This window comes from Parapedobacter defluvii (assembly GCF_014642075.1).
In the GTDB taxonomy this organism is placed as follows: Bacteria; Bacteroidota; Bacteroidia; order Sphingobacteriales; family Sphingobacteriaceae; genus Parapedobacter; species Parapedobacter defluvii.
The window spans coordinates 57672-101854 of record NZ_BMIK01000020.1 but is presented as its reverse complement, the minus strand read 5'-3'; the positions used below and the strand labels follow the sequence as shown (position 1 = coordinate 101854).

Here is a 44183-nt window from a genome sequence, read left to right as displayed (position 1 = left end):
TGCCGAAATCATGTACTTATTGTTGCCGATTTCTCTGTATCCTTATTTTCCATTTTCTCTGCACTTGTATTTACCGATTACATGAGGATATAAACCTCAATTTTATCTGTACCCATAATTCACGAAGAAGCCATTTAGCACAGGTATGGGCGCAGTTGGCAAGTGCATACTTCAATATCCCGAACGTACATTGTTATTCGGGCGGTACAGAAGAAACAGCACTATTCCCGAAAGTGGCGGAAACATTGACCAATCAAGGTTTTCATATTTTCAAGATTGCGGAAACCGATAATCCTGTATATGCGATAAAATACAGCGATAATGCTTTGCCAGTCATTGGGTTTTCAAAAAAATACGATAGTCCTTTCAACCCTGCATCGGCATTTGTCGCCATTATGACCTGTTCGCAGGCGGACGGTGGATGCCCATTCATTGCCGGAGCGGAAAAGAGAATACCCATCACATTTGAAGACCCCAAGATTTCGGACGGCTCACCCGAACAGGCACAGGTATATGCTGAAAGGAGTTTGCAGATAGCGCAGGAAATGTTCTATGTTTTTTCAATGATTAAAAGTTAGCCGATGCAACCAAAACTAAAATTTCTTGACCGTTACCTAACGTTATGGATATTCCTTGCAATGGCGACAGGAATAGTATTAGGGTATTTCTTTCCGAGCATTTCCAATGTTACAAATGCCTTATCCGTAGGCACTACCAATATTCCTTTGGCAATAGGGCTTATATTGATGATGTACCCACCTTTGGCTAAGGTGGATTATTCATTGTTGCCCAAAGCATTTAAAGACACGCAAGTAATCGGCATATCTTTATTACTGAATTGGGTAATCGGTACAGTATTGATGTTTGGTTTAGCCGTTTTGTTTTTACGAAACGAACCCGATTATATGACGGGTTTAATATTAATCGGTTTGGCAAGATGTATCGCTATGGTCATAGTATGGAGCGACTTGGCGAAAGGGAATAGAGAATATACGGCATTATTAGTCGCATTGAACAGTATCTTTCAGATAATAAGTTACAGCTTCTTTGTTTGGCTATTTATTAACGTATTACCCAATAAATTAGGCTTAGCCAATTTCAATGTAAGCGTATCAATGAAAGATGTAACCGAAAGCGTATTGATATACTTAGGTATTCCTTTCTTAGCAGGTTTTATAAGTCGTTACGCACTTGTAAAGTCAAAAGGTATAGAATGGTATAACCGCAAATTCGTTCCCAAAATATCACCCATTACATTATATGCTTTATTGTTCACCATAGTATTGATGTTCAGTCTGAAAGGTGATAAAATATTGGAGTTGCCAATGGATGTAGTAAAAGTAGCTATACCGCTTATCATCTATTTTGTACTGATGTTTTTCGTGAGCTTCTTTATCAGCAAATTCTTAAATGTTCCTTACGACAAAAACGCATCCATCGCATTTACAGCCACAGGAAATAATTTTGAATTGGCAATAGCCGTAGCAATAGCTGTTTTTGGCATTCATTCACCACAGGCTTTTGTGGGCGTAATCGGCCCACTGGTGGAAGTTCCGGTACTGATACTATTGGTACGAGCAAGTTTGTGGTTAAAGGGAAAGTATTACCCATAGAAAAGGTTTTTTTAAGGGATGAAATAAGAGTAGAGATTTGAAAACTAATTTTTTTTACCTTTGCATAATGAAATATTTATCATTCATATTAGCTTTAATGGTGTTGGTGTTATCAACAGCACCTTGCTTTATGGTAGATAAATGCCTTGACCTCGCATACCAAACATCAGATAGTCAAGAACAAGACAACGATGATTGCGGGATGGATTGTTGCTCCCCTTTTTCTAAATGTAATACCTGTACGGGGTTTGTAATAACGTCATTTTATTTTTCAATTGCTAACTCTTTCCAATTACCTGAAAAGAAATTAGGAGTAATAACTACGTCACCTATTTCTGACTTCCCCTATTCTATTTGGCATCCACCACAAATCGCTTAATGTATAGTGCTTCGGCACAAGTTAGTTAGTAACGATGCTTTGCATCGTAATTGTTTATTTCTTCACATTAAGCATCATTTTTACAATGAAAAAAATACTCATTGTGTCATTTTTCATGGCACTAAACCTTTGTGTATATGCACAAAATACATTAACCGCTGTCGTAAAAAGCAGTGGAACGAAAGAACCTTTAATTGGCGTAACGGCATCTATAAAAGGCACTTCAATTGGAGCAACATCTAACGAGAACGGGCAAATTACATTATTCAATATTCCTAATGGATTACAGGAAATACATTTTAGTTATATAGGCTTCAATGAACGTATTGATACATTAGAATTTCCATTAAAGGACACCAGTGTTATTGAAATCCTACTCAAAGAAAGTTCAGAGGAGTTAGACGAAATTGTCATATCCTCTACCAGAAGCACGAGAAGCATACAAAATATTCCTACCCGTATTGAATTTATCGGAGGTGAAGAATTGGACGAAAAAGGAAATATGAAAGCAGGGGATATTCGTATGCTTTTGAGCGAGAGTACAGGTATTCATGTCCAAACTACCTCACCCACAAGTGCCAATGCAAGTATTCGTATTCAAGGACTTGACGGGCGATATACGCAAATTTTAAAAGACGGTTTCCCGATTTATTCCGGTGCTTCAAGTGGGTTAGGTTTGTTGCAAATTCCACCGCTTGACTTAAAGCAGGTTGAAGTTATTAAGGGTTCAACATCTACGCTGTACGGTGGTGGAGCAATAGCAGGCTTGGTAAACTTAATTTCCAAGACACCAACGGAAGAAAGGGATTTGCGTTTTCATTTAAACGGAACATCGGGCAGAGGATTGGACATCAACGGTTTTTACGGACAAAAGTTTAATAAAATCGGAACAACAATATTCGCTTCGCACAACCGAAACGTAGCTTACGACCCTGCACAAATCGGACTTTCTGCCATTCCCCAATTTGAAAGGTATGTATTGAACCCCAAGTTATTTGTTTACTTCAATGATAAAACTAAAATGAACTTTGGCATCAACGCCACCATTGAAAACCGTTTGGGTGGCGACATGCTTTATATAAAGGGCAAAGCGGACAACACACACCAGTTTTTCGAGGAAAACAAAACACAGCGTTATTCCACACAATTTGTTTTTGACCATACAGTAAATGAAAACAGTTTTGTCCAAGTCAAAAACAGCGTAAGTTATTTTAACCGTAATACAGCTATTCCCAATTACGAGTTTGAGGGAACGCAAACAGCCACTTTTACGGAAGCGAGCTATACCCACAGCAAAGAAAAGTCTGAATGGATAACAGGTGTTAATATTTGGACGGATAACTTCAAAGAAAAACAAATTACCTCATTTCCGTTAAGGGATTACAATCAAACGACATTCGGGGCTTTCGTTCAAAATTCTTTTAGGGCTACGGACTGGTTTCAATTGGAAACAGGTTTAAGAACGGATTACGTGGTGGATTACGGGGCTGTTTTTCTACCAAGAGTATCGGCATTGTTCCATATTGCAAACGGATTGACTTCACGCATCGGGGGTGGATTTGGGTATAAAACACCAACCATTTTTACCGAAGAAAGCGAACGCATACAATATCAAAACGTTATGCCTATTGATGATAATACCAATAAATTAGAAAAGAGCTACGGTGCAAATGCAGACATCAATTACCGCACGAATATGGGCGATGACTGGACGTTCAGCATCAACCATTTATTCTTTTACACCTATTTAGACAATCCATTGTTGCTTCAAAATATGGCAACAAATACTTATCAGTTTATCAATTCATCGGGTTACATCCATACCAAGGGAACAGAAACCAATGTGAAAATCGGCTATGATGATTTGAAACTATTTTTGGGCTACACATTTACCGATACCCGATTGCTGGAAAACGGAACAAGTACCGAAAATCCATTGACCCCAAAACACCGTGTTAATTCCGTACTGATGTACGAAATAGAGGATAAATGGAAGATTGGTTTGGAAGCCTATTATTTCAGCCCTCAAAAGTTGAATGACGGTACAACTGGAAAGGACTATTGGATGTGTGGCTTTATGGCTGAAAAGATTTGGGAACGGTTCTCTTTGTATATCAACTTTGAAAACTTCCTTGATACAAGGCAGACACGTTTTGACAACATCTATACAGGCACAATAACCAACCCTGTTTTTAGAGACATCTATGCACCGTTGGACGGATTTGTAATTAATGGTGGAATAAAATTTAAACTTTAAAATATGAACAAAACCATATTCAATATTACCAAAATGGATTGCCCCAGTGAGGAGCAATTAATCCGTATGAAATTGCAGGATTTTGATACGGTAAAGTCATTGGAATTTGATATTCCCAATAGGGAATTGAATGTTTATCATAATGGAAACCCCGAGCCGATTTTATCGGCTTTGGAAACTTTGAACCTAAATACAACGTTGATTTCAACCGAAGAAACTGACGGAGTTATTGAAACGGATACAAGCAATAGACAACGGAGGCTACTTTGGACGGTACTGGTTATCAACTTCGTTTTCTTTGGAGTGGAAATGTTGTTCGGTATTTTTTCCAACTCAATGGGATTGGTAGCGGATAGCTTGGATATGCTTGCCGATAGTATCGTCTACGCTTTGGCTCTGTTTGCTGTAGGGGGTACGGTCGCAAGAAAAAACAACATAGCCAAATTTGCAGGGTACTTCCAAATCTTGTTGGCTGTTATCGGTTTTGTGGAAGTAATAAGACGTTTTTTAGGTTTTGAAAAGATGCCCGATTTTCAAACGATGATTATCGTTTCAGTTTTGGCACTAATGGCAAATGTGCTTTGTCTTTACCTGTTACAAAAGAACAAAAGTAAGGAAGCCCACATGCAGGCAAGTATGATTTTCACATCGAACGATGTCATTATCAATTCGGGCGTTATCGTTGCAGGTCTCTTGGTTCATTGGCTTAATTCAAGCTACCCCGATTTGATTATCGGAGCAATTGTATTTGTAATTGTGGCAAGAGGGGCATATAGGATATTGAAGTTAGTAGAATAAGTCGTTATATTTTCAAGTGATAAGCAAGCTGTTTTAGAAATGCCCTTTTTCCGGCCAATTTTTTATTGTGGTTGGCGAAAAAGGGTATTTTGTAAATCCTGGAAAAGTGGATAGGTGGTTTTGCTCAGATAAGCAAAAAAATCTTAAAAATCACATAAAAAACCAATCTAATTTGTAACTTTGTTGCGTTGAAAAATTATAGAATACATATAGGCATTTTGACATTGTTCTGTTTGGTTTTCTTTATGATGCCAAGTCAGAGCTATGCCTGTTCCAAAAATTCAACAAAGACCGAGCAGTCTTCCTGCTCAAAGGAGAAATCCAAAAAATCAGAACATAAAAAAGGTTGCAAGGGCAAATCCTGTAAAAAATGCAAAAGTGACAAATGCGGGGGCGGCTGTTCACACAGCTCTTGCAGGTGCGGTGCTTCAACCACTTCCCTAAATGTCCCAACCATAATCGAATTAAAGGCAAAAAATCACTTAGCAGCAGTTAAAAAGCAAAAATTCGGTTTCAAAGAAGCCTACTATTCTTCGGGCTTTTTCTCCATTTGGCTACCGCCTAAAATAAGCTAAAACTATGGCCTGATAGCCATAGGTGTGTCCTGTCAGAAGCTGTTCCGGCTTTTGCAAATCCCCTATTTGTATCATTTACTTAAAATTTAAAACAGAAACGGGTTTATCAATCCCCCGTTTCTCAAAATGTAATTATTATGAAATCATTATCAAAAATAGTGATGGTAATCGCCGTGTTACTATCATCAATAAACGGCTTCGCACAAATCAAGAATGCGAAAACAGAAACCGTAAAGATTTACGGCAATTGTGGTATGTGCAAAACCACCATCGAAAAAGCAGGTAACGTAAAAAAGGTAGCCAGCGTGGACTGGAACAAAGATACCAAGATGGCTACGCTCACCTATGACGGCGACAAAACAAATCAGGATGAAATCCTGAAACGTATTGCTTTGGCTGGTTATGACAGTGAGAAGTTCCGTGCGCCGGATGACGTATATGCTAAACTGGCTGGTTGCTGCCAGTATGATAGACCCGTGAAGACGGTTGCCAAAAACAAAGAGGCGGGAATGGACATGAATGCCGGACATGGCAATCACGACCATGGCCAAATGGCAGCATCCGCTAACAAAGATGCAGCCCAAAACCGATCACAGCTAAAAGCTGTATTTGACAACTACTTTTCAGTGAAAGACGCTTTGATAAAAACCGATGCGGCGACCGCATCTGCCAATGCCGCTGAATTGGCCGCATCCCTTAAAGCAGTCGATATGAATAAGCTATCGGCAGAGGAACATACGGCTTGGATGAAAGTAATGCAGGACTTAACGGCCAATGCGGAAAGCATTTCAAAATCAAAAGACGTTGCAAAACAAAGAAGTGCTTTTGCGGCACTTTCGGGAAGCATCTACACACTGGCTAAAGTGTCTAAACAGGACACCCCCGTTTATTACCAGCACTGTCCTATGTACAATGGAGGTAAGGGAGCCAATTGGCTAAGTAAAGAGAATGCGGTTAAAAATCCATATTACGGCTCACAGATGCTCACCTGCGGAAGTACGGTCGAAACCATTAAATAACAGGTCTGAAAGCTATGGTACAGTACAATGACATGGTGCAGGCACTTAAAGACCTAAGACAGCGTGGGTACAGTATGGACTTTAGTCTGTTGCCGGACTGCCTTTACTGTGCGTCAAGGAGCCTGAAACTAAAACCGGAGGATTTTACGGTTACGGAAACTCATAGGTTTGAAAGCCTCGACAGCAGTCCTGATAACAATGCCGTAATTTATGCCATATCGTCTAATGATAGTAAGAATAAAGGCGTACTTGTTGATGCCTATGGTACTTATGCCGAAGAAATGACCCATGAGATGGCAAAAAAATTAAGTGCAACATAACTTTTAAAACCCCTTGTTATGAAAAAATATACCTGTCCTATGCACCCACAGGTGCTAAAAGACGAACCGGGCAAATGCCCGCTCTGTGGCATGGCATTGGTTCCCGTTGGCGGTGCGTCAGTTTCTCATGAACACACATCAGAACATGGGCATTCCGGGCATTCTCAACATGGCCATGCTGACGAAAACTTTAATAAACATGAGGGACATCATACAGGTGATTTCCTCACTCGTTTTTGGATAAGCCTTGTCATTACAATCCCTATACTGCTCCTGTCGCACATGATACAGCAATGGTTAGGTTTCTCGCTTGCTTTCAATGGCGATAAATATGTGTTGCTGGCATTGGGTACGGTGATTTATTGCTATGGAGGCTTACCATTCCTAAAGGGAATGATTGGCGAGGTGAAAGCCAAAGCCATAGGGATGATGACACTTGTTGCTATCGCCATATCCGTAGCCTATGTCTATTCCGTAGCCGTTGTATTTGGCTTGCAGGGTATGGATTTCTTTTGGGAACTGGCAACCCTAATTGACATCATGCTGTTAGGGCATTGGCTGGAAATGCGTTCCCAAATGGCTGCTTCACGGGCATTACAGTCATTGGTAGCGTTACTGCCCAACGATGTTACCGTGGAACGAGGCGGAGAAGCTGTAAAGATAAAGCTCGAAGACCTGCAAAGCGGTGAAACGGCTATCATAAAACCGGGTGAAAAAATTCCAGCCGACGGATTGGTTCTGGATGGGCTTTCATATATCAACGAGAGTATGCTTACCGGAGAAAGTGTTCCCGTAAAAAAGGAAAAGGACGGAAAGGTCATCGCAGGCTCTATCAATGGCGATGGTGCGCTGAAAGTTAAGGTAACAGCCGTTGGAAAAGACAGCTACCTGAACAGGGTTATCAATCTTGTGCAGGAGGCACAAGCTACTAAGTCCAATACGCAAAACCTTGCGGACAAAGTTGCCAAATGGCTCACCTTTATTGCCATTGCCGTGGGCATAGGCACATTTGCCTATTGGTATGCAAGCAGTGGAGATATTGCCTTTGCGCTTGAAAGAATGGTGACGGTAATGGTAACGGCCTGCCCGCACGCATTGGGCGTGGCTATCCCGTTGGTGGTCGCCATTTCCACAACGCTATCGGCGACCAATGGTCTGCTCATCCGCAACCGCACAGCATTTGAAACCACCCGTAAGCTATCTACCATCATTTTTGACAAAACCGGAACGCTCACCAAAGGTTCCCATGCCGTGGAAAAGGTTATTCCCTTTACGGACGAATACAATGCCGATGCAGTTATCCAGTATGCTGCCGCAGTACAGCAAAATTCGGAACACCATATCGCGAAAGGCATTATGGCTACATTGAAAGAAAAGAGGCTTGCGTTATGGAAGTCTGAAAACTTTAGCTATATGCAGGGTATAGGTGTAAAAGGTGTTGTAAACGGAAAGAGTGTTGTAGCTGGTGGCCCGAATTACTTCACCGAAAACCACCTTTCTTTGCCGGAAATTCCAGCCGAAATTAATCAGGAAGCCGAAACAGTAAACTTTGTTCTCATTGATGACCGGGTAATCGGCCTCATTACTTTGGCAGACAGCATCCGTGAGGGGTCGGCACAGGCGATTGAGGAACTCAAAAAAATGGGCATCAAGTCCTTTCTGCTCACGGGGGATAACGACAGGATTGCTGCTGCCGTAGCCGGAAAATTGGGTATGGACGGGTATTTGGCCAATGTGCTTCCGCATAACAAGCAGGAGAAAGTAAAGGAGTTTCAGGCAAAAGGCGAAATCGTAGCAATGACTGGTGATGGTGTAAATGATGCACCTGCACTGACACAGGCAGATGTTGGAATTGCCGTGGGTTCCGGTACGGACGTGGCTGCCGAAACAGCGGATATCATATTGGTAGACAGCGACCCGAGGGATGTGGTCAAACTGATTGACTTCGGCAAACTTACCTACAAAAAGATGGTACAGAACCTGATATGGGCGGTTGGCTACAACGTGGTGGCAATACCGCTTGCGGCAGGCGTACTCTATCCGAATTTTGTTTTAAGTCCCGCTATGGGTGCTGTGCTGATGAGTGTAAGCACCATTGTAGTGGCTATTAACGCAAGTTTTTTAAAAATCAAAAAATAAATAAAAATGAAAAATCTAACATTATCAATCATTGCTGTTATCATGGCATTTGTAACAGTATCATGCAATCAGGCATCCAACAAAAACGAGCAGTCTTCAAGTGATACTGCTGTTGTATCACAAGAACAGTCAGCTTCCCAACCAAAAGAGGATGATACGGTAGCTGCGCACGTTGTGAGTGAAACTCCGAGCGGTCAGGAAGCAAAAGCAACAGGAAAAGAAGAAGCAAAAAACTTTTCTATTGCGCCCATAGTTACCGATTATCTGTCCTTAAAGAACGCCCTTGTTTCGGACGATGACAAAGCTGCCGCCAGTTCAGGGAAAAAGCTGTTAGCTACCCTGAATAAAGTGGACATGAAAGCCGTTCCTGCTGATAAGCACAAAAAGTACATGGACATAGCGGACGATGCTAAAGAACACGCAGAACATATCGGGGAAAATGTCGGCAACATTCACCACCAGCGGGAACATTTGGCCTCGCTTGGCGAAGATTTGAAAGACCTGATTGATTTGTTCGGTACATCGCAAACATTGTATCAGGACCATTGCCCGATGTTCAATGACGGTAAGGGTGCTGTTTGGTTCAGCGAAAACAAGGAAATCAAAAACCCTTACTACGGTTCTAAAATGCTGACCTGCGGTAAGGTGGAAAAAACAATTAACAGCAAATAAATTTCGGGTTATGGAAAATATGCAAAACAGTCACCATGCGGGTCATTCCTCGGAGCATGGCACGCACAATACAAAACATGCTTCGGCCATGTACAAACGCTTTGCGGTGATGGCTGTCGCAATGTTCGCAGTGATGTATTTTATCATGTACGCCATGATTGACGGGTGGCAGAACCTGATACCCAATATCAACAATTTGTACATGACCCTGCTGATGACCTCGGCAATGCTGCTTATCGAATTAGCGATAATGAAAGTAATGTACCCCAACAGGAAGATGAATTGGGCGATAGCCATCATCTCGGTTGCTGTTGGCATCTTTTCATGGTTTGGTATCAGGGAACAAATCAATGTCGGGGACAAGCAGTTTGCAAAGGGTATGATACCCCATCACGCAGCAGCCATATTGATGTCCGAAAAGGCACACCTGACCGACCCGGAACTGATAGAGCTGCAAAAAAATATACTTAAAACCCAAGCGGAAGAAATTGAACTAATGAAGCGCAAGCTAAAAGAGTTTGAAGAAAGTAAATAATAAAATTTAAAAAAACAAGTTTGGACATGAACAAAATAATAATTGGCTTTATTTCCTTATTAACCCTGCTATTCACCGCTTGCGGTCAGGCGGGGTCAAATAAGGATGAAGCGGAACAGCAGCATTCGCAGGCAACTCCGGAAAGCAACGGACATACTACCCAAACAGGTGAATTGGTTCCATCGGATGAAGTCTGCATGGTCAACGATGCCTATATCGGCAAAAAGCAGTTTGAAGTAAAATTTGATGGTAAAACCTATTACGGATGTTGCGAAATGTGTAAGGAACGTATTCCAAAAGATGTGACCGTGCGGATGGCGATAGACCCCTATTCCCATAAGCAGGTAGACAAAGCTAATGCGGTGATTGCTGTGACAGGAAATAACGGTGAAGTTTCTTATTTTGAAAACAAGGAGAATTATGCCAAGTATGTGAAAAAACAGTAGACACAAAAAGATGAAGCCACAATAAAATAATTATGACCATAAAGAAGAAAATCATATTGGGGCTGGCTGTCGTCCTGATTGCCATACAGTTCTTTCAGCCCTTACGGAACCAGGCGGTTGAAGTGCCAGCCACCCATATCGAAAGGGTGTACGCCGTACCCCAAAATGTAAAGACTATCCTTGTTCAGTCCTGTTATGACTGCCATAGCAACAATACCCATTATCCGTGGTACAGCCGTATCCAGCCCGGCGCATGGTACATGGCAGAGCATATAAAAAAGGGGAAAGAGGAACTCAACTTTAGCGAATTTGGCGACTATTCTGTCCGCAGGCAGCGAAACAAGTTCAGGGCTATGGCCGGGCAGGTTAAGGACGGGGAAATGCCGTTGTCATCATACACACTAATTCATCGCAATGCAGTATTGTCACCGGAGGATAAGCAGGTTTTGATAGCGTGGTTTAGCACAATGGAAGACAGCATTAAATAAAATTTTTCAAATCATGAACAGATATAATAAAATACCTATAAGAATTTTGCAAACAGTGCTGATACTGCTTTGCACGCAAACGCTGTTTGCACAGAGAGTGGTGCATTACGAGCTGTATGTAAAAGATACGCTTGTCAACTATGCAGGTAAGCAAAAAAGGGCAATTGCCGTAAACGGGCAAATCCCCATGCCCACCCTTACCTTTACCGAGGGCGACACTGCCGAAATAGTGGTGCACAACCAATTGAAAGAAAGCACATCACTTCACTGGCATGGCGTGTTCCTGCCCAATAAAGAAGACGGTGTGCCCTGGCTTACACAAAAACCCATCGCACCGGGCACAACCTACACCTACCGTTTTCCGATTATCCAGCATGGTACGCACTGGTACCATTCCCACTCAGGATTGCAGGAGCAGATTGGCATGTACGGAAGTTTTATCATGAAGAAAAGAAGCGATGATAAGACATTCAGAAAAGGAATTGACGATTTGCCGACCGTTCCAATTATATTAAGTGAGTGGACAAATCTTAACCCCGATAATATCAACCGTATGCTACACAATGCAAATGATTGGGCGGCCATTAAGAAAGGCGCAACACAATCATATGTTGAAGCTATTAAGGAGGGAAAATTAGGGGTAAAGGTAAAAAACGAGTGGAAGCGGATGCTGGCGATGGATGTCAGTGACGTTTACTATGATAAAATCCTAATAAATGGTAGCCATAGCACCGATTTGAAAACAATTGATGGTAAAAAGCTAAAAGCAGGCGACAAAGTCAGATTGCGTGTTTCCAATGGAGGGGCGTCTTCCTATTTCTGGCTACGGTATGCTGGAGGAAAAATTACAGTAGTAGCGAATGATGGGAATGATGTAGAGCCTGTAGAGGTGGACAGGTTAATCATTGCCGTTTCTGAAACTTACGATATTGTAGTGACTATCCCTCAAGATGGTTTGGCTTACGAGTTCTTAGCAACAACCGAAGACAGGACACAATCTGCGAGTTACTTTATAGGTGATGGGGTCAAACAGCTTATTTCTCCACTCCCACGATTGAAGTATTTCGAGGGGATGAAGATGATGAACGATATGATGAAAATGAATGGCGATTTGGACGATATGGGCATGAAGATGAGCCTTAACCAAATGGACATGAATGTAGTGATGTATCCCGAAATTACCGGAGATGCAACAAAAAAAGCAGACCACAGTAAGCATGAGGGTATGGATATGGATAACGACGCTAACCGTTACAACGCTAATGCCTTGGGAGACATCAAAACATTAAATTATGCTATGTTGCAATCACCTTATAACACCTCTCTTCCAAATGATGCGCCTGTAAAAGAGTTGAAATTCACACTTACTGGCAACATGAACCGCTATGTATGGAGCATGGATAATAAAATACTTTCGGAAACTGACAAAATACCTGTAAAAAAAGGAGAAATTCTACGGATTACCATTTATAATAATTCAATGATGCGGCATCCAATGCATCTTCACGGATTTGATTTCAGGGTGATAAACGGAAAAGGCGAAAAATCGCCGCTTAAAAATGTGTTGGATATCATGCCTATGGAAACAGATACCATTGAGTTTTTAGCAAATGAGGAAGGTGATTGGTTCTTTCATTGCCATATATTATATCACATGATGGCGGGAATGAACAGGGTCTTTGAAGTTGGAGACTACAATAACCCCTATCTACCCGACAAGGCAAAAGCCTATAAAGAATTGCAAAGAGAAAGTAATATGCCTCATTTTATGGCACAAAACGATTTTGCAACCAATGGTAATGATGGAGAAGCTATGCTAATGAATGCACGCTACCAATTAGGAACAGAATGGCGTTTAGGCTATAATAGTATGCACGGTTATGAAGTAGAAACCCATTTAGGTAGATACATTGGAAAGATGCAATGGTTCATGCCCTTTGTAGGTTTTGATTACCGCTACCGTAAAATGGGAGAAGATGAACACGAAAAGAACATATTTGGACAAACCAACAAGAAAGATACCCGCAGGGCGTTCAGTTTAGGGTTTATGTATACGTTACCTATGCTCGTCAATTTTCAGGCAGAAGTATATCATGATGGAATTGTGAGATTGCAGTTAATGCGTGAAGATATACCAATTTCAAAAAGACTAAGAGGTGGTTTTATGGTGAATACCGACTTAGAGTATATGGGAGAACTTAGGTATATCATTAATAAGAATATAGGTATACGTACCCACTATGATAGCGATATGGGCTTTGGTGTGGGGCTGGCATTGACTTATTAAAATTAAATAACTAAGGGTTGTAAACTGCATAACCGTAAAAAAATATCGGTAAAAAAAAGGAGGTGATGCAGGTGTAATTCGCAAAGACTAACCTGCATCATACTACAACCCTTTAAAGTATGCAACAAAAATCTATCTATCGTTCCATCATCAATACGGTAGAGGTTGAATTTTTTTAAGCAGTAATTGCATCATAAGCTAATACGAACAGTGTTAGCTTTTCTGTATTAACCAATAACATCTATTTCAAAATAAACAGATGAATAAATTCTATAATGAAACCCTACATAAACTGGAAACAGCCATCAACGAATTGGAGATTGAAACCGATTGTTCCATACAACGGATAGAAGCCGTTATACACCTTATCCTTGAATGCCTGTCCAAACTGAAAGAGTATGTTCTGAAAAGAGGGTTTAGGAACACGGATGAGGAAATCCGTTTTTTCAAGTATCAGAAACCTGCCTTTGTAGCAAAACTCATTTACTACAATGCCATCTACAAAATCGAAACAAAAAAGCCCTATGGAGCAAAGCCCATAAGGAAATACCTCAACAAAGAACTGAAAAAACTTAAGAGGTTCTTTAACAACAACCTCGATTTCTATAAGTATTACCGTAGCAACAATTCGTTACTTGACGATAGAATGTTTTTAAGGGGGAAGCATGATATAAAGCTGTGGTTGGACACTTATTATTTTCAATCTGACCAGTCCTTTTCCACTTCACATGATTATAAGGTCGCCAAGATAATAGCCAATGATTTGATACAGGTTTACATCGAAGACCAGTTGTATAACAAATTCCAAAAAGATAAATCGAAAATCCAAAAGAAGCTGAAATGGACAGGAAGTAAAGTGGCATTGATAGAACTGATTTATGCCCTGCACTATCAAAATGTATTTGACAACGGGAACAACGATATAAGGGAAGTAGCCCTATATTTTGAAAGCACATTTGATGTTGATTTGGGCAATTTTTATCAGGCTTATTTGGAGTTGAGAAACCGGAAGATGAACCGTACAAAATTCCTTGATGCGCTTCGGGAAGAACTTATGCGTAGAATGGACGAGCAGGACGAAAAGTAGGATTTGGGCGTGCCACCGTCTGCATTTTAGCCTCATGCCCAGGCTAACGAAAAAATGCAGACGGGTCGGGCTATCCGCTATATCTTTTGCGGATCTTGCAGGACCGCAAAAGGATGTCGCTTCTATCCCTCACGCTGTATGCCGTTCAGAAAACAAAGCATTTATTTTATTTCCTGTTTGGTTTCCTGTTTTCAAACTCAAAGGAAGTTTCGGCTTTATCGTTCATGACGATATAGGCATTGAACTTATTGCCCGAATTGCTTTTCATGCCTTTGATAAGGTTGGTCTTTCCTTTGGTCACGAGGTTTTCTATATCGGCAACGCTCAACGGCACTCCGCACACGGTACGGAATTGAAGCCAGTTGCAAGCCTCATCGGGGCATTTTACAACCTTGTTCCAAACCAATAGCTGACGGCTCTTGCATTTGGGGCAGGTCAGTTCGGGTTGCTTTTCATTGACAATGCCCGTGTCCAAAAGCTCCCGTGTAATGGAAGTGGCATAGGCTTCCATTTCACGCTGAAAAGCACCAGCATCCGCCTCGTTGTTTTCAATTTTCTGCAATGCCATTTCCCATTCGGCGGTCATGGCTACATCGGCAATCTTTTTGTCCTTTACAGCCCCGTAAACCTGCAATCCCTTATGGGTAGGGATAAGGGATTTCTTTTCACGCTGAATGTAATCCCTCTTAAAAAGCGTTTCTATAATAGAGGCTCTTGTGGCAGGTGTACCGATACCGATGTCTTTTAGGGCTTTCCGTTCGTCCTCGTTGTCAATTTCCTTTCCGGCATTTTCCATTGCGGACAACAGACCTGCCTCGGTGTAAAGCACGGGCGGTTTGGTCTTCTTTTCCAGTACGGATGCCTCTTTGATTTTCAGCTCATCGCCGACCTTTAATTCCGGCAGTTCCTGCAAAGGCTCGCTGTCCTCATCGGTAAATTTTTCTTTGATGCCACGCCAGCCGGCTTCGAGGATTTTACACCCTTTCAATGTGAAGTCATAGTGCAGAGCCTGCAATTCGATGTCGGTTATTTCTTTGGTACAGGCAGGCGAAAGGGCTTCCAACAGGCGGTACGCAATCATATCATAGATAACGTTTTCGTGTGCCGTTAATTCGGACGGGATTTTTTCGGTAATCAGCAGACCGTGGTGGTCTGTGACCTTTACATCATTCACGATGCGTTTGTTGAAACGCCCCCATTTCACTTTTCCGACCGCTTTTTTGCAGGAAGCCCGTGCTTCCAAATTCCTTACCAGTGCAGGGATTTCCGACCACATATCTTCGGGGATGTACTTGCTCCCTGTACGGGGGTAGGTGATAAATTTCTTTTCATATAGGCTTTGGGCAATGTTCAATGTTTCCTCGGCAGTATAGGATGCTCTTTTATTGGCTTCTTTCTGTAATCCCGTAAGGTCGAACAGCAAAGGCGGTTGCTCCGTAGCTGTTTTGGTTTCCACTGCCGTAACGGTTGCTGTTCCGTTACGCTGAATAGATTTCAGCGTATCGTCAGCGAGTTTCCTGTCATCCCATTTGGTCTTTGAAAGGCTCTTAAAGTCTGTAAATTCCTTGCGGTGTTCCAACTGGATTTGAAAGTATTTCTTGACGGCAAAGTCTTTGTTTTCCAAATACCGCTTGCAGATGAGGGCAAGCGTTGGCGTTTGTACTCTACCAAGCGAGTAAACGCCACGCCCTGCCGAAATACTCAATGCCTGCGAGGCATTGATGCCCACAAGCCAGTCGGCTTTGCTCCGCCCTTGTCCGGCACGGTATAGCCCGTCAAATTCGCTTCCGGCTTTTAAGTTGTCAAAGCCCTGTTTAATCGCCTTTTCCGTGAGTGAGCTTATCCATAGACGTTCAAAGGGCTTACGGCATTTTAGATATTCATAGATGTACCTAAAGATGATTTCGCCCTCACGTCCGGCATCGGTGGCCACGATGATACTATCGCATCTACCGATGACCTGTTCGATAATCTTTAACTGTTTTAATGCCCCGTTATCGGGAACATAACTTTTGTCCTTTTTTATCTTGCGTACCGTAAGTATAAAAGGGTCGGGCAATATGGGCAGGGCTTCCCTTTGGAAGCCCGATACCCCGTAATCTTCGGGCATCGCCAGTCCGACCAAATGCCCCAATGCCCACGTAACTTCGTAGCCGTTCCCCGTGAGGTAGCCATCCCGTTTTTCGGTCGCTCCCAATAGGGTAGCTATTTCCCTCGCCACACTTGGCTTTTCTGCAATGATTGCTTTCATGATACTATCTCTTTTAATGGATTAAATGGTGAACATTTCTCTTTGAGAAACCCCTTCGTATTCTGTGAAAGGGGATTTCCAAAGAAAAATGTTTTTTGATGGTATTATCTTCTTACCCCTCTTGATTTAGCCGGACGGTTGGGGTCATTCTGCCGTTGCTGTTGCGTTTTGTTTTTCGGCGTTTGTTGTTCCGGTTTCAGCGGTTCGTTGACGTGCTTGGTTGCTTCGTTGGTTTTCCCGTTGGAGTTTACAGCAACCTGTGTTTTGTGCGTTTCGGCAGGCTGTACCTTATTTTTCAACGCATTGGGGTTCTTAAAGCTGAAATCATAGCTTCCCGTTTCTTTGTTCAAAGTAACATACCCCTTATACGGCTGTCCTTGCCCATCTTTGAAATCCGAAATGTAGAGTGTCTTGCCCTCGTTGAGTTGCTTGTACTGTTCATCGGAGAACACTTTGTTGCGGAACATTTTCGGGTCGTTTTCCTGTACCTGTCTGGGTGCTTTATCGCCAAAAAGAAACTCCGTATATTTTTTGTCGGCATTGAACTGCACATGGGCATTTTTGTTCGTACTGTTCTTAAAATCCAACCCCTCTAAATAAATGGCTTTCCCATCTTTCAAATCCTGTTTTTGGTCTTCGGTCAGCTTTACGCCCTTAATCTCATCGGGTACTTTTATCCTGTCCTGCCGGAATGCGATAACCTCGTTCGTGAGGTGGTCGATACTGATAACGGAGGGTATCTTTTCGCCTGTTTTACGGTTGGTCAATTCCACCACACGCCCCATGTTTCCGGTTTTGAGCAGATTTTCCCTGTCTTCTTTGGTAAACTCGTGACCAAAGAAAGGGGCTTCGAGGTTGGGTTCGTGGCGTACACCGTACATCATAAATACCGCCTTACCATTTGCACCATTTTGAAGACCGAGCCTTGCATCTGAACGCAGAATTACCGTGTCTAAATTGACACTTACAGGCATTACGAAATTAGTTTTATAGCCCTTTAGCAAAGTGTCCATTGCCCCCATTTTTTCGAGCGTTTCCCTTTTCACACCAAGTTGCTCTAAAGTTTTCCAGTCAACGTCTTCTGCCTTAAAGCGGTATTCGCTTTTCTCCTGCGCTTGCTGTGTTTCCTGTGGTGCTTCCACATCCTTTTTGGTTTCCTGTTGTTGCTCCTTTGGCTCTTTGACCTCATGCTTTGCCATGACAGCCTCGCCCTCTTTGGCGGGGGCATTGACCTGTTTCTGCATTTCTTTGGCGGTTTCGACCGCTTCCTTTGCAGGTACTTTGAAGAATGAGAAATGGGTCGGGTCTTTAAGCTGTCGCCAAAAGTTGGAGAAGAAATTTGTAAACAAATCTCCGGCTCTGTCCACTCGCATAAATTGGCTTTGGTTTTTCTTGGTGGCATCAACGGTTTTCAGATTGCCGTTTTCGTCAACACCCGTAACGGCTTGGATTTTCTTTTTTTCCTTGTCCATCACCAACAGCACATCCGAAAGCTGTTCGGGATATTGCTGTGGATTTTCATTTGTCTGTTCGCTCATGATATTGATTTTTTAAAGTTTACATTGTCCGAAAGTAGGCGAAGCAGGTACGGCATAGCCGTACCCGTCTTTTCGTGGTAGGGTTTGTCATCGGTTTTCTTTTGTACGCCGTATGGGGGTTTTGAAACTCTCCCTAATGAACTGGTGTACATCCGATAGTTTGTAGTAGAGTTTTCCGCTGATGGTGTAATACGGTAGCTTGCCCGTGGAGCGGTATCGTTGCAGGGAACGGTGGCTGATTTTCAGCATGAGGAGCAGGTCTTGGTTGTCCAGTAATTCCTCGCCGTCTATACTGTGCCGTTCTTTCTTGATGTTTAGGACGTACTCTTTTAAAATATCGAAACGCTCCATTATACGTTCCATCCATGCGATAAATTCCATTCTGTCGATGTTCATAACAAATACTTTTAATGATTTCTAACACCACAAAATTGGAGCGATTGGCGCAGGCTGTCTTCCGATACGTGTCTATCAAAAAGGCACTTTTTTCATTTTTTTACAATTCATGCAAAGTGCTGTTTTTAGGGGTTTTTCGCACTTTTGGTCAATCGGTAGGCATCCAAATCAATGGATTTGCCGATAGACACATATAGGCAAACGGGCAAAAAAAGGACAGCACCGATTGATGCTGTCCTTTTTGATGGAAAGAGAAGACAAAAATTATAGGTTGTCTTCCCTGTCCATATATTCCTCTAAGCTGTATTTGAGTTGGTCTAAAAACAACGTCCGTGAGCCTGCACGGGTTTTCATCCGGTGGAAGCTGTTATGGATGTCGTTCAGTGATATACGGAACAGGATTTGGAAAACCATGCTGATTTTGCGGATGCCTATTTTCCCGTGCGAAATGGCATCGCAGGCGTAGAGTGCATAAATCAATTCGATAAGGGCATTTTTGGTCTGTGTCCAAAAGAAGTCTTTTGTTTCCTCTTGTTGTAGCAGTACATCGGGGTTTTGTTCGGGGCTTAGCTTTGTGGTCAGATAGTTATAAATTAATTCGTTAGCTATGATTTTCGCCACCTTATAATCAAAGTAGGTTGAAAATTTGGGGTCGATTTCAAATACAAAGCTGTTCAGCCCGTCATAATAATTGATGTTTCCCAACGTGAAATAATGCCCGTCACGGTCGGTTCTGCCGGAACGGTAATACCTGTAAAATTCGGAATTGCAGATATGCTCTTGGTATTCCTGTTTTAAGTCACGCAGTTGCAGAGCGAAATAGTTTTGGTGCAGGTTTCCGTTATCCACGGGGCAAGCCGTCTCAATCCGGTACACCTTATTGTAATAGATAAGTTTTCCGAGGATGTTCGGCTTTACCTGTTTGAAAAAATGGATTTCCTCATCCTTACTGGAAAAGCCCTCTTTTATCACGTCATCTTTGACACTACATAATAACTCTTGGAGGTAAACCGTCATCTTATATGCCTCGTCAATGAAACTGGATGTTTCGGCTGACAGCTTTCTTTCTTGCTTTTGTATTTCAGCCACAATATTGTTCAAAGGATGTCTCATGGCTAAGGTTTTAAAATTGAACACTATCACTATCTATGCACAAATATTGTCCTTAACAATGGGTTTCTTTCATGAGACAGGTCGAAGTAGGGTAAGTTTTTTTTTTGCAGAAAGCATGGAAATTTTCGATGAAAACGCATTGTCATCTTTTCAATTTGTTTACCTTTGTCGAAATTTGAAGCTGTTTAGGTTTAGGTTGATTTACCTTTTCCACGAATATATCAGATTGGTACGGACTGTCTTTAAGTTGATTTAATCGCCTTAAATCTTCCAAAAAAGAGTTCGAGTTCTGTACCAGTGGGTTCACAGAAAAAGCCTTCTACCATTCGTAGAGGGCTTTTTTGTCTACATCAGGTTAGAATTTTTACGTCATAAAATGTACTGCTTTGCTGTCCATATTTACTGCTAACTGTTAAGGTTACTAACTCAGTTGTATTTACTGCGTTCATAGTTCCACCGTAATCGCCGATCCACCCAGGTTTTTCAACGCCTGCTGTACGGAGTCTATCATTGGCTCCGGGCCGCAGATATAGAAATTTTGGTTGAAATCATGGATCTTATCCTTTAAATAGGCCTCGTCAATACGGCCATGGTCATAACCGGCGGTATTGTCATCCGTGATTGTGTTGATGAAATTTCTACCCAACATGTCAGTGAACTCGTCCTTCAATATAATATCCGCTTCGGTTTTGTTCGAACAAAGTAATTTATTCGCACCGATCATTCCGTCCTGATACAGCTGCCGGAAAATAGCGATGAATGGCGTAACTCCAGCCCCGCCGGCAATAAAAGTTCCTTCCCCTTTGTATTGGATGGCGCCCCACACGTCATGCAGAATCAGCTCATCCCCCGGTTTCAATAATCCCAGCTGATGCGTGACTTCTTTATGCTCATCATATATCTTGATCGTAAATTCGAGGAAATCCCACGCATTGAGCGAGGTGAAGGTAAACGGGTTCCGCTTGTCCAGCCAGCCTTCCTTATTGATGGTTACCTCGGTAGCCTGTCCGGGAATAAAGGTGTAACCAACGGGTTTTTCCACCCGGAACCGCTTTACATTGTGGGTGTAGGGTTCAACCGACAAGATTTTGACAATATGTTTTTCTTCCATGTCTTTATAGTAAAATTATACCTCTTGATTAAATATTCCTTCATATTTCCGCGGCACAAATGGCTTAACAGATCTGTCATAGAGCTTTTCCAGGCGCTGTAAAAACCAAAAATCGCCAGATAGCTGGAACCACCCCCCGAAACCCATGGAGGCATATACGAAAGCAATGATCAGAAAAAAGGCAGTTCCCAATGTTGCATAACAAGCAGTGACGATCGTAAACAAATATACACTTTCTGAAGAAAAAGATTTCTGCTGATAGCCTGTATATCCTCATACTAACGGCCATAACAACGGTGTCACGGGACGAATACATGCCGGTGTTTTCGCAGCACATAAACCGTCGTTTTCCAATTATTTGTGTAGTTTTAAGCAATGGTTGAGATAACCATGCTTTTTCGGATAGAATAAGCAATTAGCACATGGGACAAATCCTCGCCATCAATGGAAGTGCAAGTCAAAATTCTTCCAATCGGAAGCTCATCGACATTTTTGTCAGCCTGACAAATGGTTTTTTCGACGTTACCGTTTTTGATAACCTGAAAGCGCTTCCCCATTTTGAACCGGAACGGGCACTTGACGATACGCCCAAAGCGGTTTTGGACTTCAGGGAATTGATTGAAAAGGCGGAAGGCATTCTGATTTGCACCCCGGAATATGTGTTCAGCATTCCCAGCGGACTGAAAAATGCCATGGAATGGTGCGTCTCCACCACCGTATTTTCAGGCAAGCCAACCGGGCTGATTACCGCTTCGGCAAATGGGGAAAAAGGACATGCGGAGCTGCAGTTGATCATGCAGACGCTGATGGCGGTATTTATACGGGAAACAACGCTGCTTATCAAAGGGATCAAAGAAAAAATAAATGATCAAAATACGATCGTAGACCGCAAAATAGAAGATAGTTTGACGGTGTTTATCGATGCATTCCGGAACCTGACGGTATCGAGAAGCCGCTAAACAAAAGCATCTCGCAAACAGGTTGATCTAATAGAGGAGAGATAATTGAGATCAACATCGAATGAATGTGTTAGCGTTTGTTGTTATCTAAATACCTATGTTAGGCTATAGATAAATTCTTCTATTTCTACCCGTCTTGCATTTGCAAACCCTTTGTCGAAGCCGATCCTGACAAATCCACATTTTTCTAAAACCTTTTGTGAACCATAATTGTCGAATGCAACCCGTCCGAAAATGGGTCGGATAGTTTCAATAGAAAGAAAGTCTCTTAGTGCCGTTGTTGCGATACCCTTTCCCCAATATGTTTTGTCAATCCAATAAGTAATTTCAGCTTCGCCGTTCCTTTCAAATTTTGCAATGCTGCCTACAGTGTTTTCGTCAGCCAGAATGGTCTGTTGATTGACCGTCGGGTCACTGAGTAGTTTAGTGAATTTTTCAAAATAAGCTTGCTTATCGGTGGGATCTTCTGAGGTGAAAGCAGCTAAATAGTTTGCGTCATCGTCAAGTTGAAAGAGGAAGAGATCTTCCAAATCTGTAATTTCCGTCGGTCGCAGCGTTATTTCATTGCCTTTTATCATTACGTTGTTTATTTCCTTAAAATTTTTTCCATCGCCCTGCCTTTCGCCAATTCGTCGATCAACTTGTCTAAATAACGAATTTCCCGCATCAATTTGTCTTCAATATCTTCCACGCGATAACCGCAAATGACACCCGTAATTTTCGAAGCATTTGGATTGATTTGTGGAGCCTTTCCGAAAAAATCTTCAAAATTAGTTTTATTATCAAGATGGTGCTGCAGCGTTTGTTCGTTATATCCTGTGAGCCAAAATATAATTTCGTCAACTTCGGCTTTGGTTCGGCCTTTCTTTTCTGCTTTTGCGATATAGTCTGGATAGACACCTGCAAAAGACATTTTACGCACTCTTTCGTAATTTTTACTATTCATTTCAATGATTTTTGATTTTCAGAATTATCTTTCTGCTTTTTCTACACAATAAGAAATAACAATGCCGTTCAGCATTTTCTGTCTTACCGTTACTGCAAAATTAAAATCTGAAAAAGAGAATCTGTTCATACTTTAGTACCAAAATAATTTTTTTGCCGTATTTCTGCCGGAACTATCTGTACCCGATGGTAAAATGATCGAAACAGACAAATTTGATGATTCAATTTTGTTGTTTAGAATTATCTAAAAACTTTGCCTTTTTCGCTGGGGCGTTTTTTCAATAAAAGCAACAGTCCTTATAGTCCGCCAAACGGCTGACATCGGATTGCTATGTCTCGGAGACCACAAGCAAAGAAAATGACGGTAATTGTTACCCGAGTATTATCACTTGTATAAATGCGCGAGTATGGCAAACGGACGTAAGTTTTAATCCACAGTCCCGCATTCTTAAAAAAAATCAACAAAAATTTTTTGCAACCAAATGGTTGTGCTTGTGGTTGTACAACCATTTGGTTGTATTATGATAGAAAGGCGAGACGTTTATCAAGCTATTGCAGATCCTACTAGGAGAATGATCATTCAGAAGTTGTCGGGTGGGCCCTTAAATATTGGTCAAATCGTAGAAGATTCGGGAATCACGAGACAGGGAATTGCTAAGCATCTCAAAGTTCTATATGAATGCGGAATGATTTCTTTTACTCAAAAAGGCCGGGAACAATTTTGTGAGGCTCGGCTGGAACAACTAGATGAAGTAGTTGATTGGGTGAACGCATCCCGTAAGCTATGGGGCCAGCGTTTTAAGAAATTGGACAATTTTTTGGCTGAAACAAAAAAGCAATAAATATGAGATCACAAGACAAAGAACTTTTAATCACCTACTTGTTTGATGCCCCGATCGGGGTAGTTTTTGAAGCGTGGACTGACCCTGAAAAGCTCAAGCGTTGGTATGCTCCGGATGGATGCACCATCGAATACAAATTTATTGAAGTCAAAAAAGGGGGGCACTTCCATTCCTGCATTCATGACCCGCTGCATGGTGATTGTTGGATTATCGGTACTTATTTGGAAATATTGCAACCTAAAAAGCTGGTTTTCACCTCTCAGCTTTCGAACGAAAGTGGTGATGTGACAGACGCATTAACAGCAGGAAAGTCGGCAGAATGGCCTGTCGAAATCCTTACCACGGTGACTTTTGAATCAATAGGAAATCAAACAGAAGCAACGATTCATCAAACTGTTTCCGAAGAGGAAGCGAAGAAAACAGGTGCTTATCAAAGCTGGATTAAGATGTTTAACAAACTCAATCAACAGTTAACTGCCGAGATATGAAAAAGGGGGGTACAGCGGACAGTTTCCTTATGGCATGCCTGAAACCCGGCGGGTTAAACGATCTGGCTGATGGTACGGGCAATCTGTTCGATGGTATGCCAAACAATCACTTCGGGCGATCCGGTCGAAAAGATCCGCTTTTCGTGCAACACCCCCCTGTAAAAAACGACATAAAACATAGTGCCGACAGGTTTTTCCGGTGTTTCACTGCCTCCCGGTTTGGTCAGGCCGGTCACCGAGACGAAAAGATCCGCCCGGATGACATTTGCGAGCTGCAAGGCCATCTCCCGCGTAACTTCTATGGATTCCGGTGTGAATTTGTCGATCAATTCAGCGGGGACAGCGAGTATGTCCTCTTTCAGGCAGGCGTCATAGCAGATGAGTCCCCCTTTTAAAACGGTTCCCGCATATTCAGTCTGCGAAAATGCATACGCAAGTTGTCCCGCCGTGGCACTTTCGGCAAAGCAGATCGTCAGCTGTTTCTCAGCCAATCGCCGTGCACACTCTTCAACAGCTAGCTTTGGATATGGCATTCGTTGTGCTTTTGAGTACGGGCTGTTGCAAACCTAAGCGGCCCCGATACGTGGGGACGCTTAGGTGATTGTGCATTATTTGTTGGATCATTTATGCTGCTTGTCCGGTATTGGATTCCTTCATGGCAATATCCGTGAGTAGGTTATCCGTCTCCTTTTCCTCAGCAAGTGTTGCGCCGAGCAGTTCTGCAGCTTCCCGGTGCTCCATGAGTTTAGCATAAGTAACCAGGCAACCATAACTGGCAATCTCGTAGTGTTCCACTTTTTGGGCCGCGGCAATCAGCGCGGCATCCAGGAGATTCGTTTGGTCTTCAAAGCTGTCGATGATTTCTTCTGCTTCTTCTAGCAAGCCTTCCATCGCCTTGCATTTTTTTCCACGGGCAGACAGCCCGATGGATTGAAAGACCTGTTTTAGCCGTTCGATCTGACCTTCGGTTTGCGCATAGTGGTTTTCAAAAGCTTGGGTCAGCGAGTCACTGATGGCGGCGGAAGCCATTTTTTTCAAGCCCTTCAATAATTGGCGCTCTGCTCCGAGAATGTCACGCAGCTCATCCACAAACAATTCATGCAGGTGTCCGTTGGGCATGTTTTGCGATTTTTCCGTTTTGTTTGCCATAGTTTTTTCAATTAAAAAGTAAACAGTTCATGCCGGATATTTTGTTCCGGGTGTCGAGATGACCAACAACGGCAGGTGAAGAATGTTTGTGACATATTTTTTTTAATAGTTGTTTTTTTCCACCGGTAGTTCCAGGGAAAAGGTAGTCCCTTCACCGGATGTACTTTTAAAACGGAGTGTTCCTCCCAGCGCTTCGGCTAAGCCTCTGCACAGCAGTAACCCCAATCCCACGCCCTTTTCATTCCGTGTGCCGGTTTTAGGATCGGTATGGAGGGTAAATATCGTGGCTTGCACTTCTTCGGGTATACCCAGGCCGTTATCTGCCACGGCGACAACAATAGCATTCGCTGTTGCCGCTGCCGTCACACGGACGAAACCATTGGGCGCGGTAAACTTCAGGGCGTTGTTTACCAAATTACGGATAACAATCTGGAGTACGTATCGATCGGTACTGACCACCACATCTTCGCCTGGCAACTCCAGTTTCACTCCTTTGGTTTGGGCAGTTTCAAACTCAATTTCCAGGGCATCGCGGATACAGGTGCGTATATTCACCGGTTCGGATTTTACGGTGATCCCCTTAATCTGCTGCTGGGCCCACGTCAACAGGTTGGTCAGCATTGCCGATGTCCCCGCCAACTGCTTTTTCAATTCCTGCTCGATATATTGACGTTTATCCGGTTCCAGCGCCGTCTCGAACAACAGGTTCATATAGTTGTACACATTTCCCACCGGAACACGTAAATCGTGTGCGATAATGGAAAACAGCCGGTCTTTTTCTGCATTCAGGCGTTCAAGCTCTTCTTTCTGCACGCTGATTTCGAGGTTTTGCTGGCGTATCGATTCCGAGCGGTCCGCAGCCGACTTTCGCTCAAATTCATAATTGGTGATGATATAGGAAGTGCCGTAGTACAATACCGAAGCTAGGATAATGTATTGGAACCAATGATCCCATAGGCGGTCCGTCAGTTTTTCATATTCAAACGATACCCAGTTTGGATGCCGGTATTGTACATACAACAGCCCGCCCATTAGGCAGATATTGATCGCACACCACATCATTTTGGACCGTTTGCTGGATGAAATGATGATCATCAGGAATAGCGCGATCAAAAAACTGAGCAAATTGGGGCCGTTTATTCCTCCAGCGAATAAGAAAATAAGTGCAAAAAAAATATTGATAGCCACACCGAACATCCCAATTGCCAATTCTACCCGCTTCGCGACACGGGATAACACAAAGAAAATTATGAGTAAGGCGATGGCAACGAACAAGATGTAAAGAGCTTCGTACTGGTGAAGGGAATAATTGATAGGGGCGGAAATCAACAACCCTATCATCCCAAAAATGCAAATCGAATGGAATATCCTGCCCTGCAATGAGAATTCATTCGGGGATCCCTTGAGTTTCGCCCACAGGTAGGACGGTCTGTAATGCCTAGCCATTAGGGATGGTAGAATATGTTTAAATTTCCGGTTAAGATAGCCTTTTATCGAATGAGTTGCAACACCTCGAACACATTGCATTATATAAGCAGGTACCGGTCAACTGATGGGGGGATAAACGTTCGTTTTCGCGATGGATTTTTTGTAATTTAGCTATCGACGGATGTGAGACGTCAGGGTAAACCCGGTAAAGTACGGGCAGTCAGTATATCCCCGTTATTGGACGCAATCCGGAACCCTATAGAAGCATGAATGAAGAAATATTGCGGAATATAGCCGCTATCCAGGAACGTATAAATAATGCCTGTATAACGAACAACAGGGATCCCAACGAAGTGAAATTGCTGTTGGCTACCAAAACCGTTCCAGCCGAGCGCATTAAGCTTGCATTACAGGCGGGGCAAACCTTGATTGCGGAAAACAAAGTGCAGGAGCTCAGAGAAAAATACGAGGCATTGAAAGAGGTTCCACATACCAATCATTTCATAGGGCATTTGCAAACCAACAAAGTCAAGGACATTCTGAAATACAATGTAGCCTGTATTCAGTCACTCGACCGGCTGGAGCTGGCGGAAAAATTACACCAACGATTACAGTTTGAAAATAAAACAATAGAAGTCTTGATACAGGTAAATACGTCGTATGAAGAAAGTAAATTCGGAGTGAATCCCGATCGTGCTAGTGAATTGGTAGCACAGGTTTCGCAGTTAAATACATTGAAAATAAAAGGGTTAATGACGATTGGTCTGTTTAGTGCTGAGGCGGAAAAAGTCCGTAGATGTTTCCGGTTGCTCAAAACAATCCAGCAACAAATCATTGCACAGAAAATCCCCGATGTAGCGATGGAAGAGTTGTCAATGGGCATGAGCGGCGATTTGGAAACCGCCATAGCAGAGGGGGCCACTATCGTCAGGGTAGGTACTGCTATCTTCGGACAACGCATTTATCCGGATAGTTATTATTGGAATGAAACCCATTCACGGTAAAAGTTTAAATTGCAAAAAATATTCTTTATATGATAACACGAAAACTCGCACTTCTTCTTATCGTTGCTTTTATCTCTTGCAAAAAAGATGAACCCCGGCCCGTATTCAGGATCGATGGGTTGACCACAGAAAACTATCCGAAGGTAGATGGATCCACATCTACACAACCGCTGCATTATTTAGTGGCAGCAGAATTATTGGGAGGGCGATACACCTGGCAGCAACAACTTTATTTAGATGGCACATGGGCCATCCTTCCGAATTTTGACGATATTCCAAGAGAGTTTTTCGTTGAGCGCATAAAAACCTCCCAAACCCACAACTCCATCATTAACTTGATCGATAAAGAGGCGGATCTTATCTTTTCTGCCCGGAAGATGTCCGACGATGAAAAGGCCCATGCTGCTAAGGCCGGAGTTACCATTATTGAAACGCCTATTGCGCTTGATGCGTTTATCTTCATTGCCAATCCCCCAAATCCGGTCAGCTCGTTGACAACCAAACAGATCCAGGACATCTACATGGGGAATGTCACAAACTGGCAGGAGGTAGGTGGAGAAAATGAGGCTATTATACCGTTCGTAAGGAATCGGAATTCGGGCAGCCAGGAGCTGATGGAATCACTGGTGATGAATGGGTTGGACATGCCTAAATGGGAGGAGGAAATGCTGGGCTCCATGATGTTGGTATTCAATAGGGTCCGGTTTGAACCGAACAGCTTATGTTATACGGTGTATTACTATAAAGAGCAAATTGTCCGTGACCGCACGCTCGTAAAGACTTTAGCAGTAGACGGTGTAACTCCAACTGAAAAAACGATCTCCAACGGCAGTTATCCGCTTGTGGCTGAAGTGTATGCGTGTATCCGGAGCGATCTGGATCCGGATGCCATGGCACACAAACTTTATAAATACCTGCAAACGGAGGAGGGGAAAAAGTTAATTGCATTGAGTGGCTATATTCCCATCTGATTCTTGAACCGTGCAACCCGATTGCAAAGTTAATTTGGATGGACCATTTTTGTGATATCTTTCGGTTGCTTTTGAATGGATTGATTACTTTTGCAGCGTTGTGAAAACGATACGGTTCATATTTGGCTCTGTATTACTGGTATTAGCCATGCTGCCCTGTGCGGATAGCTATGCTAAAACCGCGGTTCATACCCATGAATCGAACGGTTCACATGCACACGAAAACCAACGTGCGACCGGAGACCTTTGCAGCCCCTTCTGCACATGCGGTTGCTGCAGCACCCCCGTTGTTATCAAGTTTTCATGGCATTACGGTGCGATCGGTCCGGCTCCATTGTCCGAGTGGCAGTACCCTATTTACCGTTTTACCTTTACCCCTTCATTTATCCATAACATCTGGCAACCGCCCAAGATTAATGCATAACAACTGATTTTCCAGATCCGGGGAGTCCTGCTCTGTATCTTCGATACGGGTGTAGGTAAGCTGCCTGTGATCGGCTTTTTTCCCGTTGCAGATGGGAAACGAACAGATTAAGTGGTTTGCATTAATCAAAACAAACGTGTTCGATTCAATTATAAAATTCAGCATAAAAAATAAGGCCATTGTTGGCCTGATGACCCTGTTACTTATTGTATGGGGTGTTTGGAGTGCCTCGAAACTACCCATTGACGCGGTACCGGACATCACCAACAATCAGGTACAGATCATCACGGTCTGCCCGACCTTGGCGGGACAGGAAGTGGAGCAATTGGTAACATTCCCTATTGAGCTCGCCATCGCCAATGTGCCGGGTATCGAAGAGACGCGGAGTATCTCCCGTTTCGGGCTTTCCGTGATCACCGCTATATTCAATGAAGGCGTGGACATTTATTTTGCTCGGCAGCTCATCAACGAACGGCTGCAGGGGGCTGCAGAGCAGATCCCTGCCGGGATCGGAACGCCTGAACTCGCTCCGGTAAGTACCGGCTTGGGTGAAGTTTACCAGTATATCCTTCACCCCAAACCGGGCAGCGAGGGTAAGTACGACGCCAAGGAACTGCGCACGATGCAGGACTGGATTGTGCGCCGGCAGCTCAGCGGCACACCGGGAGTGGCTGAGATTAACAGCTTCGGTGGCGAACTCAAACAGTATGAAGTGGCCATCAATCCCAACCGCTTGCGGGCGATGGGTGTATCGGTCACCGATCTCTTCAATGCCCTTGAGACGAACAACCAGAATACCGGCGGGGCCTATATCGACAAGAAGCCCAATGCCTATTTCATCCGGGGTATCGGCTTGGTGACCTCGCTGGATGATGTCAGGAAAATCGCGGTGAGGAACATTCCGGGGAGTGTTCCTGTATTCGTCCGGGATGTGGCGGAGGTACGCTTCGGCAGTGCGGTACGCTACGGCGCACTGACCTACAACGGCGAAGTGGATGCGGTGGGCGGTGTGGTGATGATGCTCAAGGGCGAAAACAGCAATGAGGTGGTCAAGCGGGTGAAGGAAAAAATCCCTATCATCCAGCAATCCCTGCCCGATGATGTGGTGATCGAACCCTATTTGGACCGCACCGAACTGGTGAGCAGGGCCATCCGTACGGTGGAAAAAAACCTGATCGAAGGCGCACTGATCGTGATCTTTGTGCTGGTGCTTTTCCTGGGTAACCTGCGGGCGGGCCTTATTGTGGCGTCCGCCATCCCGTTGTCCATGCTTTTCGCACTTGGCATGATGCGGGTATTCGGGGTGAGCGCGAACCTGATGAGCCTCGGGGCGATCGACTTCGGGCTGATCGTGGACGGGGCGGTCATCGTTGTAGAGGCGACGCTGCATCATCTGGGCCTACGCAAATCGACCAAAAGGCTTACGCAAGCGGAGATGGATGAGGAGGTCCATGTATCGGCCTCCAAGATCCGGACCAGTGCGGCATTTGGGGAGATCATCATCCTGATCGTGTATATCCCGATCCTCACGCTAGTCGGCGTGGAAGGCAAGATGTTCACCCCGATGGCCCAAACCGTGAGTTTTGCCATCTTCGGGGCGCTCATCCTTTCGATGACCTACATCCCGATGATGTCGGCCCTATTCCTTTCCAAAAAACCGATGAACAAAGCATCCTTTTCTAATCGGGTGATGGCGTGGCTGCAACGTAAGTACCAGCCGCTGCTGCAGAAGGCTATCCGATTGAAATATAGCGTAATCACTATCACCGTGGTTCTGTTTGCCATCAGCCTATGGGTGTTTCGTGGCATGGGCGGAGAGTTCATCCCGCAGTTGCAGGAGGGCGACTTTGCTTTTCACTGCATCCTGCCGCAGGGAAGCTCCCTGGAGCAGAGCATCGAAACCTCCATGCAGGCCTCCCGTATCTTACGGTCGTTTGACGAGGTGAAAATGGTGGTGGGCAAGACTGGCGCCGCTGAGGTGCCTACTGACCCCATGCCCCCCGAGGCGACCGACATGATGGTGATCCTGAAGCCGAAGGATGAATGGAAGACGAAACGCTCGTACGATGAACTGGGCGATGCCATGATGGAGGCACTGGAAGTGATTCCGGGTGTGTTTTTCGAAAAAAACCAACCGATCCAGATGCGGTTTAACGAATTGATGACAGGCATCCGTCAGGATGTAGCCGTCAAGATATTCGGCGAAAATATGGATACCCTCACTGCATATGCCGAGCGGGTAGGCCGGGTCATACAGACGGTCAACGGTGCCACCGCTCCCTCGGTAGAACGGGTAGGCGGACTGCCGCAGATCAACGTGGAATATGACCGTACGAGGCTGGCTGGTTATGGCTTGGATGTGGAAGCGGTCAACGACGTGCTAAGCACCGCCTTTGCAGGCAAGGCCGCGGGTCTGGTTTTTGAAGATGAACGGCGTTTTGACCTGGTGGTGCGGCTGGACAGCGTACACCGTGCGGATATCGACGATGTGAATAACCTGATGGTGTCGACTCCTTCGGGAACGCAGATTCCGCTTTCGCAATTGGCCGATATCCGCTATGAACTCGGCCCGGCCCAAATCAGCCGCGAGCAGGGCCAGCGCCGAATTGTGGTGGGTTTCAACGTATCGGGCAGGGATGTAGAGAGCGTCGTGGAAGAAATCCAATCCAAGCTTGACCAACAAGTCAAGCTGCCTTCCGGCTATTACTTTACCTATGGGGGGCAGTTCGAGAACCTGCGTGAGGCCAGCGGGCGACTGATGGTAGCCGTGCCGGCATCTTTGCTATTGATCTTTATGTTACTCTATTTTACATTCGGATCCTTCAAGCAGGCGATCCTGATCTTCACGGCCATCCCGATGAGCGCGATTGGAGGGGTGTTTGCCCTAGTGCTGCGGGATATGCCCTTCAGTATCAGCGCCGGGATCGGTTTTATTGCGCTGTTCGGCGTGGCAGTGCTCAACGGCATCGTCCTGATCGGCACGTTCAACCAATTGGCGAAGGAAGGGGTCACAGATGTTGTACAGCGGGTGATGGAAGGCACTCAAACCCGCCTGCGGCCGGTGCTGATGACCGCCACGGTAGCCAGCCTGGGTTTCCTGCCAATGGCGATCGGTACCGGTGCGGGAGCCGAGGTGCAGAAACCCCTGGCAACGGTCGTCATTGGTGGCCTGGTAACAGCCACTTTCCTGACACTGTTTGTATTGCCTTTGCTCTATTTGTTATTCAACAGTAAAATACGTATGCACATGAAACCATCCACTGCGATACTTGCTGTTTTTGTCCTGTTTGGACTGGGCGGCACGGCACAGGCGCAGGAACGCATCAACGTAACAGCGGCTGTGGACACCGCCCTGAAAAACAACCGGGGCCTAGCGGTGAACCGCTCGGAGATCGATCAGGCGGGATTTGCCGTCAGGACCGCGGCCGATATCCCCAAGACGGGCATCTTTGCCGAGAACGAAGATTTCAGGCCGTCCGATCAGGTCGGTATCCTCAAGGTGGGCGTATCACAGGACCTTCCCTGGCCGGGGCTGTACGCGGCACGCAGGGCGTATTTCCGCGAGCAATTCAAATACCACGAGCTGAATACGGCTGCGCTCAACGCGGCGATCACCCGTGATGTCCGTTCGGCCTATTATGAACTTTGGTACCTGCAGGACAAGCTGGCACTGCTTGATCGCCTTGACAGTATCTACACGGCCACGTATGAGGCAACCCGCCTCCGGGTGGAAACCGGCGATGCGCCGGGCCTCGACAGGATTGCCGCGGAAGCAAAAATGAAGGAACTCCGGGCAATGAAGGAACAGAATGCCAAGGATATACAGGTGCAACAGCAGCAGCTAATGATGCTTTTGGATGTCAACAGGTGGCTGCTTCCCGTGGCCGAACAGCTGGAGAAGCTACCGGTATCGGCAAAGGGCATGGATGCTTCCCATCCACTGATAGCGCTCCAGGAACAGAACGTCAACATTGCTTCGGCAGATGTCAGGGTGCAGAAACAGCGCATGATGCCCGACTTTTCAGGCCGGTTTTTCTCCCAGCGGCTATGGGGAGTCAAGGATCCCTTTACCGGTTTTTCGGTGACGGCAGCCTTTCCCATTTTCGGCGCAGGTGCCTACCGGAACAGGATACGCGAAGCCGATGCGGGGATGAAAGCCGCGGAAGCACAGCTTTCCTATGAGGTCCAACAGCTGGAAACCCAACGGAACACTGTGGTAGCCGAAATCCAGCGAAGCGAGTCCATGGTCCGATTTTACGAAACGACCGGCCTTGCGCAGGCGGATGAAATTATCGCTGCCGCCACCCTGAGCTACAATGCGGGGGAAATCGGCTTCGCCGAACTCAGCCAGTTTATCAGCCAGGCGGTGGGCATCCGCAACAGCTATCTGGATGCACTTAACCAGTATAACCAATCGGTTATCCGGTACAACTATTTGAATAACAATTAATATAAAGATAAGAAGATAATGAAACGGATTATTTTAGCAGGAGTAGCCTTGGCAGGCTTGCTGTTTTTTCTTGCCTGCGGGGGTGGTCATTCAGCGGATGATGGGGATGGCCACGGTGCATCCGGGGAACATGGCGAAGAGGGCCACGAGGAAGGTGGGGCAACGATCGCGGTGCTCAATGCGGAGCAGCTCAAGGCAGTCGGCGTACAGATCGGAGCGATCGAGCGCCGGAAGATCGATGCTTCCATCACAGTGGTAGGGAGGCTCGAAGTACCCAATTTCAGCAAAGCCAACGCCACCTCGCTCTATGGGGGGGGCATCCAGCGCCTGTTGGTACAGGTGGGCAGTGTGGTCAAAAAGGGGCAGGTGATCGCAACAATCGCCGACCCGAAGTTCGTCCAGCTTCAGGAAGAATACCTGACCCTGGAAAGCCGGATCACCTTTGCCTCGCAGGAGCAGAAACGGCAGCAGGAACTGAACGCGGGAAATGCAGGTGCACTACGGAATCTTCAGAATGCCGAGGCGGAGCTCAATGCATTACAGACCCGACGGGCATCCCTGAAACAGCAACTGCAACTGATGGGACTCGATCCCGCCGGTCTGAACAAGGGCAACCTGCAGGCATCTCTTCCGGTAAAAAGTCCCATTGAAGGCACGGTAAGCAACGTATTTGCCAAGGTGGGCAGTTATGTGGATGTTTCCTCGCCCGTAGCGGAGATCGTTAACAATGCCGATATCCATGCGGATTTGAATGTGTTTGAAAAAGATCTTCCATCTGTCAGGATTGGGCAGACTGTAAATTTTTCGTTGACCAATAACCCCGGTCGCCTCTATGAGGCGGAGGTGTTCAGCATCGGAGCTGCTTTCGAGGGTGAGGGAAAATCCGTACCGGTGCATTGTACCATCAAAGGCGACAAGACTGGTTTGATTGACGGTATGGACATCAATGGCCAGATCCGTCATGAAGATGTGGCGACCTTGGCCGTACCGAATGACGCCATTGTGGAGGCAGACGGTAACTATTACATCTTCGTCGTTACGGATAAAGAACCGGAAGAAGATGGGAATGTGCGCAGCCACGGGGATGAAGAGGAAGGCAGCATAAATTTCGAAAGGATAGCGGTGGCCAAAGGGGAAACCAGCCTGGGTTATACGGCCATCACACCGGTCATGGAATTACCCGCTGGGACAAAAATTGCAGTGAAGGGAGCCTTTTTCATCAATGCCAAACTGAACAATACGGACGGACATAATCATTAAAGATCGGGCTGCATCCAGAATCATGTGCAGGGGTTTGCCGGAATCAACAATTTCGGCAAAACCTCTTTCTGCATTGTTGTGTGGTAACCTTTTGTTTTACAACGGCCTGAACATTATATAGGTGTCCACAAAACCAAGCTCTTTGTGTCTAAATCCTTTTGGGGTTTTGCCGATTATTTCAAACCCTAATTTTTTCCAAAGGCTTACGGCGGCCTCGTTTGTACTCACTACAATGTTGAATTGGATTCCAAGAAATCTTTTTTCTTTGGCAAAAGAGATGGAATGCTCGCAAAGCAGTTTGCCCGTTCCCCGGCCATGATATTTCGGGTTTACCATGTAACTGCAATTGGCTATGTGGCTGCCTAAATCAATCTGATTGGGTTTAATGATGTAAGTTCCCACTATTTAGAGGACCTTTCGGCAGTGAAGATTGTGGGTGAACGTTATACCACCGGCTATCCCACAACGAAGTAGAAAAAACAAATTGTTTGTGTAATTTAGGCATATTAAAAAATCACATAAGTGACTGACAGTTCGATTTTCTTAATATGCAACAAAAGTAGAGATATCCGTGTAAATTTGTACGCTGTTCATCACTTTAGACAACAAACACAAGCCGACAGTGAATTATCAGACATATCCGCCCAAAAAAGACCTGAGTTCGGTGATTAAATGCTATTGGACTTTAGAAGTACCTCCCGAATATAGTTCAGAAAGACAGAGAATAATCCCTGATGGCTGTATTGAAATGGCTTTTATTCTCGGAGATGACATCAAACGGTTTACCTCTGAAACGGATTTTATTTTACAACCTCGTTCAATGGTACTCGGACAGACAATGGAACCTTTTTATATTCAGCCAATGGGTTATGTCAATACTTTTGCCGTCCGTTTTTACCCTTATGGTTTTGCAAACTTTATAAGTACGCCAATCAGGAACTTGGTAAACAAAGAAACGCCTATTGCTCAGCTTTTTGGAGAAGTAACCGCAAATGAATTGGAGCAAAGGATCATCAATGCAACGGATATACAACAGCGGATAGGGATAATCGAAACGTTTTTTTTGAACAAACTCAATGAAAAATCTACAATTGACAACATTGTACAATCAACAATGGACACACTCTTTTCAACCGGTGGAAGTGCTACAATCCATTCAATTCTCAAAGAAGACCTATCAAAACGCAGGCAGCTTGAAAGAAAATTTTTAAAGCAAATCGGGATTAGTCCTAAACAGTTGGGCAAAGTTATCCGACTGCAAACCGCTTTAAAGCTGTTGCTGCATAAAAAAGACGAAACTTTAACACGAATTGCTTACCAAAGCGAATATTACGACCAAAACCATTTTATCAAAGACTTCAAAGAATTTACCGGCACGACACCTAAGGAATTTTTGACAGACGCGCAAATGGCTCTATCCTCGCTTTTTTATACAGAAGACTAAGGTGTCGCATTTTTACTATTTCGGAAATTTCAAACATTCTAATTTTATCCCACAACATAAAAAAGTATAAGATTATGGGTAATTTAATTTCAATCGTAGAAATTCCGACGACTGACTTCGCAAGAGCAGTAGGGTTTTACCAAACCATTTTAAAGGTCAGTATCGAAGTAGTTGAGATGGACGGAACGCAAATGGGTGTTTTGCCAGGTGATGACGAAACCGTACATGTCGTTTTAGTAAAAGGCGATGACTACAAACCGACAACCGATGGAGCCGTCGTTTATCTGAATGCAGGAAATGATTTGCAACCCATGCTTGACAAAGTAGAGGAAAATGGCGGACAAATAATCCAACCTAAAACTGAAATTAGCCCTGAAATGGGATGGTTTGCACTTTTTGTTGATACAGAAGGAAATAAATTGGGGCTGCATTCAACTCATTAAAGGTTGCAAAGCAGACTATTGTCGGCAAGCGTTATACCACCGGTGATTCCACAGCCAAGTAAATCAGAAGATTTTTTTTAATTTTATACACGATTAATGACAAAAGCGTTGTCAACCCGGAGGTTTGGTGGAAAAGTAGCCCCATCGTCGCCAACATGAAACAACTTATTGACCGCATAAAGAAAGTCGAACACGGATTTAAGCATATTATTGAAGTGGGCGATAGTATGTTGGGCGACAAAGCAGAAAATCATTTTGATCTGGCCAAAGGCTTTCTGTCGGACCAAAGTTACCAGATGCGAATGTTGGGCACTTATCTTTTAGGACAGCTTTCGATTAAAAATCCAGCAGCCTTCAAACTTCTTGAAACAACGGTTGCAGCGGATCAGAATTGGCGGGTTCAGGAGATGTTGGCGAAAGCGTTTGATTACTATTGTAAAACAATAGGCTACGAAAAAAGCCTGCCTACTATCAAAAAATGGCTGTCAAATAAAAATCCCAATGTAAAAAGAGCGGTTATCGAAGGATTACGAATCTGGACCAGTCGCCCTTATTTTAAAGAAAATCCAACAGTTGCCATAAATCTAATCGGTGAACATAAGGAAGATGAAAGTGAATATTTGAGAAAATCCGTTGGGAATTCGTTGAGAGACATTCGAAAAAAGAACAGGGAGTTAGTTGATCGCGAGACATCGGGTTGGAATACAACGAACCCTAAAATCAAATTTGTAAAAAAGCTTATCGAGAAGTGATGCTGAATGCTCCATATGTTGTGGCACTGTAAATCCATGTAAAAATACGGGGTAGTGTTTTACAAACCGTTTGGATTTGAGTTGGCGGTTGTATATTACAGGAAGAATAAAAATAGAGAGAAGTGAATATTCATTTTATACAACACGAAATTTTTGAAGCACCCGGTGCTTATTTGGAATGGGCAAGGGAAAGAAAGCATAACAGTATATTTTCAAAAGTGTATGAAAATCAACCGTTGCCTGAAACGGTAGACAACATTGATTTGCTGATTGTAATGGGTGGACCACAAAGTCCTCATACCACAAAAGAAGATTGCCCTCATTTTGACGCGAAAGCTGAAATAGCCTTAATACAGAAAGCAATACATGCAAACAAAGCCGTTGTGGGAGTTTGTTTGGGCTCACAACTCATCGGTGAAGCATTTGGGGCAAATTTTGAACACAGTCCGGAAAAAGAAATCGGCGTTTTCCCTATACGGCTTACAGAGGATGGCTTAATGGACAAAAAAATAAATCATTTCGGTTCAAGCTTACCTGTCGGACATTGGCACAACGATATGCCGGGACTTACCCCGCAAAGCAAGGTTTTGGCGACAAGCATAGGTTGTCCAAGACAGATCGTAGCATACAGTAACCTGGTCTATGGTTTTCAGTGCCATATGGAGTTTACACCCGAAGTGGTAGCCTTGCTTATTGCAGAGGAATTAGATTTTTTAACCAACAACACGATACATCGGTATGTACAGAAACCCGATGAAATCCGGAATCACGATTTCAGGGAGATGAATGAAATGCTGTTTCAGTTCCTTGATAAACTTGCAACTGAATATTTATGTTGTCAATGAATGACACCCCGTATTTTAATTCAAACTTCGATATTCATTGGGCGTCATCCCCATCCGCTGCTTGAATAGACGGGTGAAATGCTGTTGGTATTTGAACCCTAACTGGTTGGCAATTTCATTGATGGATTTGGCCGAGTCGAACAGCCCTATTTTTGCTTCCTCGATTAGTTTGGACTGGATATAATCCAACGCCGTATTGCCGGTTTCCTTTTTGATCAGGTCGCCGAAGTAATTGGGTGAAAGGTGCAATTGCGTTGCACACCAGGTTACGCTGGGCAAGCCCATTCGCTGTGCCTTATCAGATTTGAAGTAATCGTTCAGTAGGTTTTCAAACTTCGTCAACACATCTTTGTTGACATGGGTGCGTGTGATAAACTGGCGGTCGTAAAACCGCATGCAGTAATTGAGCAGCAGCTCGATATTGGATACAATCAGTGTTTTGCTGTGTTTGTCAATGTTCTGCTCGATTTCGGAAGAAATCTTCACGAGGCATTCCACAATGGTTTTCCGTTCCTTTTTAGACAGGTGCAAAGCTTCGTTTACCTCATATGAGAAGAATGAATAATCCTTAATGGTTTTTGCCAGTTGCGTTCCGGCAATCAAATCGGAATGGAACAGCAGGCCGTATCCCGAGGGATTTTCGTTTACACTGTGGTTGTCAATTCCGTACACTTGACCGGGAGATACAAAAACCAGTGTCCCGTCCTCATAATCATAAGGCTGGTTTCCGTAGGTTATATCTCCGCATTTGGTGTCTTTCAGGAATACGGCGTAAATTCCCATGTACCGCCTGAAATTGCGCACAAAAGGAAGTGTGCTGAAATTGACCACACTGACCAACGGGTGCAGCGTATCAACTCCTGCATAATCATTATAATTCTTTACGGTATCTATTCGGTCAAATTGTTCCATGACATCAGCTTTTACAATGCAAATTTAGCAAACCTAATCCTTGCATGAAAAGACGACCGCAAAATCAGTAAAAGTGGTAAATAAATCTGTATTCTGTATAAATATTCATACAGAGATACTTACGAAATTTGTGGCGTATGAATTGGGGTAGGGAATACCTCGTTTTTAAAATCATTAATTGGCTTGCCAACTAAACAAGAATGAACAATATTACCGATATTTTTGAACGACTAAGAAACGGAGAAACCATTCCGTCTGTAGATCCGCAGGCGTATAAATTGAGGGAAGCTTCGTATGCCACGAAAAAGTTGCTTGTGCAGATGAACAATGCTGCTGACCCTGCAGAAATCAGAAACCTGTTGAGCCAAATTACGGATAGCAAAATCGACGAAAGCGTCGCGGTATTTACGCCCTTGCATATCAATTATGGGAAACATACCAAAATTGGCAAAAACGTATTCATCAACTTTGACTGTGTTTTCCTGGACTTGGGAGGCATTACCATCGAAGATGACGTAATGTTGGCTCCCCGGGTCAGCTTATTGTCGGAGGGTCATCCCGTTTCACCCGAAGACAGGCACGCGCTTAGGGTAGGTCCTATCCACATCAAAAAGAATGCATGGATCGGAGCCGGTGCTATGATATTACCGGGTGTGACGATTGGTGAAAATACGGTCGTTGCCGCAGGTGCGGTGGTTTCAAAAGACATTCCCGCTAATACAATCGTGGGCGGCATCCCCGCTAAGATGATTAAAAATATTGAACAATAATTATGAAAAAGCTGATTCACATCCTGGTGTTCGTTTTTGCCTCTTTGCAGGGCTTCGCATGTACGCCATCAGACGATACGGTCAAGGAAGGAATACCGAACGACACCATTACACATAAAAAAGATATGAAACTGAAATTGACCATCGGAGATAAGACAGCCACGGCTGTTTTATATGACAATTCCTACCAGCAGGGATTTCGTGGCCTTACTGCCGCTTACCGTAAAAATGGACGACTATTCAAACACTGAAAAGATATTTTATCCATCCCGGAAACTTTCCACCCAACATGCGCCCGCGGGTTTTGATCCATCCGTTGGCGATATCACCTGGTATGCGCCCTGGGGAAATGTCGCTTTGTTCTATAAGGATTTCGGCTACTCAAGAGGATTGATTTCACTGGGCAAAATCACGAGCGGCATAGAAGCCTTTACGGTCAATGGCTCAATTACCGTAACGTTTGAGTTGGTAGCGGAGTAAATGATGAGTACAGGAGATGTCATCGTTACGTTTGAACAATTAAAATAAAAAAATCGAGATGAAAAAGATTATAGCAATCGCATCCATTGTGCTTTCGGGACAGGCCGGTGCACAAAATTCAGCGAACCAAAATTCAACTAAAATGGACCATACAGCAAGCACAGAACACTATACGTTTCAGTTGAGTGAAAAGGTTACCCGCGAAAAAGTAACCTTCACAAACCGTTACGGCATTACGCTGACAGGCGATCTGTACCTTCCGAAAAATCACGGCGACGGGGTCTTGCCTGCTCTTGCCATCAGTGGACCTTTCGGAGCGGTAAAGAAACAGTCTTCCGGATTGTATGCCAACCAAATGGCGGAGCGTGGCTTCGCCGCGTTGACCTTTGATCCGTCCTATACAGGAGAGAGCAGCGGCGAACCCCGTCACGTGGCATCGCCTGATATCAACACGGAAGATTTCAGTGCGGCCGTGGATTTTCTGGGTATACACGAGCATGTCGACCGGAACAGAATAGGCATCATCGGGATTTGTGGTTGGGCCGGTTTCGCACTGAACGCTACCGCAGTGGACAAGCGGGTGAAAGCGGTAGCCACCACCAGTATGTATGATATGTCGCGTGTGAATGCAAAAGGATATTTCGATGCCACAACCCCCGAACAGCGCATCCAAATATTGGAACAATTGGGCGGGCAACGTTGGAAAGATGCGGAGAACGGTACACCGGAATTGGGCCCAAAAGGATTGCCCGAAAAAATCGAGGGCAACGAACCCCAATTTGTAAAGGATTACGTTGACTATTACAAAACGGAGCGTGGCTTTCACCCACGCTCGATAAACTCAAACGGATCGTGGACGATCACCAATCCGCTGTCCTTTATGAACATGCCGATCCTGACTTACATCGACGAGATCTCGCCAAGACCAATGCTTTTGATTGCGGGAGAAAATGCCCATTCCCGTTATTTCAGTGAGGATGCCTACCAAGCGGCTGCTGAGCCGAAAGAGTTGGTAATTATCCCCGGTGCCGTACACGTGGACCTGTACGACAAAATCGATGTCATTCCTTTTGATAAGTTAGAAACATTTTTCAACGATAACCTGAAATAGTATACAGAAAAAATAGGCGGGTTTAAAAGAATGGCAAAGATATTCATTACGGGTTCTTCGGATGGGCTTGGATATGTGGTAAAGTTTTGCGAATACACGTATAGTTGAACATAAATTCTATTTTTATAACAGGATCAAACGATTTGAGCATGAATACATTTTCAGTGAAGGCTTTCGGAACAGAAGCACCGGAAGCAGATTTGAAGCAAGTAAGCATCGAACGCCGCGAAGTGACGGCAACCGATGTCGAAATTGATATTTTATATTGTGGCGTTTGCCACTCCGACCTGCATACGGCCCGCAATGAATGGCACGGCACGATTTATCCGAATGTGCCCGGCCACGAAATTGTAGGGCGCATTACAAAAATTGGAAAGGGGGTAACCAAGTTCAAGGTGGGCGATTTAGCTGCCGTGGGCTGCATGGTTGACAGTTGCCGCGAGTGTGAACAATGCAAAAAAGGCAGTGAACAATACTGTGAAAACGGCAATGTACAAACCTATAATGGTCACGAAAAATACCTGAACAAGCAAACATTCGGTGGATATTCGGAACGCATCGTAGTAGACCAGGATTTTGTGTTACGTGTGCCGGATAACCTGGATTTGGCCGCAACAGCTCCGTTGCTGTGTGCGGGTGTAACCACGTGGTCGCCATTGAAGCATTGGAACGTTGGTCCTGGAATGAAAGTCGGCATCGTAGGCATCGGTGGATTGGGACATATGGGTGTGAAATTGGCAAAAGCGATGGGTGCCCACGTGGTCGTTATTACTACCTCACCATCGAAGGTAGGGGATGCCCAACGGTTGGGGGCTGACGAAGTTATCTTGTCGACCGACGAGGAACAGATGAGAGCCAATGCCAATACCCTGCATTTCGTGTTGGATTGCGTGTCTGCTCAGCATGACGTCAACGCCTACCTGAGCCTGCTGAAAGTGGATGGAACATTAGCCCTTGTGGGTGCGCCGGAACATCCGCTTCCCATCGCTGCGTTCAGCCTCATCCCGGCGCGCCGGAATTTTGCAGGATCTACAATAGGAAGCATCGCCGAAACACAGGAGATGCTGGACTTCTGCGGAAAGCATAACATCGTATCCGACATTGAACTGATCAACATGCAGGATATAAACGCCGCTTACGAGCGCTTGCTGAAAGGCGATGTGAAGTATCGCTTTGTGATCGATATGGCTTCGCTTAAAAACGAATAAATACGGAGGTTAATTAATGGAGATAGTACTGGCTTACAGTGTCGATAACGTCATAGATGTCGAAGGGTTTACGGATGTAACCATCCGCACCGCATGCTGTCGCGATTTCATCGATATTCGATAGCGCTGAAATCAATACTACCGGTATGTGCGCCGTTTTTTGATCAGCTTTCAAAAGCATGCAGAGATCGCTTCCCCAGCCCCAATTCAGGTTCTCGTCCAATAAAATCAGTCCGACGGCATGCTGTTGCAACTTTTCCCAGGTAGATTTGCCGTTGTCAGTAACGACTTCATAATCCTCAAACTTCATGAATTCACTGACGACTTCGAGCATGTCTCCATCGTCTTCGACGTATAGAATCTTTTTTTTCATCACTTATGCACGGGTATGGAGCAGTTCCGCACATGTGATTTTCAACTCAACCGAAAACAATGAACGTGTTTTATGCGTAAATCCCGATAATATTTATTAAGGGTTTCTTAAGGTGCTAACAAGTTAGGGTGCCAATTGTTTCACCAATCTTGTTGATACATATAATTCTAAACTTATTGCTCCGGAAACTGTTGCCGTCTATAAGTTAAATGAGTTCAACAGGTGTTAGCCAGTCTATGGGAAACAAAGGAACAGGAAATGAATCTGCCAATCGGAATGAAGGGACCGACGGACTGCCCGTAAGCCTCGAATCCTGTTTGTTGGATTTGCGCCAGGCCGAAGAAACGATCAGACAGCAACAGCGGCTCTTGTACCAGTCGGAAGCACAGCACAATCTGTTATTTGATTCGCTAGACGAAGGCTTTTGTACCGTTGAAGTTCTGTTTGACAACGCTGACCAATCGATCGATTACCGCTTTCTGAAAGTCAATGGTGTCTTTGAAGCACAGACCGGTATTGAAAATCCGCTCGGACGGACGATGCGCGAGATTGCCCCTGAGCACGAGCAATACTGGTTTGAAATGCTCGGGCGGATCGCATTGACCGGCAAATCGCAGCGTCTTGAGCATTGGGCTAATGCCTTGGGGAGGTTCTACGACATCTATGCATTCCGTGTCGGCGATCCAATGGACAGGCAGGTGGCGATTTTATTCAAAGACATCACTGAGCGTAAGAGGCAGGAAGAACTTCAAGCCTATCTGCTCCGTTTAAACGACGCATTGCGGTCTCTATCCGACCCAATCCAGGTACAGGATGTAGTGACCCACCTTGCCATGAAGCATTTGGGGGCAGATCGTTGTTACTACTGTGAAATAGAAGAAGGAAATGCCATTATCCGCAG

At 44.5% G+C, this 44183-nt stretch carries 44 protein-coding genes (1 of these 44 only partly in view); 31 read left to right on the top strand and 13 right to left on the bottom strand.

Going from position 1 to position 44183, the window contains the following annotated elements:
- The 13 genes from IEX60_RS20605 to IEX60_RS20545 all read left to right on the top strand — a co-directional run.
- Window positions 1-578: arsenate-mycothiol transferase ArsC (locus IEX60_RS20605; protein WP_229717679.1), on the top strand; the 578-nt coding region annotated here is incomplete at its 5' end.
- Between the two features lie 3 nt (window positions 579-581).
- Window positions 582-1613, top strand: coding sequence for an ACR3 family arsenite efflux transporter (gene arsB, locus IEX60_RS20600; RefSeq protein ID WP_188753288.1), 1032 nt, complete (start codon window positions 582-584; stop codon window positions 1611-1613).
- Between the two features lie 464 nt (window positions 1614-2077).
- Entirely contained in the window at window positions 2078-4249 is a 2172-nt protein-coding gene (locus IEX60_RS20595; RefSeq protein ID WP_188753287.1) for a TonB-dependent receptor, read from the top strand.
- Between the two features lie 99 nt (window positions 4250-4348).
- Window positions 4349-5047, top strand: coding sequence for a cation efflux transmembrane domain-containing protein (locus IEX60_RS20590; protein ID WP_444543946.1), 699 nt, complete (start codon window positions 4349-4351; stop codon window positions 5045-5047).
- Between the two features lie 712 nt (window positions 5048-5759).
- Entirely contained in the window at window positions 5760-6641 is an 882-nt protein-coding gene (locus IEX60_RS20585; protein ID WP_188753285.1) for a DUF3347 domain-containing protein, read from the top strand.
- A 14-nt stretch (window positions 6642-6655) separates the two neighbouring features.
- Window positions 6656-6961: a hypothetical protein gene (locus IEX60_RS20580; protein WP_028069437.1), complete on the top strand. Its 306-nt coding sequence runs from the start codon at window positions 6656-6658 to the stop codon at window positions 6959-6961.
- 18 nt (window positions 6962-6979) lie between these two features.
- Window positions 6980-9100, top strand: a complete 2121-nt coding sequence (locus tag IEX60_RS20575) for a heavy metal translocating P-type ATPase (protein WP_159638875.1) — start codon at window positions 6980-6982, stop codon at window positions 9098-9100.
- Between the two features lie 6 nt (window positions 9101-9106).
- The gene (locus IEX60_RS20570; protein ID WP_159638873.1) at window positions 9107-9772 is read left to right on the top strand and encodes a DUF3347 domain-containing protein; all 666 of its coding nucleotides are present in this window, start codon (window positions 9107-9109) and stop codon (window positions 9770-9772) included.
- Window positions 9773-9782: 10 nt separating this feature from the next.
- Entirely contained in the window at window positions 9783-10307 is a 525-nt protein-coding gene (locus tag IEX60_RS20565) for a DUF305 domain-containing protein (protein WP_002993268.1), read from the top strand.
- 26 nt (window positions 10308-10333) lie between these two features.
- Window positions 10334-10753: a hypothetical protein gene (locus tag IEX60_RS20560; RefSeq protein ID WP_188753284.1), complete on the top strand. Its 420-nt coding sequence runs from the start codon at window positions 10334-10336 to the stop codon at window positions 10751-10753.
- A gap of 32 nt (window positions 10754-10785) precedes the next feature.
- Entirely contained in the window at window positions 10786-11241 is a 456-nt protein-coding gene (locus IEX60_RS20555) for a heme-binding domain-containing protein (protein ID WP_028069433.1), read from the top strand.
- 13 nt (window positions 11242-11254) lie between these two features.
- Window positions 11255-13528 carry a multicopper oxidase family protein gene (locus IEX60_RS20550; protein ID WP_028069432.1) on the top strand — a complete coding sequence of 758 codons (2274 nt, stop codon included), beginning with the start codon at window positions 11255-11257 and terminating at the stop codon, window positions 13526-13528.
- Window positions 13529-13787: 259 nt separating this feature from the next.
- Window positions 13788-14615 carry an RteC domain-containing protein gene (locus tag IEX60_RS20545; RefSeq protein ID WP_188753283.1) on the top strand — a complete coding sequence of 276 codons (828 nt, stop codon included), beginning with the start codon at window positions 13788-13790 and terminating at the stop codon, window positions 14613-14615.
- Window positions 14616-14781: 166 nt separating this feature from the next.
- Here IEX60_RS20545 and IEX60_RS20540 read toward each other — a convergent pair whose 3' ends face one another.
- The 5 genes from IEX60_RS20540 to IEX60_RS20520 form a co-directional block, all read right to left on the bottom strand.
- On the bottom strand, window positions 14782-16866 hold the full coding sequence (locus tag IEX60_RS20540) for a type IA DNA topoisomerase (RefSeq protein WP_188753282.1): 2085 nt from the start codon (window positions 16864-16866) through the stop codon (window positions 14782-14784).
- Between the two features lie 104 nt (window positions 16867-16970).
- Complete coding sequence (locus IEX60_RS20535) at window positions 16971-18404, bottom strand: DUF3945 domain-containing protein (RefSeq protein WP_188753281.1); 1434 nt, start codon at window positions 18402-18404, stop codon at window positions 16971-16973.
- An 87-nt stretch (window positions 18405-18491) separates the two neighbouring features.
- Entirely contained in the window at window positions 18492-18800 is a 309-nt protein-coding gene (locus IEX60_RS20530) for a helix-turn-helix domain-containing protein (RefSeq protein WP_159638791.1), read from the bottom strand.
- 264 nt (window positions 18801-19064) lie between these two features.
- The gene (locus tag IEX60_RS20525; protein WP_159638790.1) at window positions 19065-19913 is read right to left on the bottom strand and encodes an RteC domain-containing protein; all 849 of its coding nucleotides are present in this window, start codon (window positions 19911-19913) and stop codon (window positions 19065-19067) included.
- Between the two features lie 445 nt (window positions 19914-20358).
- A complete protein-coding gene (locus tag IEX60_RS20520; protein ID WP_188753280.1) occupies window positions 20359-21024 on the bottom strand; it encodes a ferredoxin reductase domain-containing protein in 666 nt (221 codons plus the stop codon).
- Window positions 21025-21446: 422 nt separating this feature from the next.
- Between IEX60_RS20520 and IEX60_RS20515 the strand changes: the two genes are divergently transcribed.
- Window positions 21447-21983 (top strand): NADPH-dependent FMN reductase, encoded by a 537-nt coding sequence (locus tag IEX60_RS20515; protein WP_188753279.1) that lies wholly within the window; start codon window positions 21447-21449, stop codon window positions 21981-21983.
- A gap of 95 nt (window positions 21984-22078) precedes the next feature.
- On the opposite strand, the gene IEX60_RS20510 is transcribed toward IEX60_RS20515, so the two are convergent.
- Together IEX60_RS20510 and IEX60_RS20505 are read right to left on the bottom strand one after the other, a co-directional pair.
- Entirely contained in the window at window positions 22079-22561 is a 483-nt protein-coding gene (locus IEX60_RS20510) for a GNAT family N-acetyltransferase (RefSeq protein WP_188753278.1), read from the bottom strand.
- Between the two features lie 8 nt (window positions 22562-22569).
- Window positions 22570-22929 (bottom strand): DUF2200 domain-containing protein, encoded by a 360-nt coding sequence (locus IEX60_RS20505; protein ID WP_188753277.1) that lies wholly within the window; start codon window positions 22927-22929, stop codon window positions 22570-22572.
- Window positions 22930-23410: 481 nt separating this feature from the next.
- On the opposite strand from IEX60_RS20505, the gene IEX60_RS20500 reads away from it, so the two are divergent.
- On the top strand, window positions 23411-23770 hold the full coding sequence (locus IEX60_RS20500) for an ArsR/SmtB family transcription factor (protein ID WP_229717678.1): 360 nt from the start codon (window positions 23411-23413) through the stop codon (window positions 23768-23770).
- Between the two features lie 2 nt (window positions 23771-23772).
- On the top strand, window positions 23773-24258 hold the full coding sequence (locus IEX60_RS20495) for an SRPBCC family protein (RefSeq protein WP_188753276.1): 486 nt from the start codon (window positions 23773-23775) through the stop codon (window positions 24256-24258).
- A gap of 53 nt (window positions 24259-24311) precedes the next feature.
- On the opposite strand, the gene IEX60_RS20490 is transcribed toward IEX60_RS20495, so the two are convergent.
- From IEX60_RS20490 to IEX60_RS20480, 3 genes are all read right to left on the bottom strand, one after another.
- Window positions 24312-24791, bottom strand: coding sequence for a CinA family protein (locus tag IEX60_RS20490; RefSeq protein WP_188753275.1), 480 nt, complete (start codon window positions 24789-24791; stop codon window positions 24312-24314).
- A gap of 91 nt (window positions 24792-24882) precedes the next feature.
- Window positions 24883-25407, bottom strand: coding sequence for a ferritin-like domain-containing protein (locus tag IEX60_RS20485; protein WP_229717677.1), 525 nt, complete (start codon window positions 25405-25407; stop codon window positions 24883-24885).
- 102 nt (window positions 25408-25509) lie between these two features.
- Window positions 25510-26853 carry a sensor histidine kinase gene (locus tag IEX60_RS20480; RefSeq protein ID WP_188753274.1) on the bottom strand — a complete coding sequence of 448 codons (1344 nt, stop codon included), beginning with the start codon at window positions 26851-26853 and terminating at the stop codon, window positions 25510-25512.
- A 248-nt stretch (window positions 26854-27101) separates the two neighbouring features.
- On the opposite strand from IEX60_RS20480, the gene IEX60_RS20475 reads away from it, so the two are divergent.
- The 5 genes from IEX60_RS20475 (at window position 27102) to IEX60_RS20455 (ending at window position 34944) form a co-directional block, all read left to right on the top strand.
- Window positions 27102-27839: a YggS family pyridoxal phosphate-dependent enzyme gene (locus IEX60_RS20475; protein ID WP_188753273.1), complete on the top strand. Its 738-nt coding sequence runs from the start codon at window positions 27102-27104 to the stop codon at window positions 27837-27839.
- A gap of 29 nt (window positions 27840-27868) precedes the next feature.
- Window positions 27869-28810 carry a PstS family phosphate ABC transporter substrate-binding protein gene (locus tag IEX60_RS20470; RefSeq protein ID WP_188753272.1) on the top strand — a complete coding sequence of 314 codons (942 nt, stop codon included), beginning with the start codon at window positions 27869-27871 and terminating at the stop codon, window positions 28808-28810.
- 100 nt (window positions 28811-28910) lie between these two features.
- Window positions 28911-29234, top strand: coding sequence for a DUF6660 family protein (locus IEX60_RS20465; protein WP_188753271.1), 324 nt, complete (start codon window positions 28911-28913; stop codon window positions 29232-29234).
- A gap of 136 nt (window positions 29235-29370) precedes the next feature.
- Entirely contained in the window at window positions 29371-33684 is a 4314-nt protein-coding gene (locus IEX60_RS20460) for a CusA/CzcA family heavy metal efflux RND transporter (RefSeq protein ID WP_188753270.1), read from the top strand.
- Window positions 33685-33702: 18 nt separating this feature from the next.
- Window positions 33703-34944, top strand: a complete 1242-nt coding sequence (locus tag IEX60_RS20455; RefSeq protein ID WP_188753269.1) for an efflux RND transporter periplasmic adaptor subunit — start codon at window positions 33703-33705, stop codon at window positions 34942-34944.
- A gap of 96 nt (window positions 34945-35040) precedes the next feature.
- Here the strand turns inward: IEX60_RS20455 and IEX60_RS25205 are convergent, their stop codons facing one another.
- A complete protein-coding gene (locus IEX60_RS25205; RefSeq protein WP_353196483.1) occupies window positions 35041-35346 on the bottom strand; it encodes a GNAT family N-acetyltransferase in 306 nt (101 codons plus the stop codon).
- A 220-nt stretch (window positions 35347-35566) separates the two neighbouring features.
- Between IEX60_RS25205 and IEX60_RS20445 the strand changes: the two genes are divergently transcribed.
- The 4 genes from IEX60_RS20445 (at window position 35567) to IEX60_RS20430 (ending at window position 38428) form a co-directional block, all read left to right on the top strand.
- Window positions 35567-36388 carry an AraC family transcriptional regulator gene (locus tag IEX60_RS20445; protein ID WP_188753268.1) on the top strand — a complete coding sequence of 274 codons (822 nt, stop codon included), beginning with the start codon at window positions 35567-35569 and terminating at the stop codon, window positions 36386-36388.
- A gap of 74 nt (window positions 36389-36462) precedes the next feature.
- Window positions 36463-36831 (top strand): VOC family protein, encoded by a 369-nt coding sequence (locus IEX60_RS20440; protein WP_188753267.1) that lies wholly within the window; start codon window positions 36463-36465, stop codon window positions 36829-36831.
- A gap of 155 nt (window positions 36832-36986) precedes the next feature.
- Window positions 36987-37583 (top strand): DNA alkylation repair protein, encoded by a 597-nt coding sequence (locus IEX60_RS20435; RefSeq protein WP_188753266.1) that lies wholly within the window; start codon window positions 36987-36989, stop codon window positions 37581-37583.
- A 122-nt stretch (window positions 37584-37705) separates the two neighbouring features.
- Window positions 37706-38428, top strand: a complete 723-nt coding sequence (locus IEX60_RS20430) for a type 1 glutamine amidotransferase (protein WP_188753265.1) — start codon at window positions 37706-37708, stop codon at window positions 38426-38428.
- 15 nt (window positions 38429-38443) lie between these two features.
- Here IEX60_RS20430 and IEX60_RS20425 read toward each other — a convergent pair whose 3' ends face one another.
- Window positions 38444-39340 carry a helix-turn-helix domain-containing protein gene (locus IEX60_RS20425; RefSeq protein WP_188753264.1) on the bottom strand — a complete coding sequence of 299 codons (897 nt, stop codon included), beginning with the start codon at window positions 39338-39340 and terminating at the stop codon, window positions 38444-38446.
- Between the two features lie 200 nt (window positions 39341-39540).
- Between IEX60_RS20425 and IEX60_RS20420 the strand changes: the two genes are divergently transcribed.
- From IEX60_RS20420 to IEX60_RS20405, 5 genes are all read left to right on the top strand, one after another.
- Window positions 39541-40110 (top strand): sugar O-acetyltransferase, encoded by a 570-nt coding sequence (locus IEX60_RS20420; protein ID WP_188753263.1) that lies wholly within the window; start codon window positions 39541-39543, stop codon window positions 40108-40110.
- Between the two features lie 2 nt (window positions 40111-40112).
- Window positions 40113-40361, top strand: coding sequence for a hypothetical protein (locus IEX60_RS24885; protein ID WP_229717676.1), 249 nt, complete (start codon window positions 40113-40115; stop codon window positions 40359-40361).
- Complete coding sequence (locus IEX60_RS20415) at window positions 40339-40590, top strand: cyclophilin-like fold protein (RefSeq protein ID WP_229717675.1); 252 nt, start codon at window positions 40339-40341, stop codon at window positions 40588-40590. The genes IEX60_RS24885 and IEX60_RS20415 overlap by 23 nt, the downstream gene beginning before the upstream one ends.
- Window positions 40591-40648: 58 nt before the next feature.
- Entirely contained in the window at window positions 40649-41701 is a 1053-nt protein-coding gene (locus IEX60_RS20410; protein ID WP_188753262.1) for an alpha/beta hydrolase, read from the top strand.
- Between the two features lie 149 nt (window positions 41702-41850).
- Window positions 41851-42909 (top strand): NAD(P)-dependent alcohol dehydrogenase, encoded by a 1059-nt coding sequence (locus tag IEX60_RS20405; RefSeq protein ID WP_188753261.1) that lies wholly within the window; start codon window positions 41851-41853, stop codon window positions 42907-42909.
- 13 nt (window positions 42910-42922) lie between these two features.
- Here the strand turns inward: IEX60_RS20405 and IEX60_RS20400 are convergent, their stop codons facing one another.
- A complete protein-coding gene (locus IEX60_RS20400; RefSeq protein ID WP_188753260.1) occupies window positions 42923-43282 on the bottom strand; it encodes a response regulator in 360 nt (119 codons plus the stop codon).
- 209 nt (window positions 43283-43491) lie between these two features.
- Here IEX60_RS20400 and IEX60_RS20395 point away from each other — a divergent pair, with 209 nt between their 5' ends.
- Window positions 43492-44183, top strand: the start of a protein-coding gene (locus IEX60_RS20395) for an ATP-binding protein (RefSeq protein ID WP_188753259.1). Its footprint extends 1396 nt past the window's final position; 692 of the gene's 2088 nt are visible here — the first part of the coding sequence; it begins with the start codon at window positions 43492-43494; its stop codon lies off the right edge, out of view.

What these genes read in the sequence shown, in the direction of transcription:
- arsB (WP_188753288.1), top strand. Translation starts at nt 582, where the DNA reads ATGCAACCAAAACTAAAATTTCTTGACCGTTACCTAACGTTATGGATA.
- IEX60_RS20595 (WP_188753287.1), top strand. Translation starts at nt 2,078, where the DNA reads ATGAAAAAAATACTCATTGTGTCATTTTTCATGGCACTAAACCTTTGT.
- IEX60_RS20585 (WP_188753285.1), top strand. Translation starts at nt 5,760, where the DNA reads ATGAAATCATTATCAAAAATAGTGATGGTAATCGCCGTGTTACTATCA.
- IEX60_RS20580 (WP_028069437.1), top strand. Translation starts at nt 6,656, where the DNA reads ATGGTACAGTACAATGACATGGTGCAGGCACTTAAAGACCTAAGACAG.
- IEX60_RS20575 (WP_159638875.1), top strand. Translation starts at nt 6,980, where the DNA reads ATGAAAAAATATACCTGTCCTATGCACCCACAGGTGCTAAAAGACGAA.
- IEX60_RS20570 (WP_159638873.1), top strand. Translation starts at nt 9,107, where the DNA reads ATGAAAAATCTAACATTATCAATCATTGCTGTTATCATGGCATTTGTA.
- IEX60_RS20565 (WP_002993268.1), top strand. Translation starts at nt 9,783, where the DNA reads ATGGAAAATATGCAAAACAGTCACCATGCGGGTCATTCCTCGGAGCAT.
- IEX60_RS20560 (WP_188753284.1), top strand. Translation starts at nt 10,334, where the DNA reads ATGAACAAAATAATAATTGGCTTTATTTCCTTATTAACCCTGCTATTC.
- IEX60_RS20555 (WP_028069433.1), top strand. Translation starts at nt 10,786, where the DNA reads ATGACCATAAAGAAGAAAATCATATTGGGGCTGGCTGTCGTCCTGATT.
- IEX60_RS20550 (WP_028069432.1), top strand. Translation starts at nt 11,255, where the DNA reads ATGAACAGATATAATAAAATACCTATAAGAATTTTGCAAACAGTGCTG.
- IEX60_RS20545 (WP_188753283.1), top strand. Translation starts at nt 13,788, where the DNA reads ATGAATAAATTCTATAATGAAACCCTACATAAACTGGAAACAGCCATC.
- IEX60_RS20540 (WP_188753282.1), bottom strand. Translation starts at nt 16,866, where the DNA reads ATGAAAGCAATCATTGCAGAAAAGCCAAGTGTGGCGAGGGAAATAGCT.
- IEX60_RS20535 (WP_188753281.1), bottom strand. Translation starts at nt 18,404, where the DNA reads ATGAGCGAACAGACAAATGAAAATCCACAGCAATATCCCGAACAGCTT.
- IEX60_RS20530 (WP_159638791.1), bottom strand. Translation starts at nt 18,800, where the DNA reads ATGAACATCGACAGAATGGAATTTATCGCATGGATGGAACGTATAATG.
- IEX60_RS20525 (WP_159638790.1), bottom strand. Translation starts at nt 19,913, where the DNA reads ATGAGACATCCTTTGAACAATATTGTGGCTGAAATACAAAAGCAAGAA.
- IEX60_RS20520 (WP_188753280.1), bottom strand. Translation starts at nt 21,024, where the DNA reads ATGGAAGAAAAACATATTGTCAAAATCTTGTCGGTTGAACCCTACACC.
- IEX60_RS20515 (WP_188753279.1), top strand. Translation starts at nt 21,447, where the DNA reads ATGGGACAAATCCTCGCCATCAATGGAAGTGCAAGTCAAAATTCTTCC.
- IEX60_RS20510 (WP_188753278.1), bottom strand. Translation starts at nt 22,561, where the DNA reads ATGATAAAAGGCAATGAAATAACGCTGCGACCGACGGAAATTACAGAT.
- IEX60_RS20505 (WP_188753277.1), bottom strand. Translation starts at nt 22,929, where the DNA reads ATGAATAGTAAAAATTACGAAAGAGTGCGTAAAATGTCTTTTGCAGGT.
- IEX60_RS20500 (WP_229717678.1), top strand. Translation starts at nt 23,411, where the DNA reads ATGGTTGTGCTTGTGGTTGTACAACCATTTGGTTGTATTATGATAGAA.
- IEX60_RS20495 (WP_188753276.1), top strand. Translation starts at nt 23,773, where the DNA reads ATGAGATCACAAGACAAAGAACTTTTAATCACCTACTTGTTTGATGCC.
- IEX60_RS20490 (WP_188753275.1), bottom strand. Translation starts at nt 24,791, where the DNA reads ATGCCATATCCAAAGCTAGCTGTTGAAGAGTGTGCACGGCGATTGGCT.
- IEX60_RS20485 (WP_229717677.1), bottom strand. Translation starts at nt 25,407, where the DNA reads ATGGCAAACAAAACGGAAAAATCGCAAAACATGCCCAACGGACACCTG.
- IEX60_RS20480 (WP_188753274.1), bottom strand. Translation starts at nt 26,853, where the DNA reads ATGGCTAGGCATTACAGACCGTCCTACCTGTGGGCGAAACTCAAGGGA.
- IEX60_RS20475 (WP_188753273.1), top strand. Translation starts at nt 27,102, where the DNA reads ATGAATGAAGAAATATTGCGGAATATAGCCGCTATCCAGGAACGTATA.
- IEX60_RS20470 (WP_188753272.1), top strand. Translation starts at nt 27,869, where the DNA reads ATGATAACACGAAAACTCGCACTTCTTCTTATCGTTGCTTTTATCTCT.
- IEX60_RS20455 (WP_188753269.1), top strand. Translation starts at nt 33,703, where the DNA reads ATGAAACGGATTATTTTAGCAGGAGTAGCCTTGGCAGGCTTGCTGTTT.
- IEX60_RS20440 (WP_188753267.1), top strand. Translation starts at nt 36,463, where the DNA reads ATGGGTAATTTAATTTCAATCGTAGAAATTCCGACGACTGACTTCGCA.
- IEX60_RS20435 (WP_188753266.1), top strand. Translation starts at nt 36,987, where the DNA reads ATGAAACAACTTATTGACCGCATAAAGAAAGTCGAACACGGATTTAAG.
- IEX60_RS20425 (WP_188753264.1), bottom strand. Translation starts at nt 39,340, where the DNA reads ATGGAACAATTTGACCGAATAGATACCGTAAAGAATTATAATGATTAT.
- IEX60_RS20420 (WP_188753263.1), top strand. Translation starts at nt 39,541, where the DNA reads ATGAACAATATTACCGATATTTTTGAACGACTAAGAAACGGAGAAACC.
- IEX60_RS24885 (WP_229717676.1), top strand. Translation starts at nt 40,113, where the DNA reads ATGAAAAAGCTGATTCACATCCTGGTGTTCGTTTTTGCCTCTTTGCAG.
- IEX60_RS20415 (WP_229717675.1), top strand. Translation starts at nt 40,339, where the DNA reads ATGGACGACTATTCAAACACTGAAAAGATATTTTATCCATCCCGGAAA.
- IEX60_RS20410 (WP_188753262.1), top strand. Translation starts at nt 40,649, where the DNA reads ATGAAAAAGATTATAGCAATCGCATCCATTGTGCTTTCGGGACAGGCC.
- IEX60_RS20405 (WP_188753261.1), top strand. Translation starts at nt 41,851, where the DNA reads ATGAATACATTTTCAGTGAAGGCTTTCGGAACAGAAGCACCGGAAGCA.
- IEX60_RS20400 (WP_188753260.1), bottom strand. Translation starts at nt 43,282, where the DNA reads ATGAAAAAAAAGATTCTATACGTCGAAGACGATGGAGACATGCTCGAA.